Genomic DNA, 57,671 nt, shown 5'->3' on the forward strand with positions numbered 1-57,671 from the left:
TAGGTATCGACTCTAAATACCGCTGTTGATTTCCACAAATGGCTTCGCTTTCCTAGGGGCGGTGCTTGAGCCTCCTCGCTCCGCTGCGGGGTCTCAAGCTACCGCTATCTCCCTCAGGAGTCTTCGCCTTTTGCTCCAATCAACAGCTGGTGCCCCCAAAAACTAAATGTATCTTTTAAACGAAAACAGACCCGAACTAATTTGAGATTTCAAATTAGTTCGGGTCTCATTTAGACTAAAACACTTTTGTCCCAGCCTCTTTTCATTATCATACTGTGTATTTCTGTGCATCCAATACGACAGCTGCAATTTCGCGTTTCTTCGCAACAACATTGATTGGTGTGTGGCGAGTGAATTTGCGCAGAGCAGAAATCATCATGCGAAGCGTATCGCCAGTTTCAGCAGCTACCAATGTTTCTCTTGCATCTGCTTCAATTTGGTTGAACGCCTCTTGACAGAATACTTGCGTATAAAGGACTTTCAATTTATTCTTGTCTTCGCCGGATTTTGCGATTGCTTTCTCCGTACGTAATACAGCGGATTCCATGGAATAGACGTTGCTGATGATATCAGCAATGTTAACAAGCAATTCTTGCTCTCTTTCCAATGCTTTTCCGTACTTTTGAGCAACAAGACCTGTCATTAGGATAGCAATTTTCTTAGCATTTTTCACAAGATATTTCTCTTGCTCCAACACTCCATCGCCAACTTCTTCAGGCATAAGCATCATTAACTCTTCTTGTAGACTTTGCGCTTTTTGGATAAGTGGAAGTTCACCTTTTAGTGCTTTACGCAGGTACGTTCCTGGAACCAATAAGCGGTTGATTTCGTTTGTTCCTTCGAAGATACGGTTGATACGGGAGTCGCGGTACATTCTTTCTACTTCGTACTCTGCCATAAAGCCGTAACCACCATGAATTTGAACTGCTTCATCCACTACATAGTCAAGTGTTTCAGAACCGAACACTTTATTCAAAGAACATTCGATTGCATATTCAGCAACCGCTTTTGCCACTGCATTTGGATCTTTCTCTTCTTCTTTTGTCAGGCGGCCCATGCTGTCTTCAAAAAGGCCGACTGTACGGTAAACGGAGCTTTCCGTTGCATACGTTTTAACAGCCATATTTGCAAGCTTCTCTTGGATAAGCGAGAATTTTGCGATTGGAGTTTTGAATTGTTGACGTTGGTTCGCATATGTTGCAGCAAGCTCAATACCACGCTTAGAGCCACCCACTGTTCCAACAGCCAATTTGTAACGACCGATGTTTAGAATGTTAAATGCGATTACGTGACCGCGTCCGATTTCACCAAGAAGGTTTTCTTTTGGTACTAGTGCATCTTCTAAAATCAATGTACGTGTAGAAGAGCCTTTGATACCCATTTTCTTTTCTTCGGGTCCAGTGGAAACGCCACCAAAGCCGCGCTCTACGATGAATGCAGAGAAGTGCTCGCCATCGACTTTTGCATAAACAACGAATACATCTGCAAAGCCTGCATTGGTGATCCATTGTTTTTCACCATTTAAAACATAGTGTGTTCCTTCGTCATTCAGCTTGGCTGTCGTTTTCGCACCAAGTGCATCAGATCCGGAACCTGGCTCTGTTAATGCGTACGCTGCAAGCAATTCGCCGGAAGACAGTTTTGGAAGGTATTTTTGCTTTTGGTCTTCATTACCGAAAAGAACGATAGGAAGGGATCCAATTCCAACGTGTGCTCCGTAGGATAAGGAGAATCCGCCAGCTCTTGAGAACTTTTCTGTGATTAAGGATGAACTGATTTTATCAAGTCCGAAACCGCCGTACTCTTCTTGTACGTCTGCTCCTAATAGGCCCAGTTCTCCTGCTTCTTTTAAAAGTTTTACGGAGATATCGAAGTTGTGGTGTTCGATTTCTTCTAGGTTTGGTACTACTTCGTTAACGACGAATTCTTCGGTTGTTTTGGCGATTAGTTTGTGTTCGTCTGAGAAGTCCTCTGGTGTGAAGACTTTTTCTGCGGCGATGTCGTCAAGTAGGAAGCTTCCGCCTTTGATTACATTTTCTAATGTGTTTGACATTGTTTATTCCTCCCGTTTGGTTACTAAAATACTTGTTTACTGGATTACTTCCTGTTTCCTTTCGTTCCAGGTGTTCGCTTTCCTAGGGGCGGTGCTTGAGCCTCCTCACTTCGTTGCGGGGTCTCAAGCTACCACTATCTCCCTCAGGAGTCTCACACCTTGCACTCCAGTCAACAGGAGAAATCACAATTGAATAAAGTATATTTACACAACTTTTAAATACTACTTTTTAAGCCAGTAGTTCGAATACGCCTGCGGCTCCCATTCCGCCTCCGATACACATGCTGACGATACCGAACTGTTCGTTACGGCGTTGCATTTCGTGTAGAAGGGTCAGTGTCAGTTTGGAGCCTGTGCATCCAAGTGGATGTCCGAGTGCGATTGCTCCGCCGTTTACGTTCACTTTGTCTTCGTCAAGGTTTAATTCACGCATAACTTGGATTGCTTGGGATGCAAAAGCTTCGTTTAATTCTAGTAAGCCGATATCGGAAAGTTCCAAGCCTGCAAGTTTAAGTGCTTTAGGGATTGCCACTACCGGGCCGATCCCCATTACTTCAGGTGGCACGCCTCCTACTGCAAAGGAACGGAATTTAGCAATAGGTTTTAATCCAAGTGCTTCCGCTCTTTCTCTTTCCATCACAAGGACAGATGCTGCTCCGTCACTTGTTTGGGAAGAGTTTCCTGCTGTTACGGACCCTTTGACATTAAATGCAGGGCGAAGTTTGCTCAATACTTCCATGGAAGTACCTGCTCTTACACCTTCATCCTGACTGAAAGTGAAGGTTGACTCTTGTAATTTGTGGTTGGAACCAACCTTGCGCAATGTTACATCCACAGGGACGATTTCATCCACGAATTTTCCTTCTTGTATTGCTCTTGCAGCACGCTCATGACTGCGAACAGCAAATGCATCCTGGTCTTCACGACTTACACCGTATTTCATTGCTACTTGTTCCGCCGTGTGGCCCATCCCCATATAGTACTCTGGTGCGGAATCAACAAGTCTTGCATTTGGTCTTACTGTATGGCCAACCATTGGCACCATGCTCATGGATTCTGCTCCACCGGCGATGATGGATTCAGAGTGGCCAAGCATGATTCGCTCTGCTGCATAGGCAATGGTTTGTAAGCCTGAAGAACAATATCTATTTATGGTAATTGCAGGTACGCTTGATGGGAGTCCAGCTAATCCTCCAATGTTTCTTGCCATATTGAGACCTTGCTCTGCTTCTGGCATCGCACATCCGAAAATGAGGTCATCGATTGGACCATCATAGTTGCCTGCTCGTTTAAGTGTTTCTTTTACTACTAATGCCCCTAGATCATCTGGTCGAACTGTAGCTAGTGATCCTTTTCTTGATCTTCCGACTGGTGTTCTTGCACCAGCAACAATAACCGCTTCTTTCAAAATGCTCCCCTCGCTTTTCTAGTAGTTTAGTAGATTCTGTTTTTAACACCGCTGTTGATTTCCGCAAATGGCTTCGCTTTCCTAGGGGCTGACGTGAGCCTCCTCGTCTTCGTCTGCGGGGTCTCCACCTAGCGCTATCTCCCTCAGGAGTCTTCGCCTTTTGCTCCAATCAACAGCTATGAAATTTATCTAACATTAAGAGTTGGTTTAGTTACGTAATGGTTTTCCTTTTACTAGCATGTGCTGCATGCGTTGTTGGGATTTTGCTTCTCCAACTAGGCTTAGGAATGCTTCACGTTCAAGGTCTAGTAGGTACTGTTCATCTACTTCTGTTCCGAACGGTACATTTCCGCCTGCGATAACGTAGGCCAGTTTTTTAGCAATCTTTAAATCGTGTTCGGAAATGAATCCGGAGTATTGCATGTTGTGTGCTCCTAGCATTAACGTTGCATAGCCGGTTTCTCCCACTACAGGGACTTTTCTGCGAACAGGTGCTGTGTACCCTGCTTCATACAAGCTTGTTACCGCTTGCTTTGCATCATGGATCAAGTGGTCACCGTTGAAGCTGATTTGATCTTTATTATTCAGCAAGTGCAGATCTCTTGCTTCCGCTGCGGAAGTCGAGACTTTTGCAGTTGCAATTTGTTCAAATACTTTGTTTGCAACCTTTTGCAGATCATATTCTAGGCCTTGTGGCATGCTGTTCAAGTGCTTCATGTAAAGCTCTTTGTTTCCGCCTCCCCCAGGGATCAATCCGACTCCGACTTCTACGAGGCCCATATACGTTTCGCTGGATGCCTGCAGTTGGCTTGTTGGTAGGCAGATTTCTGTTCCTCCTCCGAGCGTCATGCCAAATGGCGAGGCCACTACCGGTTTGGAGCTGTATTTTATATTCATCATGGCTTGTTGGAAGTGCTTTACGACCATTTCTATTTCAAAATAATTGTCGTCTTGCGCTTCCATTAGTATCATCGCAAGGTTAGCACCTACACAGAAGTTCTTTCCTTGGTTTCCGATTACAAGCCCTTTATAGTTTTTATCTACTTCTTCAAGCGCGTAGTTCACCATTTGGATGATATCTAGCCCGATAGCATTATTTGGAGATTGGAATTCAAGTAATGCCACATCATCTCCAAGGTCGATTAAGCTTGCTCCAGAGTTTTTCTTGATCACACCATTTGTTTCTTTTAATGTTTTCAAGTGAACTACTTTTGGATTTACTTCAAGCGCTTTGTAAGTGCCGTTGTCATAAAACAAGGTTGTTCCACCATCTTTTTTGTAGAAGGAACGATGGCCGTTCGCTAGCATTTCATCAACCCATTTTGGAACCGGAACTCCGTCTTCTTTCATTTTCAGGACTGACTGTTCTAGACCGATGGCATCCCAAGTTTCAAATGGTCCATGATCCCAGCCGAAGCCCCATTTCATCGCTTGGTCAATTGCCACAATATCATCAGCGATCTCACCTAGTAATTCAGCAGAATAGCTCAACACTGGTGCAAGAATGCTCCAGATCAGATTTCCAGCGCGGTCGTCAGTGTATACAAGCGCTTTCATTTTGTTGCTGTAGCCTTTTGCTTGTTTGCTCATTTCAAGAGCTGGAGTTTTCAACTTTTTACGTGCCTCATATTCCAACGTTTCTGGATTAAGTTCAAGAATTTCTTTTCCTTGTTTTAAGAAGAAACCTTGACCGGATTTGGAGCCCAACCAGCCTTTTTCCTTCATCTTGTTCATGAAGTCTGGAATGCGGAATACTTCTTGTTCCTTGACCTCGACTTTTTCGTAAACATTGTTGGCTACATGGATGAATGTATCCAATCCTACAACGTCAAGCGTACGGAATGTGGCACTCTTCGGTCTGCCGATAGCAGGGCCAGTAACAGAATCCACTTCTCCTACACTATAACCACCCTCAAGCATTTCATTCACTGTCACAAGTAGACCATACGTTCCAATGCGGTTGGCAATGAAATTTGGCGTATCTTTTGCTAGAACAATGCCTTTTCCTAATACATCTTCACCAAATGTTTTGATGAAGCTGACAACCTCAGGACTTGTGTCTTTAGTTGGAATCACTTCGAGTAATTTCAAATAACGCGGTGGGTTAAAGAAGTGCGTTCCAAGGAAATTCTTTTTAAAGTCTTCCGAACGTCCTTCTGCCATCGCTTCAATGGAAATACCGGATGTGTTGGAACTGATGATACTTCCAGGTTTGCGGTGTGCATCTACTTTTTCAAAAAGTTGCTTTTTGATTTCCAGGTTTTCAACGATCACTTCAATTACCCAGTCGCAATCCGCGATTTTTGCCATATCGTCTTCTAGATTTCCTGCTTCAATTAGAGCAAGATTAGACTTGGATGTAAGTGGAGCTGGTTTTTGCTTTAATAATTTTTGTAAAGCTGTGCTTGTAAACTTGTTTCGGATTGCTTTATCAGAGAGTGTTAAGCCTTTTTGTTCTTCTTCACTCGTTAATTTGTTAGGAACGATATCTAACAAGATTGTAGGAATTCCAACGTTTGCTAAGTGTGCGGCAATCCCGGATCCCATTACTCCCGATCCGATTACAGCAGCCTTTTTAATACTTTGTTTCATTCTTCCTCCCCCTTGATAGTTGGTTTTAAAAGTAAGTAACAGGTTTTTGAATGAATGCTCATTCATTTTTACCGTAAAAAAATATCTCCTTTGTAAGAGTTCCCTTGGTTTTAACTATAAAGTATTTTGAAAATTTTCGCAATAAATAAATAGGAATTTTCCATATTATTTTCTAATGTACGCTGCATGTAGCGGATTGGTGTGGGGAAAATGTAATTGTGGAGGTGAGACATCATGGCAAAGTTGAAAAAACAACCTTCTCATGCAGCTAAAAGTGCTGCGAGTGTAAAAGGAAACGCAGGTCCTACTGTGGAGATGGACTATAGCGGTAAAAAGACGAGCAACAATCAACAGTACGGGAAACAGAATATGCAAGACTAATGTTATAAGAAAAAAACGGGCAAAAAACGCCCGTTCCTTCTTTTCCATAAAACATTAGTTAGGGTTATGAGCCGCTGTTCCTTTCCGCAAATGGCTGCGCTTTCCGCGGGACGGTGCTTGAGCCTCCTCACTTCGTTGCGGGGTCTCAATCTACCGTTACTCCCCCGCTGGAGTCTACGCCATTTGCTCCAATCCACTGCTAAAAATTATATAAACGTAATGTTAATGCTTATTCAATAAACAAAGTTATATTGTTTTTCATAAATTCTTATTGAATGAAACCACCTTGTTGATTGAAGTGGAAGGAGCGTAGACGCCCGCGGGAGGAAGGGACAGGTGAGACCCCACAGTGAGGCCACTGAAAAACAGATAACATAAGTTTTTAATAACCACTAGCTGTTGATTGGAGCAAAAGGCGAAGACTCCTGAGGGAGATAGCGCTAGGTGGAGACCCCGCAGGCTTGCCGAGGAGGCTCCAGCAGCCCCCCTAGGAAAGCGAAGCCATTTGCGGAAATCAACAGCGGTGTCTTAACAGCATCTAAAATCAAAGACTTTTCAGTTGCCTACAACTGAGACAAGGAGGCTCACGCACCGCCCGCAGGCAAGCAAAGCGCCTGGAACGGAAATCTACCGGATTATATATATGCTTTCTTATTCTATAAACGTAAAGAGCGTGCATATCGCACGCTCTCTTATTATTTCTTGATGATTCCTTTTAGTACGAACGCTACGTTTGCTGGTCGTTCTGCTAGGCGGCGCATGAAATATCCGTACCAGTCTGTGCCGTATGGAACGTATACACGCATTTTGTAGCCTTCTTTTACGAGTTCCAGTTGGCGCTCTGGGCGGATACCATAGAGCATTTGGAATTCAAATTGATCTTTGGAAATGCCGTGTTTCTTGACGAGTTCTTTTGTGTATTCAATCATCGCATCATCGTGAGTTGCAACAGCTGTATAGTTTCCGTTCAAAAGATGCATTTCAATGATTTTCTTGAAGTTATCATCCACATCCTTTTTATCTGGAAAAGCAACTTCCGGTGACTCTTTGTATGCACCTTTAACTAAACGAAGATTTGGGTTGTATTGATTAAGGTCTTCCATGTCTTTAACTGTTCTGTACAAGTAAGCTTGTATTACAGTGCCAACATTGTCATACTCTTCTCTTAGCTTTTTGAATACATCGATTGTTTTTCCGCAGCGGGAATAGTCTTCCATGTCAATCGTGACAAATACACCGTGTTCCTTTGCTGCATCTAGGATTCTACGCATGTTCTTCATCACAACTTCTTCTGAGATATCTAGTCCCATGGATGTCATTTTCAAAGATAATTGAGAATCAAGGTTTTCGTTGCCGATTGCACGAATGGCTTCAATGGAGTTGTCTGCCATTTCATTCGCTTCTTTTTCCGTATCAATAAACTCACCTAGATAGTCGATGGTCACGCAAAGGTCTTTTTGGTTAAGCTCTTGGATACATTTTACCGCTTGATCGATCCTTTCCCCTGCGACAAAACGGCCAGCTCCAAAACGCAACCCGTACTTTCTTGCCATTTTGGTTAATGATTTGCTTTTTGATAGATACAAAAATGTATTGCGCATTACTTGTTCCATTTGATATTCCTCCCGCTTCTTCTTGGTGTCCCTCTCCGATTGCTTTATTCTATTTTCTGAAATTTATAGTAAACGCTTTCATTGAGTGTAAAAATAAAATTACACCCCCATTTTATCATCTTTTCAAATTTTTGAATACAAATTATTTGTCGGGAAATAGTGCTGATTATTGTCGTTTAATTAGCCATTCTGGGTGTATTGGATTTTATGAGGCGTACATATTTTTTTGCTAAAAGGTTACTCTACATTTGATAGATTATGATAGGAGGTCGTTGTATGCAACAGCAGCAACCACAGCAAAATACTACTCAGCAGTCTGGCTATTACCCACAGCCGCCAAACGTGGTCACGACAAAAGATTCTTTATACTTTGCTGATATGCTTTCATGGAATTTACTTGCGATGAAGAAAGCGCACTTTTTTGCAAGCCAATGCCAGGACCAGGAAGTCGTCAGAGCGATTGAAAAAGCAGGACAGATGCACCAAAGACATTACCAAAAGATATTGACGCACTTACAAAGCCAAACTCAAATGCAGCAACAGCAGCCATTACAATAGAAAGGAGGACAACCTACATGAATCAACAAAAAATCCAGAATCCTGAAACACAAGTTGCCAAGACACCTCAAATGAATGAGCGCGATTTCATAAACGATATGCTGGCTACGGAAAAATATATGACCGATTCTTATTGCACTGCATTAAATGAAGCAAGCAACCAACAAATCTACACAGACCTGCTTGCAATTTTTAATGAAACTCAAAATTGTCAGCGTGAACTTTATAATGTCATGTTTCAAAAAGGGTGGTACGGACTAGAGCCGGCTGATCAGACAAAACTTCAACAAGAATACCAGCAGTTCCAAGGGTACTCCAACCAGTTTCCATATGGAAATAATGGAATGATGCAGTAAGTGATAAAAGCGACGGAGGAAGCCAATCAATGAGGCTTCTTCTGTCTTTTTTTGTTTCTATATAAGGTCTTATTAAAAATGGTATCTTCCCCTCTACCCTTCAGCATATTTTCCAAAACCCGCAACTTTTAAAAAAATGAAAATTATTCCATTTATTGTGGTAAAATTAAACAAAATGTTTATTTTTCTAGGGGGGGAATTTTGTGAAACGTATTGTCACTTTATTTTTGGTAGGAGCATTGCTCAGTGGTTGCTCTAATACGGATGACCATCAAGAAACAGTTATAAAGTTGGAAAACGAAATAGAGGAAGTTTATGCGCAGCTTGAGGAGAAAGAAATGGAATTAGAAACCGTTTCACAAACGCCTGCAGAAGAGGAATCAGGAGAGTTTATCACGATTCCAAAAGATCAAGCTCCTCGTTTGTGGACTGATGTGGATGCACAACTTTGGGATTACTTGATAGATGATTCGCTGGCGGAAGAGAATGGCTGGAAAAAAGGGGTAACAAATTGGCGTGAGTGGGATGGAGAGTATAATCAGGCTCTTGGGATTGCCAATCAGAGTTGGAAAAATCCAGGATTGTTAATGAATGCATGGATGTTGGATGTAGAGACCAGCTATGGACTTGGTATGGATGTGTGGGAAATTACCACCAGGATTACTTTATCGGATGAGGATAAAGCGGAAGGTTATATCATGAGTTATGGAATGCGAGATGATTCTGTTGCCGGCAGCGATATAAAGCTCACAATGTTGAAGGAAAATGACTTTTGGTATGTGGAGAAGGCGGAAGTAAGGTATAGGTGTTCACGTGGTGTTAGTGAGGATAAAGATCTCTGTTTATAATCATTATTTTCCTCGTGTTAATTGCCTAAATTGAATCAAGGCCATCATATCAGGGGAGAAGACCTCTCTGCTTCTTTTTTCTCGTCACTCAGGTCTTCATCACAACGTTGAGGACCTCTCTTCCTCTTTTTCTTCGTCACTGAGGTCTTTATCACAACGTTGAGGACCTTTCTACTTCTTTTTTCTCGTCACTCAGGTCGTTGAGGACCTCTCTCCTTCTTTTTCTTCATCACTCAAGTCTTCATCACCACGTTGAGGACTTCTCTCCTTCTTTTTCTTCGTCACTCAAGTCTTCATCACCACGTTGAGGACCTCTCTCCTTCTTTTTCTTCGTCACTCAGGTCTTCATCACAACGTTGAGGACCTCTCTCCCTCTTTTTCTTCGTCACTCAGGTCTTATCACCATGATCAAGAAATACCCAAAAATTTCCTAAACAAGTAAAAGAGCCTTGATTTGCACATTAGCAATCCAAGGCTCTCCTTTATTTCCCGCTTTTTGCGCGGTGGGCGTCATTTAATTCTTTGATTTCCCTAATCAGTGCCATCATATCTTGCTTTGCGTCTGGATATTGCTCATTCCAATGCTTCACAAGTGGTGGCATTGATTTTGCGATATATGTATAGAGCACCCATGCTTTCACATTTTCCTTGTGCTCTTCTGTCACTTCTCCTAAAAGTAGTTCCGTGTACTTTTCTAATAAACCGTCCAGTTGCTGGTCGAGTTTTTCGTTCATCTGCAAAACCTCCCCTCAAGCTTTTGTTCCATTATAGTGAAGTCAATCAGACATTACAATTCAATGGACAGGTCGAGCATCGGGCTCCTTCGCTGTTGGTTTTATAATAGTAGCAACAGGTAGTTCGCATTCTCATCTCTGCTTGGTGCAGTTCTACGAAGGTTTTCGGTTTATAGAACAATGCTGCAGGGTTTCTTTTCATTCCAAATAAAGCAGGGTCTGCCTCCAATAAACTTTTAAAATCTTCTTCTTGGTATGGCGCATCCAACTGCTGCTGATTAGGGAGAATGGACTCGTACATCCAGTAGATATATAGCACAACATTTTCCCATAAAGTTTGGCGGGATACTTTTGCCTCTTTGGACATTCGTTGAATCAGCGGGGCAAACACTCCGTTGAAAAGTTCATTAAAATGCTGAACTCTCCATTCCTCACGCGTTTCAAATCCCGTGACCTCCATTGCTTGCACCTCTGTATAACGAAGCTTCGGCAGCCACACATCATTTTCCACATAAGAATCAATCCAAATGTTGGCTGGATCTAATTTCAGTGTTTTGTTAAATGCCGTCATGGAAAGCAAACAGTTTACCGCAAGGAATCCCAACCTTTTCATGAGAAGCGATGCCGCAACGTCCATTTCGTCTGTACCCAATGCAGCCTTGACCTTCGTCAAATACTCTTCCGTTCCGTCATAAATAAGTGAATGAAGCGAGATAGTATCCTCGACTTCTGCCTCCCCTGCTACAAAACGGCAGCTTTCTTCCAGAAAACGAAATTCCTGTTTTGTCAGCGTGCCCATCATGCTCTTAGTCCCTCCAAATTCGGAACCAAGCATCGGCCGCGACCATGCGGTATGCATAATGGTGTCCCAAATAGTGGATCCGTTGTTACTTGGCAATTCATATCAAAAACACTTTTGACAAGATCACAGTTGATTACTTCTTCTGGTTTGCCTTGTGCATATATTTGCTTATCGCGGATGGCAACAAGGTGATGCGCATAACGGCAGGCAAGGTTAAGATCATGTAGTACCATGATGATAGTACGGTTTTCTTTTTCGTTCAATTCAAAAAGAAGGTCGAGAATTTCAATTTGATGTGTTAGATCCAAGTATGTTGTCGGTTCATCCAACAAGATGACATCTGTCTCTTGCGCAAGCGTCATCGCAATCCATGCACGCTGACGCTGTCCACCTGATAGGGAGTCGACCGTTCTTTCTGCAAATTCCTCCATGCCTGTTGCACGAAGGGAATCCCAAACTACTTTCTCATCATGTTCTGACCATTGCTTTAACCATGACTGATAAGGGTAACGGCCTTGCTTTACTAACTGAAGCACCGATAACCCCTCTGGTGCAGTCGGTCCTTGTGGAAGGATGGCAAGTTGCTTGGCGATGTCTTTTGTGGATTGGCCGGATATAGCCTTTCCTTCCAGGAGCACATTTCCTTGTCTTGGCTTTAACAAACGAGCTAGCGAACGAAGCAAGGTGGATTTCCCACAGCCATTTCCACCGATAAAGACCGTAATTTCCCCTTTAGGGATTTGCAGATCTAATTCCTCTATAATGATGGATTCACCGTAGGATAATGTTAGTGATTCGGTTTCTAAAGCATTCATGTTACTTCCACCTCTCGTTAAGAATTTCTCGTTTTATAAAGTAGATAAATAAAATATGGTGCTCCTATTGAAGCGGTAAATACGCCGGCAGGAATTTCAAGTGGCGAAAACAAAGTTCTGCCAATTAAGTCAGCCAGCATGACTAGAAAGGCTCCGATAAATGAGGATGTGGGAATCAGCACTCCAAATGAGGAGCCAACAAGCCTGCGAGCGATATGAGGAGCCATCAGACCAACAAAACCAATTCCTCCTGCAAATGCAACCGCTCCTCCTGTCAATGCCGTACTCAGGAAAAGCAAGCCCATTCGGTGTTTATTGACCGCACCGCCTACTCCTGTTGCCACTTCATCTCCAAGTTCTTGTATATTCAATTGACGTACTACCATAAAGCTGACTAGAACAAGTAAAACAGTCCAAGGTAATAAAATTTTGACATGACTCCAGTTGGAGCCGTATACAGTACCAGTGATCCATATGTTTGCTTGGCTTGCGCGATAAATTGGTCCAAGTATCATAAATAATGTGGTTAAAGCCTGCATCAATGTGGAAATTCCTATACCAATCAAAACAAGTCTGATTGGCGATAGTCCGTTTTTCCAGGCAAGCGAGTATACAATAATCGCAATTGTCGTAGCACCTACAAATGCGCTAAGTGGAAGCCACTGAATGCTAACAGTCAACGAGTTGTTGCTGTCGCTGAAAAGAGCGAGAAACAGGACAACCGCTGTTGAAGCCCCTCCAGTCAATCCTATAATATCAGGTGATGCGAGAGGGTTCCGAATTATGCCCTGTAAAATGGCTCCGGCAACCGCCAGTGAAATTCCGACAAGTAATGCAATGATGATCCTCGGTAGACGGAAGGATTGGACCACGAGCGTTTCCATGGAGTCTCCTTGTCCGAAGAATACTTTTATCACATTCCATGGAGAAATTTTCATATCCCCCATACCTGTACTAAAAATAAACAAAGTGATGACTGCGAGCGCTAACCCCAATATTGTAAGTATCGCTTTTTTATCCATAAAGAAGGATAAGCGACCCTTGCTGAGTCGAAACGTTTTATAGTTCTTCATTTTCCGTGGAACCCCCTTCTTGCGATATAAATAAAGAATGGAGTTCCAATTACCGCCGTCATGACACCAACAGGAACTTCTTGCGGCATAATCACGTAACGAGCTCCTATATCTGCCACAAGCAGGAGAATCCCGCCTAGTATCCCACAGTAAGGAGCCAGCCAGCGGTGGTCGGTGCCGACTAGATATCTCGCAACATGTGGGATAACGATTCCGATGAATACTATGGGTCCCGCAATAGCGACAGAACCGCCTGCCAGTAATATTATTATGACTGCTGCCGTTATTTTAAGGAGACCTATTTTTACTCCTAAGCTTGTTGCCACGTCATCCCCCATCGCAAGCAAGTTGATCTTTTTTCCGATGAAAAAAGACGCAAACCATGCAACTGCAATATAAGGAAGAACTGCAAACACCATATCCAGACTTCTGCCCTGAACAGAACCTGCCAACCAAAAAAGCACTTGATCAAGAGCCGTCTCGTTCACAACGAGCAACCCTTGTGTGAGAGAGGAAAACATAGCAGCAAAAGCTGCACCGGCAAGTGTCAGCTTCATCGGTGTCAGCCCCTCACGCCCAAGTGATCCGATAAAATAAACCGCAAACGCAGCAACGGCTGCACCGGAAAAAGCTAACCATGTATAAGTTTGTAAGGAGGTGACAGAAAAAAAGGAAACCGCGACTACCACAAAAAAGCTAGCTCCAGCGTTAATTCCGAAAATTCCTGGGGAAGCCAACGGATTTTTGGTCAACGCCTGCATCCATAGTCCTGCAATCGCTAAGCTTCCCCCCACTACCGCAGCAATAATCGCCCTTGGGAGACGGACAGATTGAACAATGATATGTTCATTTGATCCGTCAAAATTGCGAAACGCCTCAACGGCAAGCGTAAAACTAGTATCTGTATATCCATATATAATGCTTGCCACAAAGCTCATTGATAATAAAAGAAACCCAATTATCAATCCAAATACTTTGTGACTATTTTTACGAAGTAACATAATGTGTACCTTCAATCTTCATAGCTTTTTATCTATCTATAAGTTTAGGAGAATTAGAAGGAAGTGTCAATGACTTTGAAAATCATTCTCATTAAATTATTGACAATCATTCTCATCAGGAGTACTATTTAACTTGTGAATGAAAATCATTATCATTAAATACGGGGGCTACATATTATGTTAAAAAACAAAAAGCTTTTTACATTATTTTTACTTACTTTAGTAACTTCTCTTGTTTTAGCGGCTTGCTCAGGCAACAACGGCAATAATGCTGGCGAAGAAGAAGCTTCTGGTGATACTCCAACGGAAGATACTTCTTATGAAGTAGAGCATGCAATGGGTACAGAAACAATTGAAGGCACTCCAGAAAGAGTAGTAATTCTTACAAACGAAGGTACAGAAGCATTGCTTGCAATGGGAGTAAAGCCTGTTGGAGCTGTTCAATCTTGGTTGGGCGACACTTGGTATGATCATATCAAATCAGATATGGAAGGCGTAGAAGTAGTTGGTACGGAAAGCGCGGTAAACTTAGAAGCGATTGCAGCACTTAAGCCGGACTTAATCATCGGTAACAAGCTTCGTCAAGAAGACGTGTATGAGCAACTTGATGCTATTGCACCAACTGTTTTTGCTGAGACATTAAAGGGTGACTGGAAAGAAAACTTCCAACTTTACGCAAAAGCATTGAATAAAGAAGAAGAAGGCAAAAAAGTAATGGACGACTTTGACGCACGTGTTGCAGAGATGAGCGAGCAACTTGGTGATAAGAAAGACCAAGAAGTATCTATCGTTCGTTTTACAGCTGGTGATGTTCGTATCTATCATAAAGATTCCTTCTCTGGAATTATTTTAGATCAGCTTGGATTTGCACGTCCGGAATCTCAAAATGTTGATGACTTTGCTGAAATGAATGCTACAAAAGAAAGAATTCCAGCAATGGACGGAGATGTTCTCTTCCATTTCTCTTTTGAAACTGGTGACGGTGAAGCAACAAAAATTAAAGATGAATGGCTAGAAGATCCATTGTTTAATAACCTTGAGGTTGCAAAGGCAGGAAATGTCCATGAAGTAAGTGATGCAGTATGGAACACTGCTGGTGGAGTGCTTGCAGCAAACCTTATGTTGGATGATATTGAGAAAGTATTTTTAGGGGAAGAGTAATATTGAGGGAGCTGGCGCGAGTGATGCGCCGGCTTTTTTGTTTTTTAATAGTTATGGAGTCAGTGCAAAGTTAAAATAACGGGACTGTGGGCAATTTACTTACACTTCTATCCCTTCAGAATCAAAACACCCTATGGATTACTTTTAAGGTGTACCCAATGCTTCCTTCTGAAGAAATACTGGCTAAAAAGACTGGTTTACTGTCCAAACTTGGCGGAAAATAAAAAATACGGTCCAAACTGTACCAAATACGGTCCAAACGACATCAGATACAAGCCGTTCGACACTAACTGACAAAATGTCCTCAAGAGTAGGAGGAGAACCTGTAGCCTCTCATGACCTACATTACTTCCAACCCATATTAATTATGGAATTACAAACAAAAAAAGCACACTGATAAGTGCGCTCCTCAAAGGAATTCTTTAATATCATAAACTCTCCCGTTTTCTTCCTTGCCAGATAAAATAAGATCAATCATTCTATCTGCCACAAACGCCGGACTTCTTAATTGTCCCTCTTCATAATAGCTTTTGAAATTTTCCACATTACTGAAATCCTCTTTATCAGAGCTGCGGATGACTCCTTGCATATCTGTATCCATCACTCCTGGTGAAAAAGAGAGGATGTTTGTCGGATGTGCAGCTTGGCTTTGTTCCAGCCCTACTGATTTCGTGAACATATCTAGCCCAGCCTTTGTCGTGCAATAGGTATTCCAGCCATGAATCGGTCGGTTGGCAGCTCCAGAACTAATATTGACAATCACCTTTTTGCAGTCCCAATCTTCTGTTAGCCGGATGAACTCGTTGGTCATCAGCATCGGCGTTAGAAGGTTAAGGTGAACAGCCTTGATCATAGTGGCTTCGTCTGCTTTCCCAGCCGGCTTAATTGGATCAACCATTCCGGCATTGTTTATCAGATAAATCCCCTCAGTCTGCCCATCCTTCTCAATTTTAGATAAAAGATATTGTACAATCCCGGTCACTCGTTCATGCTTGCTTAAATCCTCTTGTAGAAAAGTAAATTCTGCTCCACTCTCTTTTGCTGCATGTTCCAGCTCCACATTTTCACTTCTGGCAATACAAATGACATGATGGTTTTCTTTTAGCAATAATTTCACGGTAGCTTCTCCAAGCCCTTTAGAAGAGCCTGTAACGATAAAATAGTTCATTAATACACTCCCAATCTATCTATTTTTTACTAGTTTGATGAGCGAAGACGCAATATGCCAGCCGTCCGAACATTTTTCTCCTAGTTTAAAAGGTATAAGATTGACGATACCGATCCAGAGGCTGAAATAGACGAATAAGGCAGAAAAGGAAAACTGGAATGGCGTCCAAAACGGTAATACGAAAAGAACGGATAGTAAATTAAAAAGAGGTCCACCAAATGAAATCCAGGCAATTTCTTTATGGGATAACTCCCTTGTCGGGTCATTACTAGAGTATCCACCCAAAAACGGAATAATGTTTACCCTTACCTGGGTACCCTTTAAATTAAAATCTACAATCTTGGGACCTATGCCAATCCCAATCTCCGTTTTTTTCACTTTATGAAGTTTTGCCATACTAACATGACCTGCCTCATGGATTAGGTGGACAAGCGGTACGACCAAATAAAAAAACATCAATGTATCAAACATACCAAAGCAACCTTCATTTTACGTCGTTGGTTTTATTATACAATAGCAATCAACTGCATTGGTGGAATTTGGTGTAGAAAAAAACTCCTGTCGGGGTCAGACCCCGACAGGAGTTTTTATTTTCGTCTCGAATAGATTAAAGTTACTTATTTATTAGATTATATCCAACCAAATTTTGATAGTGGTTGCCAAAATTAATAGTGCTAAAATCCACTGTAACACTTTCGTATTCATTTTCTGTCCAAGCTTAGCGCCGATTGGTGCAGCTATAATGCTGGCAATGACCATGACGATAGCTGGTACTAACAGTACTTGACCAGTCGTGATCTTCCCGACAGTACTACCGATTGACGAAATGAAGGTAATTGCCAATGAACTAGCGATGGTCATACGTGTAGGAATCTTGAGTACCACAAGCATAATTGGTACAAGCAGGAATGCCCCTGCCGCTCCCACAATGCCAGAACCGATACCGACGATGAACGCTAGAATCGCAGCCAGCGCTTTATTGAAAGTAACTTGATCTAACGGTATGTCATCGATGCCTTTCTTAGGGATAAACATCATAATAACAGCAATAAGAGCAAGAATACCGTAAACCATGTTAATGCCGTCCGCGCTCATAAGGCGGGAACCATACCCTCCGATAAAACTACCAATGAGGATACTTACCCCCATATAAATGATAAGATCTTTATTTAGATAACCGCCTTTGCGATATGCCCAAACACCTGAAATGGTGGCGAAAAAAACCTGTACTGCACTGACACCTGACACCTCATGTGCGGTGAGCGCGGTAAGACCGAGCATCGGTGGAATGTACAAAAGCATCGGATACTTGATGATTGAACCACCAATACCAACCATCCCCGACACGAACGAACCAACAAAACCTATAGCAAACAAAGCTGCAAGCCACAAAATATCAATTTCCACAAAGCATCCCTCCTTCTAGGTTGAGGGGGTTTCGACACAAATGCCAAAACTCCTAGAGGGGTCTGACCCCTCTTTTAAACTTTTTTAAATATTTTTCCGCCCTTCGACACGAAGAGCGGAATTCCTTTGAGGGTCTGACCCCTCTTCACAATTTTCTTTATCCGTGCACCGCGCAACGGTTAGGACCGATTTCCATGTCGCGTTGTTCGTCTTCGGTTGGGTTGATTTTGCCCATGTTTAGTTGGCGGATTTCTTGGTATGCGTTTGGTTGTGGTGGCAGGTTTTCGGAAACTAGTTTGCGGAACTCCGCTTCGTCTTCGATGTTTAGGCCTGCGTTGTTTTTAAACAAGTCGCCTAGACGTGCTGCCACTAGCCCACCTTCACCAACTTCGGACATGGTGCCAAAGTGAGCCGGTAATACCACTAGATCATCAGATAACTCTTTGTAACGTGAGTAAAGTGTTTCACGAAGATCTGCTACCCAGTCCTCTGCTTTTCCTGCAAGGTCAGGACGACCGATAGACTCAACGAATAAAATGTCACCACTTAACAAGAAGCGGTTATCCACGACAAATGATGTACTTCCAATTGTATGACCTGGAGAGTAGATTGCTTGCACCGCAACCTTCGTTGTACCTACTGTGATTTCCACTCCATCTTCCAGTGCAGCGTAATCAAACGTTACTTCTTCTGCATCTTTTGGAGGTAACCAGTACGTCGCGTTCGTTGCTTCACGAAGCATGCGGCCTCCAGAAATGTGGTCGGCATGCAAGTGCGTGTCCGCCACATGTACCACTTTCAAGCCTTTCGCTTCAGCAAACGAAATGTATTGATCTACCATACGTGTGGAATCAATGATCATAGCAGAACCATCAGATTCAACTAGGTAACTTAAGCAGCCTTTTCCGATACGAACGAATTGCCACAATGTACCGCCATCCTTTAAATCTGCTACCTTGACCGGCTCCAAATATTCACTCCAAGCCTTCATTCCTCCTTGCAAGTAAGAAACATTTTTTACACCAGCTTCTACTAGCATCTCACCAACAAAGATAGAAGAACCTTCTTTTGCACAGACAACTAATACATCTTCAGATGGAATTTGGCCTAAGATTTCTTCTACGCCATCCATCAACTCAAAGTAAGGTACATTTTTATGCTCAACAGATGCGCCTTCAATTTTCCAATCAGCAAATGCATCTTCGTTTCGCACATCTAAAATAAATAATGATTCATTAGCCAAAATCTTTTTCGTTACATCTTTTGCAGTCATTGCGTTTAACATGAATAAATACCCCCTATGGTATAATTTATTTTAAAAAAATTTAGCGTGTTAAGCTGTAGGACCTTCCCACTTGCTCATTCCAGGAACAACATTTTTTACATTTGTAAAACCTAGTTCGGTTAATTTCTGCGCAGCCATATCACTACGGCTTCCAGTACGACAAATAACATATGTTTCTTTTTCTTTTTCTAAATCTGATACACTATTTTCAAGGTCACCTAATGGAACGGATACTGCACCAGGAATATGTCCGAATGCATACTCGGCTGGTTCACGGACGTCAAGCACCGTGATGCCTTCTTCCAACTTGACTGCCAACTCTTCGTTCGTTGCAACATGAGGATAAGTTTGCTCTTCTTTTTCCTCTTCTGATCTTGCTTTACGGATATAGTGTTTCAGTACATCGCCTTCTTCAAGCGTTCCTAAATATTGATGGCCGATTTTATCTGCCCATGCTTTAATATCCGCCTTGGAACCTTTATCTGTTGCCAATACTTCCAAAACTTCTCCTGATTCAACCTGGTCCATTGCCTTTTTAGTACGCACGATCGGCATTGGACATGCCAAGCCTTTCGCATCTACAGTCATATTTACATTCATCAGTAGGTCATCTCCTTTTTCAGAAAAAATATTATTCTACATTACCTTCCCACTCGAGCATTCCGCCAACCATATTGATGACGTCAAAACCTTGGGCTGCCAAGAACATAGAGGCTTTCCCACTTCTACCACCAGAACGGCATACCATGAAATGCGTTTTGGATTTGTCGATATCTTGCGTGCGGAACTCCAATAAACTTAATGGAATGTTCACGGCTTGCGGGATCTTCCCGGCAGCCACTTCCTCTGCTTCGCGTACATCAATGATAGATAACTGCTCGCCTGCAGCAAGCTTTGCTTCTAATTCTTGTGGTGTAATCTCTTTCATAATTAACAGCTCCTTTTCTAATAAGTATTACCAGGCGCTCATACCGCCTTTGACATTCGTAAGTTTTTTAAATCCTGCCTTTTTCAATTGTTTGACGGCTGCGTTACTGCGCATGCCGCTTTGGCAAATTACGATGATCTCTTTCTCTTTTGATAGCTTGTTTGTGTTGTTTCCAATGGTGTTCAAAGGAATATTCTGAAACTGTCGAATGTGATTTCCTTTGTATTCCATCGGTGTACGCACATCAATGAACTGTTTGTTCTTATCGTTTAACTCTTGTTTCAATTCAGCCGTTGTAATCTGACGGACGCCGGCAGTCGGCTTCATTCTGTTGATGAGAAAAACCACTGCCAGCCCCATTAAAATATAAGGAAGAAACTCCATCTAGCTACACCCCTTTAGATAAATAAGTTTACATTACCTTCAGAAGCATCGCCTAAATAAGCCCCAACCCCTGCGTACTCAATTCCGTCAATCATTTCTTCATGCTTTAAGCCAAGTAAGTCTACCGTCATTTGGCAACCGACTAACTTTACATCCTGCTCTTTTGCCATTTCAATCAAGCTTGGTAAAGATTGAACGTTATGCTTTTTCATGATGCCTTTAATCATTTGCGGACCCATTCCAGCCATGTTCATTGTAGATAACGGCAACTTGTTAGCTCCGCGTGGCATCATTTTGCCAAACATTTTTTCAATAAAGTTTTTCTTAACTGGAACAAGCTCTTCTTTACGAAGTGCATTCAATCCCCAGAATGTGTGGAAAATAGTTACTTCGTGATCATATGCTGCGGCACCGTTCGCAATAATATAGGCTGCCATCGCTTTGTCATAGTCACCGCTGAAAAGTACAATCGTTGTTTTCTTCTTTTCCATGATAAGATCCTCTCCTTTTATGTTTTCGATCGTTACGCTTTTTTAATGTAGAAAGTAAATACGTCGTTCTCTTCTTTCATGTCTAATAGTTCATTGCCAGTTGCTTTGCACCATGCAGAAAGGTCTGTTTTCGCCCCTTTGTCTGTCGTGATAACTTCTAGAATCTCACCGCTGTTCACTTCATTTAATGCTTTCTTTGTTTTCACCAATGGCATTGGGCAAGCTAATCCTTTTGCGTCTAATACTTTATTTACATTCATGTTTAATTCCTCCTAAGTTTTTTACCCCTGGGGGTATTTATTTTATTAAAAAATATTTTTTATATCTTTATACCTGGTAGGGTATATTTTACTTCAAAAAAATAATGCGTCGCTTTCAATACCCTTGGGGGTATAGTAACATACAAAAAAATATGATGCAACCCTTCACCCAAATACCCTAGTGGGTATCGGTAACTCTATAATATACCACTTAGGGTATATTATCAAGTACTTTTTTTACTATCTGCTTTTAATAAGAAGATCAACCGCTTGTTGCACCATTTCACTAGTCTCTTCACCTTTTAGTACATTTTCTCGAACGCATTGCTCCAAGTTTGTACTAACGATGACGCCAATGGCACGTTCTATTGCAGTGGTTGCAGCATTTAACTGTGATACCACATCTCGGCAATCTTCGCCTTGCTCCATCATATGAAGAACTCCCCTGATTTGCCCTTCGGCACGTTTCAAACGATTCTTCATTTGGTTTGTGTATTCCATATCAGACATGCACCTCCTGTTGAAAATGATGTAGTAACAATGTCTATGCTCATATATTATACCCCTAAGGGTATATTGTCAACCCTTTGAAATAGAAATTTTTTTACTTCCTTATTATATAAGGTGCGGTATGTTCCTGGCTTCTATACTAATGAGAAGTCACCTTCTATTAATAAAATCGTTTCAACAATCATCCATTTATGGTACGATTATTATTGTATTTTAACTAACGAAACGTTTCGATTCTTATTATTTTGTAAGCGCTTTTCTACTTTACTTTGAGGGGATGGAAAGACATGATTGAAATAAAAAATAAACAGATACTCATAGATGGTAAACCCGTGCTTATTATGTGCGGAGAGATACATTATTACCGGTTGGAAAGGAAAGATTGGCAGGATCGCATTAATAAACTAAAAGAGGCAGGGTGTAATGCCGTTGCAACGTATATCCCTTGGTTGTGTCATGAACCTGTTGAAGGACAGGTGGATTTAGATGGCAGCACGCGACCGGAATTGGATTTGGGCGCTTTTATCGATCTTTGTGCTGAAAACAATCTATATTTCTTTGCAAGACCAGGCCCGTTCATTATGGCGGAAATGAAAAATGAAGGAATACCACATTGGGTAGCTGAGAAGCATCCTGAAGTTGTACCTGTCGGGTGGGATGGAAATGCCGCAACTACACCAACTCTTGATTACCTGGCTCCTAACTTTCTAAAAGAAACGAAAAAATGGTATGAGGTAGTGATGGCAGTAATCGCACCACGTTTGCATATAAACGGCGGAAACATTATTGGAGTGCAGCTTGATAATGAAATTGGCATGCTATCTTGGGTCAGCAACTGTCCAGATTTAACAGAGCAATTGTTGGAGGACTTTGTTCTCTGGTTAAACGAGAAATATGAAGAGGCAGAGTTAAAAGAACGATATCCATTTAATCTGCAGGATACGTATGAAAGAATTACTGGCATCCGCTCTCCAAAAGAAGAGTATGCAGCCGAACTAATGCGAGACCTTGGTCATTACATGAGAGATCGATTTACACGCTATGTCGCTATTTTGCGTGAGTATGCTGAAGAGTTCGGTGTAAAAGATATTCCTTTCATTGTCAATATTCACGGAACAGGTGGAGGCCGGGGATTGACGTATCCGATCGGCATCTCCCAACTTTATGAGTCTTATACCCAAAGTGATGGCTATATGTCCGGTTCCGATATCTACTTTGGAGACTTAGATATGGAGTCATTCCAGGATCTTTACTTGATCAATGGTTTTATGGACGCCGTTCATAACCCGGACCAGCCTCTAACTAGCGTCGAGTTCAACTGTGGCGATGGCAACTTTGGTGAAACTTATGGCGGTCGCTATGATGTTTCCGCAGCCGATTTTAAAACAAGAATGTGTGTCGCACAAGGTAATCGTCTGATCAATTACTACCTTTTTACCGGTGGATATAACTACAATATGAATGAAGCAGCAGGCGATGGAAATGGACGTATTGCTTCTACTGGAGAGCGTCATGGTTTTGCTGCACCAGTTAATCCGGAGGGCAAGCTCAACTATACTTTCCCTCGAATGGCCCGCTCCATCCAAACGATGATGGCTGTCGGTGACAAGCTTGCCTCAATGGACGAAGACCGAGATTCTGTAGCTTTTGCATTTATTCCTGACTATTACATGACGGAGTATCGTTATCCAAAAAGCACAAAGATGCGCGAGATCACAGACAATATCACGATGCACCGCGGGGCAGGTGCTTGGGAAATCGTAGCGCGTGCTATGCTCCTTGCAAACTATCGTTTCAGTTCTGTGGATGTGCAAAATAAAGAATTGGATCCACAAGCGACAAAGGCGCTAGTACTGCCTTCTGCGCGTTATATGGACAAAGAAGTCCAGCTGAAATTGGTTGAGTATTTGCAGCGTGGTGGAGGAATTCTGCTTTACGGAGAAGTACCGACCTTTGATATGGAAGGGAAGCCTTTAACTGCTTTAGCTGATGCGCTTGGTGTGAAGCCCTTAGGAGTGGCATTCAATGAGCATGGTCGCTTTATGTCTTTAACAGCGGATGGTTGGGCAGCTGAGCGCCCTGAGATCCGCACTTATTTTAACCAGACATTTGAGCTTGGTTCTAATGCAGAAGCCATCATGCGTGTAACCGAATCCGATGATGTATGTGGTTTTGATGCGAAGGTTGGAGAAGGTCGTGCCATCGTACTTGCGACTGCTTACCGTTGCGATATCGACCTTTTCAAAACAGCACTGGAGCAACTTGGAGCCGTTGCTGGTCTTACACATGATTGTGAGTACCATGGGATATTTTCGACGTCTGTCTCAAACGGGAACGAACGGTTTGTACACATTCTAAATCTTGACGGATTTGATAAAGAGATCCAGCTGAATCTAGATAATGAGAATATTTTTGAAGGCCGCAAGTTCACCCTTCAAAGCAAAGACGGCGTGATGTTGCCATTGAACGTTACTTTGGATCATCCAGGAGTTACAGTTGTTTATTCAACAGCAGAAATATTTAATGTTTCGGATAACTCCATCGAATTCCGTTTAACACAGAAGAGCGACACCATTTGCTTAAATACTGATCGAACTATTGTCGACAGCGAAGATTACACGATAGATAATGAAGGTTCTATGGTGACGTTAACTTCCAACAAACATGCAAAAGTGGATGATCGACTAGTGGTTAGATTTTTATAACTATTTTTACTCACTAAAAAGAGGAATCGAATTATGTCAATCGATTCCTCTTTTATTTTTTGTATCATTAAACTTTCACCAATCCTGGGAGCTTCTCCAAATACCCTTTGGCGATTAGCAACCCTTCCTTGGTTTTTTCCAAATTACCGCCCCATATAGGATCCTCATGTTCAATGCTGACTACACCGTCATAACCTGCTTCTAGCAACTCGGAAATAAATTTATTCCAATCCAGTGCACCATGTCCAGGCAATCGATACCTCCACCAGCTATAATCTGTCAGGAATCCCACTCGTTTCAACCTCTCTTCATCAATCTCCGTATCCTTGGCATGAACATGAAAGATTCGGTTGCCAAACTCTTTAATAGGCGAGTAAGGATCGATAAACTGCCAGATTAGATGGGACGGGTCAAAGGTCAATCCAACATTAGGCGAATCCAATCTTTCGAACAACCTGCTCATCAGCTCAGGTGAAATCGCGATATTCCCCATCAATGGACAATTTTCAAAAGCAATTTTCACATTGACTTTTTCCGCCAATGCCACCATCTCTTCAAAAAAACCTTCCACTTTATCTAAACTGTATTCAGGTTTGGGACGGATCGCATCATAGCTATCGTACTTATCCACCTCTGCATTCATCGAAATGCCAGTTGACGTTACCACTGTTGGAATACCCAGCTCGCCTGCTTTTTGGATTCGGCTTTTTAACTCCAGACGATGACCCTTCGCAATTTCAGGATTATCACTTAAGAAGTTGCGACAATAAGTTAAAGCGGTAATGTTAATCTGCCCTTCAGAAACCACCTTTTCTAAATGATCAAATGGAATGTTGGGGCCAATTTCCAAGTGTTGAAAACCATGTTTCAAAGACCATTCAACTATTTCATTTATATCTTTCACACCATGGTGAACTATTGAATTCGTAAGATAACCGATATCCATCGTTGCTTCCCCTCTTCACCATATTATTTATTTGCCGTGAATACCCCATATAATAACGCGACACTTGCTGCACCAATTATTCCTTGATGTTCCCCAAGGTCTGTTGTGACAATTTCTATATTTCTTTTTTTTGCTAAAAAAGATAGAGTATTGACTTTCCCTCTAATTTCTTGGATGAGAGGTAAATCTGCTTTGGCGAGTTCACCGCCAATAACTATTTTTTGTACGTGAAACATATTAATGAATGAAGTAAGTACAATAGCAATCCTCTCTCCTGCCTCCATAAGAGCGTGGTTCACTTTTGCATCCCCATTCTGACTAGCCTTAATGATACTGCTCGCCGATTCAAGGTTTAGCGCATGTAAAAGAGCCTCTTCAGAAGCATATCTTTCCAAGCATCCTTTATTTCCACACCAGCAGTCAATTCCTTCCGGCTGATAGGTCATATGGCCAATTTCCCCGGCCCCGGTCAACTCACTGCGGTAAAGCTGGTCATTAAGAAATAAACCTGCTCCTATTCCCTGCCCGATATAAACACTCAAAAAGTCTGAGTGGTTTTTGCATGAACCGAACATCTTCTCACCAAGTGCCATTCCCCGTACATTATGATCAAGGTATACAGGTACATGAAAAATATCGGAAAGCTCGGAAGCAAGGTTGACATTTTTCCACCCAAGATGCTCCGCTTCCAGAATGCTCCCATTGTCGAAATCCACAAGACCAACCGACCCGATTCCAATACAGCTTACAGATAACCTTTGGTTTTTATGAAGAAAGCTTTGCAGTTTGTCAATTAGAAGTCGAAGAAATTCAACCTGGTTTATTTTTTCAGGAATGGTAAAGCTAGTTGACGTTAAAACATTCCCTTTTAATGTGACAATACCCATTTCAACCCGGTCACTTCTGATATGTATCGCTGCTACCCTTTTTACTTCTTCATTTAATCCAAGTACCACTGTTTTGCGACCCGCTCTTTTTCTATCACTTACACCGGTTCCTAGTTCTATCACAAAGCCTTCTGCCATCAACTCGCTTATAATGTTGGTTATCGTGGCAGGCGTAAGCTTGGTAAAGGCTGCTATTTCCTGTCTTGTTGGTGCTTCAAAACGCAGTAAAGTTTGAAATACCAACGCTCTATTCAATTGTTTGGTTCTTAATGTATTCTGGCCAATAAATGACATATTACGTTCTCCTCTTTATGGAGACGGTCTGAGTTTAACACTTCAAGTTCAAAGTCTATTAAACCCTTACCTTACATAAACGAAGTTCATGGGCACCGTCTTCTCTTGTGTATTCATAATAATACCATATCTGATCTTCGTGAATGATGGCATCCACATAACGAACCGCCTTCTTTAAGCTAGTTTCAAGAACAGGACCGTTTACATTTATTTTCGCAAAGGTTTTTAAATCCACTGTTAATGCCAATGCCAACTTTTCTTCATAGTTCTGTTCGACGCCGATACTCCCATCCCATAAAACGGTATAAGCACCTTGATACGGGATAATGGAAGTAAGTCGAGATTGATAGCGGTCCCACCCTGATTCACTTACAGGTAAAACCGTATCCTTCCATTCAAAGTTTACTCCATCGGTACTTACAGCAAGGCCAGTCGGGGCAACTGCCAATCCAGTATTATGAACATCCTCTGTTTTATGCATGCTGCCTAAGTCAGCATCCTCTATTCCTTTGGCGTATACAAAATACATATAATATAAGTCATCATGTTTCACTATATATGGATCTTTTACACCTTCTACACCAGGATAATCAGATGCTGTTAACACTTTTTTTCGCTTATTGACATCAAATGAAAACGGAGTCTCAGCTTCTACTACATCAATCCTCCATCGATTATCTGCTGAATCCACATAGCTGACGTAAAGACGATATAGGTTGTCTTTTACCTTAACCAATGCAGAACGTTCAATGGAGCTTGAATTCAATTGCTTTTTATGCAAACTCCATACATCCGTAAAATTCTCTCCATCTTTACTGCTTGCGATTCTAACCTCAAAGCCTCGTTCATTTTCTCCCAAGCCACGAGGATTTCTTAATCTATAATATAAGTAGAAGGTTTCATCTTTCTCATCAAAAAGGATGGTAGGTGCTCCTGCCCAATAGCCTGTATTGTTTCCGAGTGGGGTTATCACTGCCTTTCCTTCCTCTGGATGAAATAAAGGTGCAAGTTTTACCTGATTTTCCTGTATGATTGTTTTCGCCATATTAAATTCCCTCACTTTAATTATTTTGGAATTGTGACACGTTTTATTGAAATTCCGAAAGTGACACTCTTATTCCCTTTTCACTAGACAATACAGCCGCATCAATTACTTTAGCCGCCTTCGCTCCATAAGCAAAGGAAAGCTCATGAGGCTTATCGTGTACGATCGCATCATAGAATTCGGCATATTGCTTCCCGCGAGCCAACCCTGGGAAAATATGTCTCTCTTGGAATGTCATATGTACTAATTCATCAGCCCATGCGCCATTCTCCGTTCGACTTCGAAAATATACCTCTCCATCCTTATTCATGGAAACTGCCCCTTTTGTCCCCACAATCTCTAATCCATCGCCTTCCTGTGGCAGTAACCTGGAATTATTCAGCGTGCAAATAGCACCATTCTCCATTCGCAAAATAACCGATGCTAGATCATCATTGGTTACAGCTTGTTTCCCTTCTTCTGTCTGACGGGAAGTGATGAATGTCCCAAGGGCTGCCTGTACATCATGAATTTCTCCACAAACATCCGACAAGAAAAATTGAATCAAATCAACTTGGTGAATTCCGAAATCTGCTACGGAACCAGGGCCAGAATGCTCCTTTTTCATACGCCATTCCAATCCGACATTTGGATTTCCTATTCTAGATCCACCGAGCTTATGTCGATAGGAGAAAATGTCTCCCAGTTTTCCTCCTTGAATTAATTCCTTTATTAATTGTGCGTAAGGATGATAACGATATTGCATTCCCATATAATGAGTAATTCCTGCTTTTTCTGCTTCATCCGCCAAAAGTTTGGATTCGTAATAGTTAATGGAAAGAGGCTTCTCACATAGGACGTGCAATTTCCGCTTTATCGCTTCCCGCGCAATAGCTCCATGAGACAAATTATCCGTACAGATGGCAATGGCGTCTACCTTATCTAAAAGAGAGTCGAGACTTTGACAGATAATCCCCAAAGATAAATCGTTTCGATCCACCCAACTTCTGGCGTTTTCTTCATTGATATCAAAAACGGCCGTTAGGTCCCATTGAGGAACTGCCTGTATTCCTTTAAGGTGATCGGTAGCAACTCCGATTGTCTGCCCTGTTCCAATAATGCCAATACGCAATTTCACTTTGATTGCACCTCGCTTTAATTAATAATTAATTAATTCATTAAATTATTTATTTTCTTGTTGTAATCTTACCACTTCTCATTAGACTCCTCAACCAAAAATTAAACTAAATCAAAACAAAAGGGACCGTTCTCCACACCTGGAGCCGATCCCTTCTTATGTACTGTCGTTTTTTAACTCATGGAGTCTATTAACTTGTGGAGATTTTCTATGCTCACTCTCAGACTATCTAACGGATTACCTGGACAAACATCTTGCTCCACCGCATACCATTCGATTCCATTTCTTTCTCCCCAACGTAAAATAGGTTCAAAATCAATGGTCCCAGTCCCTACTTCCGCAAAGGATTGCTCCTCATCTTTTGCCATGTCCTTAAGATGAATAATTGGCATTCTGTGGGAATACGGCTCCAAAAAGCTAACTATTTCTTTGCCACCCTTTTTCACCCAATACACATCTAGTTCAGCTAACAACAGGTTGTCATCCGTTGGATCCAATAGGTACTCCAACGCATTTTTCCCTTCAATCTCCGTCTCAAATTCAAAATCATGATTATGATAACTAATGCGGTACCCATCCTTTTGAAGCTTTCTAGCAATTTGGTTCAATTCAGCCTTTAAAGAAATGTAGCTCTCTACATTTCTATCTTCTTCTACGAGGTATGGAAGAATTAAGTCTTTGGTTTCAAACAATTCAGCTTGTTCTAGTACTTTCGGAAGATCATTTCGGAAACTATTAATATCAACATGCATCCCAGCTGTCTTAAGTCCTAGTTCTTTCATTAATATAGAGATTGCCTGTGGGTCATGTCCAAACATGCCGGATATTTGTACCCCTGCATACCCCATATCTTTCAATTCTCTTAATACTCCCGGAAAATCTGCTTCCAACAAATCTCGGACCGTATATAGTTGCGCTGCTATTTTATGCTTCATCTCTACTTTCCTCCCTTTAACAATCATTATTTTATCGTTCAAACAAAAGCAACCAAGAGTTATACACCCTTGGCCACTAATTTCTTACACCCACCACATATCAGCAGGTTGTTCTTTTATCAACACAGATTGAAGGTTTGTCACAGCGCGTGCAAAGCCCTCTTCAATCGACATGATTGGGTCTTCGTGCTCGATGCTGACTACATAATCATACCCGTACGTGCGCAATGCACTCATCATATCGGACCATTCTTGGACACTATGTCCGCAACCAACTGAACGGAAGCTCCATGCACGTGTTTGAACTTCACCATAAGGCTGCATGTCCGTTAAGCCGTACATGTTCACATTATCTTGATCGATATATGTGTCTTTTGCATGGAAATGATGGATCGCGCCAGCTTTTCCTAAAATTTTAATTGCTGCAACAGGGTCGATTCCTTGCCACCATAAATGACTTGGATCCAGGTTTGCACCGATTGCAGGGGACGTTAGCTCACGAAGTTTTAGCATCGTGTGAGGCGTATGTACCAAGAATCCGCCGTGCAGTTCAAGACCAATTTTGATATTACGCTCTTCTGCATACTTCCCTACTTCCTTCCAGTAAGGTACAAGCTTTGTCTCCCACTGCCATGTTAGTACGTCGCCATACTCATTTGGCCATGGTGCAACCGGCCAGTTTGGCGCTTTAGCCGTCTCACTGTCACCAGGAACGCCTGAGAAACAGTTTACCACTTCAACTCCTGTCAAAGCAGCAAGGTCAATTGTTTTTAGCAATGTTTCATGCGATTCTTTTGCAAAAGCCTCATCCGGTGAAATTGGGTTACCGTGACAGCTGAATGCACTGATTTGCAAACCGCGGGAATGGATTTCCTCCATATACGCATTGCGTGCCCCTTCGTCTTCAAGAAGAGTATCCAATGGACAATGGTTGTTTCCAGGGTAGCAGCCTGTACCGATTTCCACTGCATCCAACCCTGCCGCTTTCACATAGTCAAGCATTTCCGTAAAAGGTTTATTTGCAAAAAGAACGGTAAATACGCCTAGTTTCATTAGTGTTCACGCTCCTTAGTTCAATTCGTTTTGGATGTTGACAATCTTCTTCGTTTCGTTAGATTCAAGCGCTCCCAAAATAACCATTAAGGAGTTCTTTCCTTCGTTTCCGTCTACAAGTACTTCTTTGTCTTCTAGGATGCTTTCTACAAAATGATCGATTACATGAGAACCAGTTTGTCCGCCTGCATCATTGCTTTGAATTTTACCTAATTCATAGCGAACTGTTTCTCCTGTTGCGTATTGTACGACTAAAGAGTGAGTCGGATCGTCTTCTAAACGAAGAACTGCTTTTTCCGCATAGATGATCGTGGAGTTATCTTCACGCTTGTAGGACCAGCTAGCAGCAAGTGTTCCGACGATTCCACTTTCTGTTCTTAATGCGCAAACCGCTGTGTCATCGACATCTGTGTTTTCTTTTGCAGAAGTTTCAATGAATGCACCCACTTCTACGATTTCTTCTCCTAAAAGGTATCGCAATAAATCGGACTTGTGTACGCCAAGGTCTCCCATTGCCCCGATAAATGCTTCTTCTTTACGGAAGAACCAGCTGTCTTTTCCGTCCACGCTCCATCCTTCGGGCCCAGGATGTCCGAATGCTGTCCGGAAGCTGTAGATTTTTCCTACTTCGCCACTTTCGATAAGCTGCTTAGCTTTTTGGTGGGATGGAACAAAACGTTGGTTGTGCGCAATCATTAGCTTTTTGCCAGATGCTTTAGCAGCAGCAATCATCTCATCCGCTTCTTCTTTGGACGTTGCCATTGGCTTTTCACATAAAACATGCGCTCCAGCTTTGGAAGCATAGATGGATACAGGGGCATGCAGGTAGTTCGGTGTGCACACACTCACAACATCCAATTCTTCACGGTCGATCATTTCTTGATAGCTTTCATATGCTTTTCCGCCGTAAGTTTCAACCGCTTGCTCTGCACGTTCTACTACAACATCGCATAGTGCAACAAGCTCTACATTTGGATTTGCATGGTACTCCGGTAAATGACGGTGCTTTGCGATACTTCCGCATCCTACTACTCCAACTCGTAATTTCTTCATTTGGTTATCCCCCTTATTTGCTTTTGATTTCTTCTAATGGTTTTGCGTTCCCGTAATATACATCGCCGATTGTTGTCGGTTTTGCCCAGTTAACGGCATTCTTGATAACTTTTTGTACTTTTTCGTGGTAGTAAGTCGGGTATGTTTCATGACCTGGACGGAAGTAGAATACTTTCCCTCTTCCACGCTTGTATGTGCAGCCACTGCGGAAAACCTCTCCGCCTTCAAACCAGCTTACAAACACTAACTCGTCCGGATCTGGAATATCGAAGTGCTCGCCATACATTTCTTCGCGCTCGATATCGATGTGCTCCCCGATACCTTCAGCGATCGGATGGCCTGGTGATACTACCCAGATGCGCTCTTTCTCGTCCGCTTCTCTCCATTTCAGGTCACAGGTTGTACCCATCAATGTTTTGAAGATTTTAGAGAAGTGACCAGAGTGAAGAACGATTAATCCCATTCCGTCTAGTACTCTATTTTTTACGCGAGTAACGATCTCATCGCTCACGTCATCATGCGCGACATGGCCCCACCATAAAAGAACATCGGTGTTGTTTAGTACTTCTTCGGTTAGTCCGTGCTCTGGTTCGTCCAATGTTGCGGTTCTTATTTCGTAGTTTTCTTCTTTAAGGAAGGAAGCGATAGCACCGTGGATACCTTCTGGATATACTTCTCTCACTTTTTCGTTTGTTTGTTCATGACGGTTTTCATTCCATACAGTTACTCTAATCATTGATTGTTGCTCCTTTCTTTGCTTGCAGTCTATTTTGGTTACACCGCTGTTGATTTCCGCGCCAGGCTTTGCTTTCCGCGGGGTCCTGCTGGAGCCTCCTCGGCAAGCCTGCGGGGTCTCCACCTAGTGCTACTTTCCGCAGGAGTCTACGCCTTTCGCTCCAATCATCAGCTAGGTTACTTACTTTAATTTTTGTAAAATCTCTAACTCTATTAATTTGCTATGGTTATGTTTGTGGGAACGTTTCCATATTGGGATATATGCAACATTCCTAGAGAACTCTCCTACATTATAAATGGATAATAAAGCGTTTTCAATGTTAAAGTCCGAACTAGATGGTAAAATTCCGACTTCTCGTGTGAAGGTTGGGAGTAAGTTTGGGGACGGGGGAAGATACACGGATGTGAAAGTGATGGAAATGAGGAAAAATGGATAAGTGCGTTGTATACATGGATAAATCACTTTTACAATGGATATTTTTTTTTTACAATGGATAAATGGCTTTGAACAATGGATAAAATCATTTTACAATGGATAAACGTCGATCCTCCCATTGTACTAGTAGTCGAGATGGGCAATTTTCATCAGCGATGACCAATATTCAATAAAAACTACTTTCAAAGCCGGCAAACTCCCCAACAACCAATCAAAAAAAGCCCTCCCTGTCACATCAACAGGAAAGGCCAGAACATAACTTTATTATTACCTTACTTCACCGACTTACGCTCCACTATCTCGGTAGAAAGGTTATAGTAATTTTCTACTGTATCCTCTTTGGCCAAAGCTTGGAAAACTACATGCACCGCTAGAGCACCAACCTCATACTTGGGCTGCCTTACAGTCGTGAGCGGCGGGTTCACATATTCAGCCATCTGAATGTCATCATACCCTATGATGGAGATATCATCCGGCACGCTGATTTTGTTCTCTTTGAAAGCTTGCAGACCGCCAATCGCCATTTCATCATTGGCATAGAAAATCGCTTCCGGGAGCTGGCGTTGTGCGATCAGCATTTTTGTTGCTCGGTAGCCACCCTCACGAGTAAAATCACCGGATAGCTTCCATTTGTTCTGATACTGGATTCCGTGTTCCCTCAGGGCAGCCATGTACCCGTCAAAACGCATTTGGTTATCATGAGAATTCATCGGTCCGCTTACATACCCGACTTCACGATACCCTTTATTAATCAAATATTCTGTAGCCGCATATCCACCATGAAAATTGTCTACTTCCACTTGATACACAAATTCATGATCAATCTTTCGATCAAGTACGACAATTGGAAAACCTTCGCGGGCTGATTCTAAGACAATATCATTTGTAATATTATGGGCAAGTATGATTGCGCCATCCACCCTTTTTTCTTTCAAAAATTTTGCTGCAGTTGACTGGGTACCACCAACGGAGCTGCATGCTATCAGGTCATACCCATGTGCTGTTGTAACTTCCTGTACCCCTTTAATGAGCTCGGAATAAAATGGTCCTGATAAATCCCGCAATATAAGTGCAATCGTGTTTGTTTTGGTTCTTTTTAAATCAGACGCAAAGCCATTTTTCATATAGTTTAACTCTCTTGCGGCTTCTTGCACTTTTTTCATCGTAGCAGGACTGACCTTGTTTACATTGTTCAGTGCATATGACGCCGTCGAAACAGCCACGCCTGCAAGCTTTGCCACATCTTTAATTGTTGCCACCTTGCTTAACCCCCTTATAGAGACAGGACACATGTCCCAAAATGACCTGTGTTCTGCTCCTGTTCGAAACGTTTCAATATCCTATCTCTAGCATAATGTAAACGTTCTTATTATTCAATAGCTTATAGCTTCCAAAGAGGGGCTCTTCAAAAGAATATCCTACTTACTTTTCAAACAAATCCTGTTTGTCCTGACCTAATCCAAAAGGCAGGATTTCTGGGCGAGAACAACTATTTTTTATTGAAATATGCTTTCCCTCCATTGAAGATTCGTGGATGGCATGCATTACCTCTAGAACCTGCAAGGCCATATGTCCATTTGCCCTGTGCTGTCTGCCAGCTCTGATGGCATGGGCCATATCAGCTGCTCCAATTCCACGACTATTATCTGAGTAACCATATTCCAGTGGAACTTCCTTAAAGTCGTTCGCCCCAATTTCTCGGACCCGAATTGCACCACCAAAATTATTCGGATCAGGAACACTTAAGGTTCCCTTTGTACCGTAGATTTCCATGCAAGGCAGCTGAGTACCACCCATTACATCAAAACTTGTAATCAATGTACCTACCGCGCCATTTTCAAAATCAAGCAAGCCGGTGACATGTGTTGGTGTTTCCACCTCAATTTGACGTCCGTAATCTTCTGCTCTTGTCACGATCCGTTTTTCAAAAGCTGATTGGGTCGAGCCTGTCACACGTTTAATTGGTCCTAATAGGTGAATGAAAGCCGTTAAATAGTATGGCCCCATGTCAAACATCGGCCCGCCGCCTTTTTGATAGTAAAAGTCAGGAGCAGGATGCCAGCCCTCAGGACCCGCTCCAAGCATGAAACCTGTTGCGGCTACCGGTTTACCAATAATGCCTTCATCCATAAGTTTGCGGCAGGTTTGCAGCGCACCGCCAAGGAAAGTATCTGGGGCACAACCAACACGAAGTCCTTTTTGCTCAGCCAGTTCTAAAAGTTTTCTTCCTTCCTCTACTTCGATGGTCAACGGTTTTTCAACAAATACGTGCTTGCCTGCTTCAAGTGCTGCAAGTGTTACTTCATAGTGTGCTTTAGGGATGGTCAGATTTATAACCATTTCAATTTCCGGATCTGCCAGCATTTCTTCGACCGTGTAGACTTTCTCCACGTTATATTGTGCTGCCTTTTCTTTCGCGCGTTCCAAGTTCAAATCCGCTACTGCGACAATGTCCAAGATGGAAAATTTGGTTGGCGCTTCTAAATAAATACCGCTGATAGTGCCTGTACCGATTACTCCCACTTTCACTTTTTTCAAGATATTCTCTCCTCACAAAAAAATACGACGCACTTAAATCTACGCCGTATTTCATTATTAGATTGGTATTTTCCTATTTTACCCTTATAGTGGTAAAAAACTCAGATGAATACCTCGACTTTATTTTCCCCTTCAGACAGGAGTTGTGATAACTCTTCCTTGCTGATGATAAATCCTCCATTACGATAGCGGTTGGTAACTTCTGCACCCTTCACTAGCTTTCCATTTACACGAACCTGTTTCTGCTCTTGATTTAAATGATAAACAAATTGAACATGGTGTTCATTTATTTTATAGGTGAAGTGCAGTCCGTCAAGTTCGGCTGGTAGTACAGGATCCACAACAAGGTCTCCAGCTTGGAAACGGATGCCAAGGCAGTTGGAGATTAGTTGATTCATGTAGATTCCAGGTCCGCTAGAATAGATTCTCCATCCGCCTTTTACTTTAACAGAGCCATCGCGCAGTTTGCCGAATTGTTCTTGTGCTTCATAGCGATTGTTGAACTGACCGTCAGAAGAGCTGAAGTAGGCATTGCTTTGACGGCGTTCTGCGTTTGGCACTACCTTTTGGATATTGATTGGGTTGATGGTATTCAAACCTCTCCACACTTCATCTGTCTTGCCAAGCTTAGCCATTGCTTCCACGTAACGGATATGTGCGTGCACATATTGAAGTCCGATTTCACGGCCGAAGTTTGCGGCTTGTTCTGCACGCTTAAAGTGTGTGCTGACGCCACCTGCATAGTTTGCAGGGCGATTCATAAGGCGTACGCCGTCTGGGCAGTACAGCTCTTTCTTAATAAGATCAAAATGTGCTTTCGCTTGTTCTGGTGTTAATAGTTCACTGATCATGCTACGAGTCATTGGCAGCAAACGATAATGAATGCCTGTTTTCGTATCTTCTGGGTGTACCATCAATTCCGGCTTGTCCTGATCTTCCATGTAGACAAAACCAGGAATCACATCAGATGCAAGCATGTATTTGTTAAAGTCTATTTCAATTCCTTTTGCCAAAGCCTTCAGTTCTGCCGCTTCATCTGTTAAGACTTCCTCAAGTGCTTTGGAAAGTGTGTTCAATACTTGATAGGTTAAGGATACGGTCCAGCTTGATACCATGTATTGCTTTAACTGTGCATTTGCAGGTTGCAGCGTGTCATCCCAGTCTCCGTCCCCGTAGGAGGATAGGAAAGTATCATGTAAGAAGTGATCCTTAATGTATTGAATTTCTTTTTTCGCATGTTCGAACACAGTCGCTTTTTCTTCTGTGAAATGGAATGCACCACGAACCGTGTAAGGAACCTTTTCTTCTAAAATAGAGTAGTCCTTTGTGATGTTCAGGTAATCACTTAATACTTTTAATGGCCAAACAATGATATCTCCATGGCTCTCTTCACTTTGAATTCGGTTGTATTGATCGAACATGAACCATTGCGGCCAATTTCCAGTATCCTCATATTGATGAGTGTACACTTTTTTGATGATTTCCTTCACACTTTCGTAGTTTTGCGTTGCCATGAAGTATTCCGTCGGCCCTTGGCAAACATCACGCGTTCCCCATGCCGCTCCACCATACTGTTCCAAACCATGTGGGACAGAGTAGTGTACAAGCATGTTGTGTGTGTACCACCATGCAGTGGCATTCATTTTCTCTAGCTCTTCCTTGCTTTCGCCACCTAATGACAACTTGAATCCGTTCATCACTTTTTCAAAAAATGCACGGTAACGCTCCACATCTGTGGAAAAATCACCAGTCACTAATTCTCTCTCTTCACCATGTAACAACCCTTGAACGGTCATCGTCCAGCTTGCTGTTGCTTCTGTTTCCAATACGACTAGGGAAGCAGATTCAGGCGCCACTCCTTCTGCAAGCTTTGTTTCGTCGCTAACGGTAAAGTCTGCGCCTTCCAGCATCAACTTATAAGCCAGGTCAGGGTAAACATGCTTGCTATCAGACCCTTCCACCGCTGTGAACGTAAGCACCTTGCCGTCTTGTTTCATATTATAAGAAACTACCAACTCATTGTTGTTCATGGAGATTTGGTTCGTAACAAGATAGCGATAGTTTTTACCGTTTTCAGACGTTACCTCCAACTGAATATCAGGAGAATCTACTGCTGTATAGTTTGTTACCACAATCACATCGTCCGCCGTTTTGTAATACCAGCGAGCATAGTTAAAGCCAATCTCGAATAAAGTAGGCATCGTTAATAGCTTGTACTGTCCTTCCACTTCCACATAGATACGTTGTCCGGAAGTTTTCATAACATTTAATGCATTACGAGCATTTGTCATCATTTTATGAAAGGACGTGTTGCCAACGACAAGCTGTGAGTTGAAGATTCCATACATATAAGAAGTGGAAGTGATGATGTTTTCCGTCATTTTGTCATTATTTCCTGACATGATGATATGACCGTGCGGACGTTCCACGACAAGCTCTTTTTCTTTTAACACGATATGTTCATACGTATCGGTGAAAAAGGATAGCAACGTCTCTCCGTCCCATTCTTCTTGCTGGCGAACAGGGAAATACTTATCTAGTTCCTCTTTTGTAAAAGAAGCCCCGGAAAGCACACCGGATAGGTGAGCGTTAGCCGTAACTTTCTCTAGCTCTTCAGAAGAGTCAGAAGCTAGCCCTTTTACTTCCTCCCAAGCTTGTGCTACCTCATCTGTAAATTCAAGCTCTGTTACAGCTTCATGATGATTTTCTTTGAAAAGGCCATAAAATACAAAACTTTCTTTCCCATCAAGCACAACCTTTTCAGACTGCAATCCTGTAAATGCAAATTCATATTGATAGATTTCATTGGCAAGTGTTTCTTTTGTTAGAATTTCCGGCTCGTTTGTTTCTTTGTAAGAAAGACCAAAGAATTGGAAGCCATCTGTTGAGTAACCCACTGCTTTTGTTAGAGACCCTTGCTGTAGGTAAGGAAAACCTCCTGGCTGTGGTTGATTCTGACGGGAGCAGACTACATAGCCATTTTGCTCGTTTTCAAATACTGTGTGGTCAATGTATTGGGAGAGGTAGGATTCATTTGTACGAACAAGTCCTTTGCTTCCGATTCCAACGTCTTGACCGTAAACGATATCGACTGTTTGTCCTGCACCATTTATGTTTACATCCCAGAACCAGATACCTTTATAAGATAGGCGGAAGTTTACAGAATAGTCGATGTTGGCAACTGTTCCTTCCCATTTGATTTCGTTTGGAGAATGACTTGTGTGGCTGGTTGATTTTACGCCTAGTAATGGATAGGCTTGGATGCCGTTTTCGCTGTGAACGCGAAGGTATAGATTGTTCAGTGCACCGTCGATTGGGTTGGACATCCATTGGTTGATCATGATTTCTTTGTGTGTTGCTTCGAAGAGGTCCCCGCTGTTTAGGAAAGTAAAGCGAACATTTCCGGCTTCTATATTAATCTTTTGATTCGCTGTTGTTGTTTGCATGATTAATGTCCTCCTTTAATGGTTGTTGCTTATACGGACGCAGATGATTTTGGAAAAAGGCTTCGCTTTCCTAGGGGCGCTGCTGGAGCCTCCTCGGCCACGCAGAGGCCACTTGAAAAAGCCTCTGATTTAAGGTGTTATTTAGACCCCGCTGTTGATTTCCGCAAATGGCTTCGCTTTCCGCGGGGCGACCTTGAGCCTCCTCGGGCTACGCCCTGCGGGGTCTCAACAATGTCGCTCCTCCCCCGCAGGAGTCTTCGCCTTTTTCTCCAATCCACAGCTTGAAATCACCAAGTAATATTTGATTTCAGTTTTTCAGTGGCCTCGCTACTCCTGTGGGGTCTCCACCTAGCGCTATCACCCTTGGGAGTCTTCGCCTTTTTCTCCAATCATCTGCTAATACTGCACGTTCGTTAAAGATTACTTATTTAAGACGAACTCTTTTATTGTCAATTCGTTGCTGTTCGGTCCGATCATAGCGTGGAATTTTCCTTTGTCGCTTTGGAAGGTCAAATCCGAATGGTAGTATCGGAGTTGATCTTCTGTGATGGTAAAGGTTACTTGTTTTGTTTCACCAGGCTCTAGCCATACTTTTTCATAGCCTTTTAGTTCTTTAAGCGGGCGGACGATTTCTCCTGAGAGGTCACGGATATAGAACTGAACCGTTTCTTCACCCGTACGTTCTCCGGAATTCGTTACGTTCACAGAAACATCGATGCTAGAATTTTCAGTTAAGCTATCTGAAGATAGACTCACATCACTGTAGGTAAATGTTGTATAGCTTAATCCGTATCCAAATGGCAGTAAAGGTTCATTTGGAATATCAAGATAATGTGTGACATAGCGCTCTCGTTTGTTTTCACCTTGCGGGCGTCCCGTGTTGAAGCAGTTGTAATAGACGGGAACCTGACCCACTGAGTAAGGGAATGACATCGTTAATCGTCCGGAAGGATTTGCCTCTCCAAACAACAAGTCTGCGATGGCTGATCCAGCTTCCGTTCCCGGATACCATGCTTCCAGAACTGCATCCGAATACTCAATCACCCCATGTAAATCTAGTGGTCGACCGTTGAAAAGAACCGTCACAACAGGTTTTCCAAGCTCCCATATTTTCGCTACAAGCTTTAATTGTGCTTCTGGCAGGCGGATATCTGCTCGGCAGCCACCTTCTCCGCTCATTTCAGATGCTTCTCCTAGTGCAAGGACAATGACATCTGCTTGCTTTGCTGTCTCTACAGCATGTGTAAGTTGCTGTTCTGTAATTATTTCAATGTCAGATCCTTGTGCCACCAAAAGATTAGCTTCAGATGTTTTTGCAAGCAGTCCGTCATAAACCTGTATTGCCGCTTCCTTTGAACCTTGCCAAGACCATGGTCCAAGCACATCTCCATTTTTCGCAAATGGCCCAATCAGTGCGATTTTCTGCTCTTTATTCAACGGTAGAACCTGATCATTTTTTAAAAGAACACTAGATTTAATGGCAAGCTCCTTTGCCACTTGGCGGTGCGCTTCTGACATGATGACTTCTTTTTCAAGTTCTTCGCTCGTACCGCGGTATGGGTTTTCAAAAAGTCCAAGTTTGTTTTTGAGATTTAAGATACGTAAGACCGATTCATCAATCAGTGCTTCCGAAAGCTCGCCGCTTTCTACAAGATCTTGAAGATTTTTCGCATAGCAGGCAGTCATCATTTCAATGTCCACACCGGCTTCCAATCCTTTTAACGCCGCTTCCCGCTCGTCTTCTGCAACACCATGTGGAATTAGTTCTTTTACAGCACCCCAGTCGGAGATCATGACACCGTCAAAGCCCCATTCATCACGCAACAAATCTCTCATCAGCTTTTTATTTCCTGAAGCAGGAATGCCGTCGACCGTATTAAAAGCGGTCATAACCATCTCACAGCCTTCATCAAGTGCTGCTTTGTACGCTGGCAAGTAAGACTCGCGAAGCTGTCTTTCTGACATGTTGACTGTATTATAATCGCGGCCTCCTTCTGGTGCGCCATATGCTGCGAAGTGCTTCACGCACGCTGCAACACGGTGAGTGTCATTGGTCAAGTCTTCTCCTTGGAAGCCTCGGACAAAGGCCTTGGCAAAGACACTGTTCAAATAAGGATCTTCCCCTGTTGATTCCATCACTCGTCCCCATCTTGGATCTCTAACTAAGTCGACCATCGGAGCAAATGTGACATGAACACCTGAAACAGAGGCTTCCTTTGCTGCAATTTCTGCACTCTTTTCCGCAAGTTTTGTATCCCATGAACAACCAATTGCAAGAGGTACAGGAAAGATGGTTTTAAATCCGTGGACAATATCTGCCATCATCAGTAGAGGAATTCCCAACCTGTTTTCTGCAAGGTGCTCGCGCTGAATATTGGCAACTTCCCATGCCCCGGATGCACCAAGGACAGATCCGCTGTTTTGCACCACATCATTTGAAATCCCCATGTCTTCCAGAGGACCGGTAATTTCTCCATCTCCTGCTGCACCTTTATAGAAGAATGTCGCCAATTGCATGAGCTGGGCTATTTTTTCCTCTAATGTCATTTGTTTTAAAAGATTTTCCATGTTTTTTGCCATCCTTAATTACCTCCCCAATCACACTGCATGCATACGAAACGTTTTTACAAAAAACAATGAATAAATATAAGAGTTTTTGCAATAAAATAAACCGTGTTTTTCGAAACGTTTCTATTCATTTCGATAAAGAGCCCATAACGGCACTCTTTATCCCTTTATTCACCCGCAATACCAGAACGATCGACACCTTCGACAAACCAGCGTTGCGTAATGGCATATACAACAAGCATCGGCAAAATGGTCATAACCGTACCTGCCATATTGATGCCTTCATTGATTTCAGATGCTTCCCCACCACTCTGCGGGTACATCTGTTGATAAGTAGCTACGAATTTTTGGAGCTCAAGTGGTAAGGTTGTTAACGAGTTACCAAAATAAATCGCTGCCAAATATGTTTCGTTCCAATACCAAACGAAGGAGAACAAGAACGAAATGATGATCGCAGGTGCAGCCATCGGAAGCGCTAGCGTCAAGAAAATACGTAAATATCCTGCGCCATCAAGCTGAGCCGCTTCCTCCAGCGCTTTTGGCATCATTTTAAAGAATTGATAAAAAATCAAGATGAAGATTGCACTGTTGATTCCTTGTCCAAGTAAGGCCGGGAACAAGAAAGCCTGAATGCTTCCAAGGATTCCAATCTCGTTAAAAAATACATAACGAGGGATGACCGTTACTTGAGGAGGAATGATGAACGTCGCCAATACCAGTACAAACATGGTTCGTTTGAATGGAAAGACAAAGCGTGCAAACCCATATCCAACCACCGCACATACGGCTGTTTGTACAATAGCCGGTATGGCCGTCACATATAAAGATTCCACTAAAGTTGGAAAGAATTTCAATACTGCATAGGCAGATTGATAGTTATCCAGATAAAGTTGTGTTGGGATCCAGTTTACTAGTGGATTTAAGATATCATCCAGACTTTTTAAACTATATGAAATCATATAAAGCAACGGGAATAAGTATACAAAGCCAATTCCGATCAACAAGCCGTAAATGAATAGCTTATAGAGAAGGCCGTCGTTCCCTTTCATTCCGAAAGCGAGCTTTTTCAACCTGGTTACGATGCCTGTCCCTTTTGGTTTGCGGTTAATCAGCGATTCGCTTGCCATGATAACGGCCTCCTTTAAGCATAATTTTTTCTTCCTCTAACGGTCAGCAACGCTACTGAAATACCCAGCGCTACCGCAATCAATAGGAAGTAGATCCATGATAGGGCTGAGGCATAGCCAAAGCCTGTATTGATTTGAAACATATTTGTTTGGATATGCTCGATGACTGGATTTAACGAGAATATTGAGAATGTCACTATCGTATACACCGTGTTCACGACGATCATTGGAAAAATGCTTGGGAGTGTCACTTTCCAGAAGCATTCCCAGTTGGACGCCCCATCGATTTTGGCAGCTTCATAGACTTGTGTGTCTATTTTTTGCAATGCTGCCAGGAATATTAAGAACTGCACTCCGGAAAACCATAGAATAATGATCAGGTTATCCATTAAATACAGGAGCACATTGCTGAATAATGAATCAGCAGAGAGCATCGTTTCAAACACCGCATAGTCCTTGATGGACGGGATCGATGTCACACCCTGTGAGATCAATTCATTGATAACCGGTCCGCTTGCAATGATAACCGGCAAGAAGAAAATCATCCGGAAAAAATTACGGAAGCGGATCGGCTGATTTAACAGAATCGCAATGATTAAAGAAAACACAATGATGATCGGCACCGATAACACAAGTTCTTGCACAAACGTCAACAGCTTTTGTGTAAACAATGCATCCACTGTAAAGGCATCTTTGAAATTATCGAATTTGACAAAGGTTGTTTGGATTCCCTCTGTGGTGATCCGTACTTTTTGAAAACTTAAGTACAGTGAATAAAAGAGGGGATAAGCTGTGAATAAGAGAAACCCAAGAATCCATGGTGAGATGAACAATAATCCTGTCAGCGAATTCTTCGAGCGCATGGACAGCTGTTTCATGCTTAATTCCCCCCTTCTTTAATGCTAAATGACGTTGCTGCGACCGCTGTTCCGTCAATGGTAACGTCTGAATCCGTGTAGTTAACGATAATGGATACACCATTTGCATAGACGACTTCAGATACCCCTTTTTGATGGACAATCCGATCGACAATCGAGCTGTTCTCTACTTTTCCAAGACTTTCTTTCACTTGACTGTATTGACTGATCAACTCCTCTTTCCAACTAGCAAACTCTGAGGTGTACAAACCTCTTGATGGAGTTTTCATTAATAGCTGTGCCGACTCCCTGGTCAGATAAAAGGATGGATAAGCACCAAACTCGATCATTCTCAGCACTTCTTCCGTTGGATTATGAGAGAAGTTGGAGAAGGTCGCATAATAAGGCGTGTATCCCTTCAAGACGATTTGTAAGAACGGAACGGTGTCTGTTACAAACATATAGTTGGAGGAGTACATAGGCATATCCAAGTACTTGTCCATATAGCCCCAAGCGTAGTCGTTCGGACGATATAGGGATAAGTCAATACCTTGCTCCTGATAGTGAGCAAACAGTTCTTGATTCAATTCAATCATCTCTGCCCTTGAAGACGTCATGCCTTTATTAAAGTCAGAGAATAGTTTGCTTGCAGTCGTTTCAACTGCTATATTTCCTACCCCATGATCCTTGAAATCAGCTGCATCTTTTTTGGCAATTTCAAGCGATTTCGCAGGACTGAGATAATAACTACTATAGCCAAATTGACTTTGCGTCATCGGCTGGCCGTTAATTTTCTTAGATACATCTTTGCTACCGGAAAAGCCGGATGCGCCGTCAAATGCAGTCGTGAAGTCTGTGTGCAGATAGAAAGGAATGTTTTTTTCCTCTAACTTTTGGATTGTTTCCTCCAACTCCCCTTTACTGCCAACCTTCTTCTCTAACGGAAACTTTTGTGGCAGTGTTCCCGTCAGACCGCCTTTTGTCCATCCTCTTAACACGACATGCAGATTATCCACATCGTTTTGCTCTAGCTCTTCAACAAAACGAGGGATGTCTTGAATTTCTGTCATTTGCTCCACGGAATTCCAAATCAAGCCTTTTTTCGTTTCGCCGCCTAAAAGCTCCAGGCGAAGATCTACCTTATCTTCCTTGTTGCTAGAAAGAGTGCCTTTATCCTCTAAATGCTGCTGATATCTGTTCGCCATTCCGACATAATCTGCTTCTTCATCAGATAAAAACATGACTTTCTGTTTGATATTGAAATTGTTTTTTTCTTCTTGGTAGACGTTAAAGCCTCCCATGCTCTTACTTGTCGGCTGAAAATAATTAAATCGATATTGATAGTCAGATGTTACCCAAAAGAAATCAGTAGATGCACCAGACGGGTAAGCAAGAACCCGTCCATAGCTTTGACCTTCCTCGATGGATGTGATGAAGGCATTTTGTTTTACACCATGTACTGCACCGTATACAGGTACGGAAATCTTTTGTGCAGGGTAGGTGTAATCATCTTCTGTGCTTTGCGGTCTTGTAAATCCTTCATCTTCGCCATAAATGGCACCGATAAATGGTGTATCAGAACGGAAAGCACTCTTTTCAAAACGCATGAGCGCCCCGCTTCCGTCAGGAATAAACAAATACCCGGTGATATCATCCATATGTGCGGCACCAAGGAAAGGATAGACTTTCATCGCCACTATCTTATTGTAGGTGCCATCTTGTACACCTTCACTCGGCACTTCAATGACAATGTTTTCGTCTTCCAGTGTTACGTTCAGCACTACTTCAATGCTGGAACCACGGAAATCTATTTCTGCAGTAAAGCCATCGTCGTTCATTTGAATGCTCGATTTCGTTTCTTCTGTCAGTATGCTTTCCGTCTTGATGTTTCCGCGTCGATCCAAGTAATCAATGGTGATCGCGGATTGCACCATATCTGTCCATGTATTGTTTAAGCGGTAATTCTCCGCATTATCAACACCAGAATGCCAGATATATCCCGTTTCTTTGTTTTGAATTTTTATTGCCAGAGACGCTTCTTGCACATATAGCGCAAGCTTGTCGTTCTCTGTTACCTTTGTAAAGCGCTCAAGGTTTCCTTCTGGCAGAGGTTTGTTTTCACCCTCTGGCTGGGTGAACTGATTGGAATCAAAGCGGAGCGTCTCTTCTCCGATCTCTGTTTCGACTTCGATGTCTTCTAGTTCTTCCTTTGAGGTTAATGATTCAGCGAATACTGATACCGGAAGAATGGCGATAAGCATCCCAAGCAGAATTTTTTTAAACACGGAGAATCACCTCCTGAATGATTGCTGTTACAAAATCAATAACCTGATCCATCAATACGTAGATAATGAAGCATACCAACACAATGATGAGCATACAGAAAATTGTCGTAAAGATATTTCGTACCGTCCCCCAAAATTCAAAGGCATGAATTTCTTTTATCATGATGAACAAGATAATTAACGACCATCCCATCATCACTTGCATAAAGAAAACATATAAGAAGTATTCATTGAGTGTTAGCACATTCGACATGAGCGTAATCGGAACCAAGAGCACAATGATCGGTGCCAACGAATAAATCGTCCCAATATAAATATCCGAGAACCTTCCTTCTCCATCGTTAATCGTACTCACTAGATAGTTGGAAATGATGAAAAGAATGATTGGCAGGAATAAGAGAATGAATTCCATACCGAAATTAATTTGCTCTAAAGTAATACCACCCCTGAAAATGAAGCCTGTGAAGTACTTCATGAACAAGAATTCGGCATACAAGATAACGTAAAGAATGGTGGCTGATAATACGCTGACCCTTCTTTGTCTTTTAATATAATAGAAGCTATCGATCGGATGTCGTAAAAACTCCCCTAAGAATAATAGCTCACTTAATAGTTTCTTATTTTTAAATGCCTGCCATTTTTTCCTTGCCGGCGCTAGGATCCCTTTCTTTTTATCTGCAAAAAGCAAGGTCGCCCTGACAGCAAATAATCCGATTAAGATGGCAAAAACAGTGCTTAAATTCTTATTCATCCACTGGTTCCTGATCTCCCAGAAGGAGTCGGAATATCCTGCTACATTCCCTACCAGTTCAAATGATTCTAAAGCCTTTTCATATTCCTGCTGCTTGTAATATGCTTCCCCCATGGCGTTATGGGCAAGGCCAATGGAAGAATTCATACGCAATACTTCGCTCCAATATTGCTCACTCTCTATGTAAAGCCCTTGAGCATAGAGGGAGATCCCGCCATGAAGCATTTCTGCAAAAGCTGTTGGTTCCAGTACTTGAACTGTTCCGCGTTCACGGTCTGTAACAAAAACCCTACCGAGGTTATCTGTTGCAACTCCTGAAGGATCCATAAACAATCCCAGGCGGTTTGTTCCATCGTCTTTACCGCCAAAAATAAACAGCAGATTTCCGAAACTATCATACTCGTAGATTCTTCCATCTTTAGCTAAAGTAAAGAAATTCCCAAGGGGGCCCATTGCTATATCCTGAAGATTAGTAATCTCGGAAATGTACGGTGATAGTATGTTCCCACCTGCAATGTTCAGCTTCCGTATGACTTCAAAGCTAGTACCCGCTGTAATGGTGTATACAAGTCCTTTTTCATCAATCGCAATGTTAGTAGGCGCTGGAGGCACTTTTAAAAACATGCTGGAACGCTGCTGATCTGTTGTCAGGGCATCCTGTACCACAGACATTAACGATGGTCTTGTGCGGTTTACTCCGAAGAATCCGAGAAATGTACCATCCTGGCCAACTTGGATGATGCCATTTGTCGAACCCTCACCGATAATGTAGAGGTTGCCTCGTTTGTCCACAGTAATCTTCTGTGGCTTATACGGAGTTCTTGTCCCAAAAAGAGGAGAATCTGGTCTGCCGTATTCTTGAAGCATTTCCCCTTCTTTAGAAAAGCGGTAGACTTTTTCATTTGTATAATCCGCTACATAAATTTGCTGTGCTTCATCCACAAAAACCCCAGTCGGCATTTGCAGGATTCCTTCTCCGACTTCTAACAGCTTTCTGCCATTCTCATCAAACTTGGTGATTTTCTTCGTACCGGAATCAGCTACATATACATCGTTGTTCTGATCGATATAGACATCTTCCGGATTGACTATATCACTCGTACTTCCGAAAAGCCCCACCGGAATATAGGCGGTCTGCGTTTCAATGATATCCCCTTCTGTTGATACCGTCTCTGTATTATATGGTACAGACAGGGCTGCAAAAGATTGCAAAGGAGAAAGGAGGATTAACCATACAGTCAATAAGCCAATGAAAATGCGCTTCATACTCTTTTTCTCCCCCTTCTACTTGATTCCTGAATGTGCCATCGTATTCATTACTTGACTTTGTAAGATGATAAAGATGATTAAATTTGGAATGAACATAATTAAAGATGCCGCTGCCGCCATTCCTTGACCCGCTACGGTGTTACCAGTGGAGGTCGAAGTTAAAGTCGACATGTAAAAGGCAAAGGTCTTCAAATTTTCATTATCAACAAACAATGTCGAAGTTTCCGTGTTATTCCAAACAAGTTGGAACGATAATATTGCAATGGTCGCTATGGCCGGTTTTACTAGCGGAATGATGATTTTCCGGAAAATTTGATAGTCCGTCGCCCCGTCCATTTGGGCCGCTTCTATTAATTCGTTCGGTATTTGATCAATAAATTGTTTTACTAGAAAAAGCCCGATCGGCATCGCAATCAGCGGGAAAATATGAACTAGGAACGTGTCCAACAGTCCCACTTTTTCGATTAAAAGATAACGCGGAATCACTACTGCCGCTGAAACGAACATTAATGCAAGTGTGTTGATTTCAAAGATGGTTTTCTTTAATCTGAATCGTTTTTTCGATAAAGCATACCCTGCCATTGTACTGATTAAGACCGTTACAAATACGACGATGAGGGTAATGGAAATACTATTAAATAAGTAACGGGACATCGGGACTCCCGATGTGCTAGTGTTATTCATTAAATCAATGAAGTTTTGCATCGTCGGCTTTTGCACAAAAAAGCGCGGTGGATAAGCGAATAGCTCATCGATCGGCTTGAAGGCGTGAGAAAAGACAAAGACGATGGGCATAGCCATAAAGATGGCGAGCGGTATTAGAAATGCATAGAACTTTAATTGGCTTTTGTGAAAACGGTCTGGATTGATTTTCGTTCCATGGAATGCCGACACATCATTCACTCCCTACATTAGAAGTTTTATAGGCTTGGATGTTTTCTTAAAGATTGTTAATCTGATTTAACATGTTGTTTAGACACCGCTGTTGATTTCCGCAAATCGCTTCGCTTTCCTAGGGGCGATGCTTGAGCATCCTCACTTCGTTGGTGGCCACTGAAAAAGTCCTTGAATTTAGATTTTGTTCAGACACCGCTGTTGATTTCCGCAAACGGCTTCGCTTTCCACGGGGCGACCTTGAGCCTCCTCGGGCTACGCCCTGCGGGGTCTCAACAATGTCGCTTCTCCCCCGTAGGAGTCTCCGCCTTTTGCTCCAATCCACAGCTATAATTTACCCAAAAGATAGGGTATTGGGTTTTTCAGTGGCCTCCTCCGTTGCGGGGTCTCAAGCTACCGCTATCTCCCTCAGGAGTCTTCGCCTTTTGCTCCAATCCACAGCTAGGAATTCTCTAGGCACATAATAATTCAGTTTTCCAGTGGATTTGAGTCAAGTGACTTCCGCTCCAATCCAATTATTAACTTTTCCCTAGAAAACAACCATCGCCATTTAGTCTTTTTCTCCGAATAAACGCCAGGCAACTTTTGAAAAGATATAGACGAATAGTAGTAATAGAACCGATATTGCTGCTGCATATCCCATTTCGTAACGGATAAATCCATAGTCTTCTAAATGGTTAACCATTAACTGACCTGCATATTGAGGCGTTGGGTTGGCACCGGATAAGGCGACCCCGATTGCACCGGCCTGGAATGTCCCGACTACAGCCATTACTGCTCCAAAAAGCATCTGCGGTTTCATCGATGGAATGGTGATAAAAATGATTTCTTGGAATCTATTTTTAATGCCGTCAATATAACCAGCTTCATAGATTTCCTTATTGATGTTCAAGACACCTGATAACATCGCAAGGAACCCTACTCCCATGCTCCCCCAAAGGGTAACAACAATCATGATCGTCATTAAGTGATCTGGTGATTGCAGCCATTGAACAGGCTCCAAGATGACACCGATTGTGATTAAAAGACTGTTTAAATAGCCAGTCTGATCCCCACTGAAAATGATGGTCCACACAACTGCCATTGCAATGCCGGCTGTCATGGATGGGGAATAGATGATAAGCGCCAATACCGTTCGCGGCCCTTTGGAGATTTGTGCCAGCATCCAAGCAAGCAGGAAGGATAAAATATATCCACCCGGCCCGACAATGACTGCAAACATCAACGTATTAGGCAAGACGCGCTGCATGAAGACTTCATCTTGTGTTAGCACGCTCACATAGTTGGCAAGCCCGATGAAGCTCGGCATCTCAATTGCATTGAAGTACGTGAATGATAAGAGAATGGCCACTACCACCGGAATGATGATAAAGGTAAAGAAAAAGATTAAATATGGTGCAAGAAAGATTGATGTACTTGCATGCTTTTGAAGGCTACTCCTCATTTTCTTCCACCCAGCTTTCTACTTGTTCGATTGTCGGGATCGGATAGGTTTTTACGATTTTGCCATCTTTCATATATCCGAACTCCTCCATCTTCCGCCTCATTTCACGGTCAATGGTTACCACCGCATCGTCTACAGCTGATCGGGTATTTTCCCCGTCAAAGACCACACGGTTCCAAACATTACTAATCTCACGCTCTACCATATAGGTATATGGCGTTTTCGGTACTTCACGTAAATGTTCCCATTGTTCTAAGATGACTTCTTTATGTTCTTCTGGCCACGGTAATTGCTTAAAGGCGTCAAGATTTGCGGTATTCCACATGTAAGAAGGTCCATACATGATTTGCAAGGTGGTGGCAAAGTCCGTCTGTGTTTCTGTGGACATCCACCATTTCAGCACTTCCCAAGCTTCGTCCTTATTCTTGCTGCCGTTAAAAATCATGCCGGCCTGTCCAGAACCCGTTGCCCATCTTTCCACTTCTCCGTCCTCATTTTCCACTCCAGGATGAAGGGAAATGTCCCACCAGCCAGAGATTTCCGGTGCTGCAGATGTAAGCTCTACATAAGTCTGGAAATTAGACACACCGATCGGTAAGGTGGAATAGCGGAAGTGATTATAGAAATTCGGCACCTGAAGCGGCGTGCTGTAGATTGTATTCAAATCCGTCATAAGCTGAATGCCGCGGACTGTTTCATCACTGTCAATTGTCGTTCCCATGCCATCCTCTTTATACAAGTCCCCTTGATGTTGATAAATAAATGGAGACGTTGCCTGGAACGGTTTGAAAGCAACAGCACCAGCGATAGGTGTGTAGTAATTCAATCCAAAGCGTTGAAGCTCCGGCAAGACATCTACTACATCCTCCCACGTTTCAGGAACAGGTACTTCAAGAGCATTTAATATATCTTTTCTGTAAAACTGAACAAAGAAATCCTGCGTTTCCGGTAATCCATAAACCTCATCGTCAATAATCATTGGCAGTAATGCCCCAGGAGAGAAGTGAGCAAGTGTTTCATCGAAATCGTCAAACTCCCTTAAGTCATAGGCCGCTCCACGAATAGCGAGTTCATATGGCAGCCAGCTACTGATTCCAAGCGCAAGGTCCGGCTGGCTGTTGGCAGCATTGGCTAAAATCAATTTTTGTTCGGAAGGCATGATGGAAAATCTCACTTTTATTCCTGTTTGAGGGGTAAAGTTCTGATCCACCATATTTTGCATCAATTCTACATAGTGACGTGGTCTGTTCACCCAGACATCTACTACATCATCGTCCACCTTTTCCGTTGCTAACGTATTAGACTGGAACGAGTGGAAGAATTTCAAAACAGATTCTTTTGTTTTTGCAAAAAATCCAAGTTCTGGTTTTGGTAACGTTTCGTCACCGTGAATATATATTCGATCCATTATCAATGGCTGTTTTTTCAAATCCAGTGTTGCATTTCCAAGAAGCTGTGCGACAGAGCTTGAGCCTTCTGAAAGCTGAGTCAGTCGTGCCGGAATTTTGTCAGGATCTGCTGCAAGCTCCCTTAACCGTTCAACAGCAATGTTGAGCGATACAATCTCCACTGATTCTTTTCCATCACTTAACTCAAGCAGATACTCACTTTCTCCTTCAAGCTTTTCGGCCCAGGAAGTAAGCTCCCCTTCTATCTCAGGCATGTACTCCGTAATCCTCCAGCCGCGAGAGCGATCTTGGTTGTTTCCAGTCAGTCGTTTAATAGATAAAGAGAGCTGTTCAATGCCCTTCATTACTTCATCCATTTCGAATAGTGTGCGATTTACAGGTGACGCATCACCTTTGAGTGTCAGGGTGTTTTTCCCCTTGTCTAGATAAAAATAATATGGTTCCCCGTCTTCGTTGCTAAGTGTTTCATTTACCCAGTTTTTCTCCTGTTGGAAAGAATAGCTTTCTACTTCTTCAAAAGGTACCTCTCCATTGATCATGACCGTCCGGAACACCGGAAAGCCAGATTGTTTCTCTTGTAATACTTTAAAGGAAATCTGGTAGTAGCCTGCTTCCTCTACTTCCATCTCCCATGTAGCCGTTTGCCCACTCGTTTGCCATGACTCTCCGCCAATTGCATTCAACAGGCGCTTGTCACGCTCATATGGGACAACAGATGCATCCTGTCTGTTCACAGGTCTGATAAAAGAGCTGTTCTTCTTCAGCGGGTGCTCCGCTTCAATTGTGATACTGTTTGTTTCTGTGAGATCCCCGGCTTGGTTCTCTCTATATTGTTCATATGTAGGGATCGTTTCCACACCGTTTACATAGATGTTTCCAAGTAGCATTTCTCCCCGGATATTTTCCAATGTGATGGTGTTTTTTCCTTCTTTTAATTGAAACTTTAACGGCCGAGCTTGTAGATGACTAGAATCCTCTGCCTTAATAAAATGCCATTGTTCGATCGGTAGTTGTTCCGGAATAATTTCATCCCCAAAGCGGTCCTGCTCAAACTCATTCGTTGCACTTTTCCAGTCCTTCGGAAACGTAATCCTGCGGCTCTCAAAATACGGATATTCCCCGTTCACTTTGATAGAGCCCTCTATCGGTACAATTCCTTCACCAAGAGGATAATAGTCAAAGCCTAGTTCATATAAGCCTGCTTCCTCTACTTCCACTTCCATTGTGACAGAATCCTTGTTTCTCCAAGCATATACCTGATCGCCATACTCCTTGCTTTCTCCGCTAGATAGCAAGCTATTCTTATCAACGGATAAAAAATCAGTGGGAGTGACAACGCGCTTGAAATCTTGCGCGTTGCCCTGTCCCACTTCATTCCACTGCTTAAGGATTGATAGATAGCGTGGCTCAATGACTTGTTCTGCCACCTGCTCAAGGCTCTTCTCTTTATCAGCAAATGCGAATTGGCCTGGTACTAGCAACAGCAGTATTAATGACCAGAACATCATTTTACGTTTCATATCTAATCCCCATCCCCTTCACAGTTGATACATCTTATTGACCAATCGCTTCTTTGCCCTCTTGGTACTTTTGATTTGCTAATTCATTAATTTGTGCTGCATAATCTTCAATCTTGATTTCGCCTCTGATACTCGCATCAATTAGTGCTGCAATGTTTGCATTAGGATTATCGCCTACCGCTACGCCAGTTGGTGCTTCCCATCTGGACTGCACGAATCCTGGTACTGTTTTAACAGGTTCCACAATTCCATTCGCCAGATTGTCATATGCTGTACGTAAGCCAGGGATATCCTGAACTTCGAAGAATGCATCCAATACTTCTTCATCTTGAGTTACAGGAAGGTTGTTCAATGCTTTGTCATGCTCTACTGCTAAATCAATACGCTTCAAGAATCCTTCTTTACCAAAGCTCATCCACTTAGCAAAAAGGAATGCTTCTTCTTGGTGTTTAGTAGATTTAGAGATTCCCATGAAATCATTTACGATAACCGTTCTTCCACCAGGAGTTCCAACGAAGTCCCAATCAAAATCAAGGTTAGTAGAGAAGTTTTCCACTGCCCATGTACCATCCCAGAATAGTCCGATTCCACCACCAGCAAATACTTCACCTGCATGCTCACCATTAAAATTAGCTTTTTGCTCATCAGACAAGTTTTCATAAGAGTAGCCATTTGTTACGAAGTTGCTTGTAAGGTTAACACCAGAAATGAATTCATTACTGTTTAAGTGATACTCATCATCACTGAATGTGTACCAGCCATTCTCTTCGTTTACAGAAGATGGGTACCAGTCCACAATGGCAAATGGATTATTCAAACCAACCACTCCACTGTTCACGTTTGTTACGGAACGAACCGATTCCGTAAAATCATCTATGGAGAAACCATATTCAGGAACATCCAGGTTTGCCTGGTTGTATAAATCTTTATTTACAAAATAACCAAGGAAATGCTGTGCACTAGGAATAGCATATACTGCATCATTGTATGTAACAGAATCTGTTACAACTTCAGGGATTTTTGCAAAGTCCTCATCTTCTGCAGCCAATTCGGTTACATCTAACAACCAATCATTTGCAAGTCCAGTTGGTACTTGAGATACCATGAATACGTCAGGCATTGCATTTGCACTTGCTGCAGAGGAAAGGGAATTGTTCCAATCATCTGTTGCGATAGACTCATCAATTTCCACATCGATATTAGGATATTTGTCTTCAAATTCTGCAATCATTAAGCGCTCGATGTTCTGATCTTCTTCTGTTCCAAGCGCCCAGCTAGCAAACTTAATGGTTACTTGATCTTCGTTGTTACCTTTTTTCTCCGCGTCAGTTGAAGCATTGTTGGAGTTACTGCACCCAACTACCAGCATGAACGAAGCGGCAATCGCGATCCAAGGTTTCATTAATTTCATTACCCATACACCCCTTAAGAATTTTTATCATACCTTACCTTAATCGAAACGTTTCAATTTGTTCGTAAAAATAAAAAGGGAGATTACTCAACCTTTTTTAGCTGTTTATCTGCAATTGATACGTTTCACTAACGTCATTATACTTTGTCTTGTAAACGATTACAATATTATTTTCGAAATATTTTCGGAGATTAATAGAATTGGTTGAAAAGTCTTAATTCTTAAGGGTTGGTAGGTATTACCTATGTTTCTATGTTTATGAAAAGCAGAAAAAAGAACCGATTCTCATTGATAGAATCGATTCGATAATTGCATATTGTATTTGTTAAACACCGCTGTTGATTTCCGCAAATGGCTTCGCTTTCCTAGGGGCGGTGCTTGAGCCTCCTCACTGCGTTGCGGGGTCTCAAGCTACCGCTGTCTCCCTAAGGAGTCTACGCCCTTTGCTTCAATCAACAGCTAGAGAGCGTCATTTATTCAAGAGATAACTTTAACAGGAATTACTTTTATTAGATCACTTTTGATAGTTCTTTTCTGCTGTGTAGGTCTAATTCTTTGATATTTGTAATTTCGCACCGTTTGCCGTCCATATCGGTGATGATGATTCGATTGGGTGGAAGCATATCTAGGTGCTCGTGTATGTTTCTCATCATGAGCTTTAATGGTCCTCTGTCAGTGAGGAGTTCAAAGATCCAAAGACCGGGTTCTTCTTTTATGGACTGTATTCTTTTCACCTCCGGGACCACATAGCGAACATGCAGTTCCCTATGCAGTACAGCTTTACTTTCACCATCCAATTGATCTACACTCTTAATAACTCCAAGCTCTGTATCATCATTCCAAATGGATATATACTCGTATGGTTTTGAAAAAGGAAAGGTGCGAAAAATACCTACATTCGAGTAGTCCGTGCCCTTATGCCTGAAGTGCATCGTTGTACCCTTCCCGTAGAAGAACTCTATCTCTTGTGGGTCAAAATAGGCGATATCATATTCTTCACTCATCCAACCTCTACTCCTTTTATTTGTGAGAGCTCTCGTTGCGCCTCCACAAGTTTATAATAGATTCCCTCTACTTTAAGCAGTTCTTCATGTGTACCCACTTCTGCGATAATGCCTTTATCCACAACTACAAGCCTATCAGCATTACGCAGTGTCGATAAGCGATGCGCAATGGCAAAGGTAGTTCGCCCTTTCACTAGCCTTGCTATAGCTTCTTGAATCTTTCTTTCCGTTTCTGTATCAACGGAAGCCGTCGCTTCATCTAGGATAAGAATACGGGGATCATGCAATATCGCCCTAGCAATAGCAATTCGTTGCTTTTGACCTCCCGATAATCGATGTCCCCGTTCCCCAACCTTCGTATCGTAGCCATCCGACATCTTCACCACAAACTCATGGGCATTCGCAATTTTAGCGGCTCGCATTATTTCCTCCGGTGTCGCATCCTGCTTAGAATAGGCAATATTTTCAGATATGGTTCCGTCAAATAAAAACGTTTCCTGCAAAACCACTCCTATACTCTGGTGAAGCTGTTCCTGCATTAAATTCTTTAAGTCGATGCCATCTAATAAGATCCTTCCTTCATTCGGATCATAAAAGCGAGTAACTAAATTGATTATGGTAGATTTACCAGCTCCTGAATGACCGACAAGCCCGATCATTTCACCAGGTTTCACATCCAGATTAATATTTTTGATGACGGGTTGATGCTTTTCATATCCAAAGGTCACCCCTGCAATTTGAACATGACCTTCTATTTTTTCTAACACGATAGCATCACGATTATCAGGAACCTCAGAAGGCGTATCAATAATTTCAAAAATGCGATTAGCCGATGAAATGGCTCTTGTCACCCAACTGATCATCTGATTGAACCACTGCAACGGACCAAAAAACATCCCTAGATAAGCAACAAATGCAAGCAAGGTACCGAGCGTAATATCTTCACTTATGACAGACAAACCTCCAAAATACCATACCAACAACATCCCCGAACCTGTAATGAAGGAAAACAACGGGAATACCCCTTGCCAAAGGCCATCCGTTTTAAACGTTTGAGTTACAAGTGCACGATTTCCATCCATATAACGCCCCTGCTCTTGTCCTTCCTGACCAAATGCTTTAACCACTCGTATCCCTTGAAGTGTATCGCCGACAATCATGTTCAGTTTATTAGTGGATTGCCACTGCTTATACCAAAGATGCTGTACACGTGGCCAAATAATCATAGAGAAAAGTAAAACAATTGGGGAAGGCAATAACGCAAATAACGCCAACTTCCAATCCAAACTGAACATCATGACCATGATGGCAAGTAAAAGCATTAGTTGACCGACAATATATAGAACCCCTTCGGTTAGGAACTGCCTGATAGATTCCGCGTCACTATTCACTCTCGCGATAAACTGTGCGGTTTGCCTTCGATCAAAATAACTGACAGAGAGGCGCATGAGGTTTTCATAGATTTCCTTCCTCATATCGCCCATTATATGGCTTCCAACCCAAACTCCCAAAACACCTTGTAAAAATTGCATTAAAGTTAGAACTAACCCTGTTACACCAAGAAGGATTACCAGGATAATCAAGGAGCTTCCCAAATCCTTTGGCTCTAACACATCATCCACAATAATTTTAGTCAAATAAGGAGGTGCGAGCTCTAGAAGGGTTGCAACAAGTAAGAACAAAGCGACAAGCACCATCTTGCCACGATAAGGCTTAGTGAAATCTAAAACTCTACCAATCACTTTTTTATTGTCCACACAAACAGAGCATACTTCTGTACCGTCCTCAAATGGACGTTGACACTTCTGACAAATCCTTGGCTGTTCTGTTTTTGACAATTGTGGAATTGGCTCATTTTGCACTAAACAGTTAATAAATTTTTCCGCGATGGAGAATTTCTGCGTGTAAGAGGAGGAGCATCTGACAAGAACCTCATTTACTTTTTCATCCCGAGTAGTAATTATTAGCGCACCGGCCCCGATAAAGCGCTCCAATTTGATGGAACGAACATTGCTTAACTCTACTTTCTTCAACAATTCTCCACGATTAGACAATAGTTGAATTTCCTTTTCAGAATGAGCAAGCCAGTTCTCCCCAAACTGACCGTCTTCCTT

Annotated in this window: 47 protein-coding genes (1 of these 47 running past the window's edge); 6 read left to right on the plus strand and 41 right to left on the minus strand. The window is 42.4% G+C overall.

Going from position 1 to position 57,671, the window contains the following annotated elements:
- Positions 1-268: 268 nt before the first annotated feature.
- The 3 genes from HC179_RS02535 to HC179_RS02545 all read right to left on the minus strand — a co-directional run bounded on the left by HC179_RS02535 (position 269) and on the right by HC179_RS02545 (position 6,053).
- On the minus strand, positions 269-2,053 hold the full coding sequence (locus HC179_RS02535; RefSeq protein ID WP_168862892.1) for an acyl-CoA dehydrogenase family protein: 1,785 nt from the start codon (positions 2,051-2,053) through the stop codon (positions 269-271).
- Positions 2,054-2,282: 229 nt separating this feature from the next.
- Complete coding sequence (locus tag HC179_RS02540; RefSeq protein ID WP_168862893.1) at positions 2,283-3,461, minus strand: acetyl-CoA C-acetyltransferase; 1,179 nt, start codon at positions 3,459-3,461, stop codon at positions 2,283-2,285.
- Positions 3,462-3,668: 207 nt separating this feature from the next.
- The gene (locus tag HC179_RS02545; protein WP_168862894.1) at positions 3,669-6,053 is read right to left on the minus strand and encodes a 3-hydroxyacyl-CoA dehydrogenase/enoyl-CoA hydratase family protein; all 2,385 of its coding nucleotides are present in this window, start codon (positions 6,051-6,053) and stop codon (positions 3,669-3,671) included.
- A 234-nt stretch (positions 6,054-6,287) separates the two neighbouring features.
- Here HC179_RS02545 and HC179_RS02550 point away from each other — a divergent pair, with 234 nt between their 5' ends.
- Positions 6,288-6,434 (plus strand): YuzL family protein, encoded by a 147-nt coding sequence (locus tag HC179_RS02550; protein ID WP_148989126.1) that lies wholly within the window; start codon positions 6,288-6,290, stop codon positions 6,432-6,434.
- Positions 6,435-7,129: 695 nt separating this feature from the next.
- On the opposite strand, the gene HC179_RS02555 is transcribed toward HC179_RS02550, so the two are convergent.
- Positions 7,130-8,047 carry a proline dehydrogenase family protein gene (locus HC179_RS02555; RefSeq protein ID WP_168862895.1) on the minus strand — a complete coding sequence of 306 codons (918 nt, stop codon included), beginning with the start codon at positions 8,045-8,047 and terminating at the stop codon, positions 7,130-7,132.
- Positions 8,048-8,323: 276 nt separating this feature from the next.
- Here HC179_RS02555 and HC179_RS02560 point away from each other — a divergent pair, with 276 nt between their 5' ends.
- The 3 genes from HC179_RS02560 (at position 8,324) to HC179_RS02570 (ending at position 9,809) form a co-directional block, all read left to right on the plus strand.
- A complete protein-coding gene (locus HC179_RS02560) occupies positions 8,324-8,605 on the plus strand; it encodes a hypothetical protein (RefSeq protein ID WP_168862896.1) in 282 nt (93 codons plus the stop codon).
- Between the two features lie 17 nt (positions 8,606-8,622).
- Positions 8,623-8,961 carry a spore coat protein gene (locus HC179_RS02565; RefSeq protein ID WP_148989123.1) on the plus strand — a complete coding sequence of 113 codons (339 nt, stop codon included), beginning with the start codon at positions 8,623-8,625 and terminating at the stop codon, positions 8,959-8,961.
- Positions 8,962-9,164: 203 nt separating this feature from the next.
- Complete coding sequence (locus tag HC179_RS02570) at positions 9,165-9,809, plus strand: hypothetical protein (protein ID WP_168862897.1); 645 nt, start codon at positions 9,165-9,167, stop codon at positions 9,807-9,809.
- 482 nt (positions 9,810-10,291) lie between these two features.
- Here the strand turns inward: HC179_RS02570 and HC179_RS02575 are convergent, their stop codons facing one another.
- Genes HC179_RS02575 through HC179_RS02595 form a run of 5 tightly spaced genes read right to left on the minus strand, consistent with a single transcriptional unit; the run spans position 10,292 to position 14,234 of the window.
- The gene (locus HC179_RS02575; protein WP_168862898.1) at positions 10,292-10,543 is read right to left on the minus strand and encodes a YusU family protein; all 252 of its coding nucleotides are present in this window, start codon (positions 10,541-10,543) and stop codon (positions 10,292-10,294) included.
- A 46-nt stretch (positions 10,544-10,589) separates the two neighbouring features.
- Entirely contained in the window at positions 10,590-11,345 is a 756-nt protein-coding gene (locus HC179_RS02580) for an IucA/IucC family C-terminal-domain containing protein (RefSeq protein WP_168862899.1), read from the minus strand.
- Positions 11,342-12,160: an ABC transporter ATP-binding protein gene (locus HC179_RS02585; RefSeq protein ID WP_168862900.1), complete on the minus strand. Its 819-nt coding sequence runs from the start codon at positions 12,158-12,160 to the stop codon at positions 11,342-11,344. Before HC179_RS02585 ends, HC179_RS02580 begins: the two co-directional genes overlap by 4 nt.
- Positions 12,161-12,177: 17 nt before the next feature.
- Positions 12,178-13,233 (minus strand): FecCD family ABC transporter permease, encoded by a 1,056-nt coding sequence (locus HC179_RS02590; protein ID WP_168862901.1) that lies wholly within the window; start codon positions 13,231-13,233, stop codon positions 12,178-12,180.
- A complete protein-coding gene (locus HC179_RS02595) occupies positions 13,230-14,234 on the minus strand; it encodes a FecCD family ABC transporter permease (protein ID WP_168862902.1) in 1,005 nt (334 codons plus the stop codon). The genes HC179_RS02590 and HC179_RS02595 overlap by 4 nt, the downstream gene beginning before the upstream one ends.
- Before the next feature lie 177 nt (positions 14,235-14,411).
- Here HC179_RS02595 and HC179_RS02600 point away from each other — a divergent pair, with 177 nt between their 5' ends.
- Positions 14,412-15,395 carry an ABC transporter substrate-binding protein gene (locus tag HC179_RS02600; RefSeq protein ID WP_168862903.1) on the plus strand — a complete coding sequence of 328 codons (984 nt, stop codon included), beginning with the start codon at positions 14,412-14,414 and terminating at the stop codon, positions 15,393-15,395.
- 409 nt (positions 15,396-15,804) lie between these two features.
- Here the strand turns inward: HC179_RS02600 and HC179_RS02605 are convergent, their stop codons facing one another.
- The 10 genes from HC179_RS02605 to HC179_RS02650 form a co-directional block, all read right to left on the minus strand.
- Positions 15,805-16,563, minus strand: coding sequence for a (S)-benzoin forming benzil reductase (locus tag HC179_RS02605; protein WP_168862904.1), 759 nt, complete (start codon positions 16,561-16,563; stop codon positions 15,805-15,807).
- A 15-nt stretch (positions 16,564-16,578) separates the two neighbouring features.
- Positions 16,579-17,034, minus strand: a complete 456-nt coding sequence (locus HC179_RS02610) for a site-2 protease family protein (RefSeq protein ID WP_168862905.1) — start codon at positions 17,032-17,034, stop codon at positions 16,579-16,581.
- A gap of 153 nt (positions 17,035-17,187) precedes the next feature.
- Positions 17,188-17,970 carry a TSUP family transporter gene (locus tag HC179_RS02615; protein WP_168862906.1) on the minus strand — a complete coding sequence of 261 codons (783 nt, stop codon included), beginning with the start codon at positions 17,968-17,970 and terminating at the stop codon, positions 17,188-17,190.
- Between the two features lie 157 nt (positions 17,971-18,127).
- Positions 18,128-19,255: an MBL fold metallo-hydrolase gene (locus tag HC179_RS02620; protein ID WP_168862907.1), complete on the minus strand. Its 1,128-nt coding sequence runs from the start codon at positions 19,253-19,255 to the stop codon at positions 18,128-18,130.
- A gap of 48 nt (positions 19,256-19,303) precedes the next feature.
- Positions 19,304-19,858, minus strand: a complete 555-nt coding sequence (locus HC179_RS02625) for a sulfurtransferase TusA family protein (protein WP_168862936.1) — start codon at positions 19,856-19,858, stop codon at positions 19,304-19,306.
- Positions 19,859-19,886: 28 nt separating this feature from the next.
- Complete coding sequence (locus tag HC179_RS02630; RefSeq protein ID WP_168862908.1) at positions 19,887-20,183, minus strand: rhodanese-like domain-containing protein; 297 nt, start codon at positions 20,181-20,183, stop codon at positions 19,887-19,889.
- A gap of 27 nt (positions 20,184-20,210) precedes the next feature.
- Complete coding sequence (locus tag HC179_RS02635; RefSeq protein ID WP_168862909.1) at positions 20,211-20,567, minus strand: rhodanese-like domain-containing protein; 357 nt, start codon at positions 20,565-20,567, stop codon at positions 20,211-20,213.
- 14 nt (positions 20,568-20,581) lie between these two features.
- On the minus strand, positions 20,582-21,058 hold the full coding sequence (locus tag HC179_RS02640; protein WP_205825196.1) for a DsrE/DsrF/DrsH-like family protein: 477 nt from the start codon (positions 21,056-21,058) through the stop codon (positions 20,582-20,584).
- A 32-nt stretch (positions 21,059-21,090) separates the two neighbouring features.
- Entirely contained in the window at positions 21,091-21,318 is a 228-nt protein-coding gene (locus tag HC179_RS02645) for a sulfurtransferase TusA family protein (RefSeq protein ID WP_168862910.1), read from the minus strand.
- A 240-nt stretch (positions 21,319-21,558) separates the two neighbouring features.
- The gene (locus HC179_RS02650; protein ID WP_010196754.1) at positions 21,559-21,819 is read right to left on the minus strand and encodes a metal-sensitive transcriptional regulator; all 261 of its coding nucleotides are present in this window, start codon (positions 21,817-21,819) and stop codon (positions 21,559-21,561) included.
- 296 nt (positions 21,820-22,115) lie between these two features.
- Here HC179_RS02650 and HC179_RS02655 point away from each other — a divergent pair, with 296 nt between their 5' ends.
- Positions 22,116-24,533 carry a beta-galactosidase gene (locus HC179_RS02655; RefSeq protein WP_168862911.1) on the plus strand — a complete coding sequence of 806 codons (2,418 nt, stop codon included), beginning with the start codon at positions 22,116-22,118 and terminating at the stop codon, positions 24,531-24,533.
- Positions 24,534-24,600: 67 nt separating this feature from the next.
- Here the strand turns inward: HC179_RS02655 and HC179_RS02660 are convergent, their stop codons facing one another.
- The 22 genes from HC179_RS02660 to HC179_RS02765 form a co-directional block, all read right to left on the minus strand.
- Positions 24,601-25,479 (minus strand): sugar phosphate isomerase/epimerase family protein, encoded by an 879-nt coding sequence (locus HC179_RS02660; RefSeq protein ID WP_168862912.1) that lies wholly within the window; start codon positions 25,477-25,479, stop codon positions 24,601-24,603.
- Between the two features lie 23 nt (positions 25,480-25,502).
- A complete protein-coding gene (locus HC179_RS02665) occupies positions 25,503-26,660 on the minus strand; it encodes an ROK family transcriptional regulator (RefSeq protein ID WP_168862913.1) in 1,158 nt (385 codons plus the stop codon).
- Positions 26,661-26,718: 58 nt separating this feature from the next.
- Positions 26,719-27,705, minus strand: coding sequence for a glycoside hydrolase family protein (locus HC179_RS02670; protein ID WP_168862914.1), 987 nt, complete (start codon positions 27,703-27,705; stop codon positions 26,719-26,721).
- Positions 27,706-27,748: 43 nt separating this feature from the next.
- On the minus strand, positions 27,749-28,822 hold the full coding sequence (locus HC179_RS02675) for a Gfo/Idh/MocA family protein (protein ID WP_168862915.1): 1,074 nt from the start codon (positions 28,820-28,822) through the stop codon (positions 27,749-27,751).
- Positions 28,823-28,995: 173 nt separating this feature from the next.
- The gene (locus HC179_RS02680) at positions 28,996-29,757 is read right to left on the minus strand and encodes a sugar phosphate isomerase/epimerase family protein (protein WP_168862916.1); all 762 of its coding nucleotides are present in this window, start codon (positions 29,755-29,757) and stop codon (positions 28,996-28,998) included.
- Positions 29,758-29,841: 84 nt separating this feature from the next.
- Entirely contained in the window at positions 29,842-30,810 is a 969-nt protein-coding gene (locus tag HC179_RS02685; RefSeq protein ID WP_060665432.1) for a sugar phosphate isomerase/epimerase family protein, read from the minus strand.
- 15 nt (positions 30,811-30,825) lie between these two features.
- Positions 30,826-31,863 carry a Gfo/Idh/MocA family protein gene (locus HC179_RS02690; protein WP_168862917.1) on the minus strand — a complete coding sequence of 346 codons (1,038 nt, stop codon included), beginning with the start codon at positions 31,861-31,863 and terminating at the stop codon, positions 30,826-30,828.
- 13 nt (positions 31,864-31,876) lie between these two features.
- Entirely contained in the window at positions 31,877-32,599 is a 723-nt protein-coding gene (locus HC179_RS02695; RefSeq protein ID WP_168862918.1) for a ThuA domain-containing protein, read from the minus strand.
- Between the two features lie 707 nt (positions 32,600-33,306).
- Positions 33,307-34,293 (minus strand): substrate-binding domain-containing protein, encoded by a 987-nt coding sequence (locus HC179_RS02700; protein WP_168862919.1) that lies wholly within the window; start codon positions 34,291-34,293, stop codon positions 33,307-33,309.
- 163 nt (positions 34,294-34,456) lie between these two features.
- The gene (locus tag HC179_RS02705; protein WP_168862920.1) at positions 34,457-35,572 is read right to left on the minus strand and encodes a Gfo/Idh/MocA family protein; all 1,116 of its coding nucleotides are present in this window, start codon (positions 35,570-35,572) and stop codon (positions 34,457-34,459) included.
- Between the two features lie 101 nt (positions 35,573-35,673).
- The gene (locus HC179_RS02710; RefSeq protein ID WP_168862921.1) at positions 35,674-39,018 is read right to left on the minus strand and encodes a GH36-type glycosyl hydrolase domain-containing protein; all 3,345 of its coding nucleotides are present in this window, start codon (positions 39,016-39,018) and stop codon (positions 35,674-35,676) included.
- 420 nt (positions 39,019-39,438) lie between these two features.
- Positions 39,439-41,598: a beta-glucosidase BglX gene (gene bglX / locus HC179_RS02715; RefSeq protein ID WP_168862922.1), complete on the minus strand. Its 2,160-nt coding sequence runs from the start codon at positions 41,596-41,598 to the stop codon at positions 39,439-39,441.
- Positions 41,599-41,753: 155 nt separating this feature from the next.
- On the minus strand, positions 41,754-42,713 hold the full coding sequence (locus HC179_RS02720) for a carbohydrate ABC transporter permease (RefSeq protein ID WP_168862923.1): 960 nt from the start codon (positions 42,711-42,713) through the stop codon (positions 41,754-41,756).
- Between the two features lie 14 nt (positions 42,714-42,727).
- The gene (locus tag HC179_RS02725; RefSeq protein WP_168862924.1) at positions 42,728-43,591 is read right to left on the minus strand and encodes a carbohydrate ABC transporter permease; all 864 of its coding nucleotides are present in this window, start codon (positions 43,589-43,591) and stop codon (positions 42,728-42,730) included.
- A 2-nt stretch (positions 43,592-43,593) separates the two neighbouring features.
- Positions 43,594-45,855 carry a DUF5696 domain-containing protein gene (locus HC179_RS02730; RefSeq protein ID WP_168862925.1) on the minus strand — a complete coding sequence of 754 codons (2,262 nt, stop codon included), beginning with the start codon at positions 45,853-45,855 and terminating at the stop codon, positions 43,594-43,596.
- Positions 45,848-47,872: a YIP1 family protein gene (locus HC179_RS02735; RefSeq protein WP_168862926.1), complete on the minus strand. Its 2,025-nt coding sequence runs from the start codon at positions 47,870-47,872 to the stop codon at positions 45,848-45,850. The genes HC179_RS02730 and HC179_RS02735 overlap by 8 nt, the downstream gene beginning before the upstream one ends.
- Positions 47,873-47,890: 18 nt before the next feature.
- Positions 47,891-48,769, minus strand: a complete 879-nt coding sequence (locus HC179_RS21255) for an ABC transporter permease subunit (RefSeq protein WP_168862927.1) — start codon at positions 48,767-48,769, stop codon at positions 47,891-47,893.
- 550 nt (positions 48,770-49,319) lie between these two features.
- The gene (locus HC179_RS02745; protein ID WP_168862928.1) at positions 49,320-50,213 is read right to left on the minus strand and encodes a carbohydrate ABC transporter permease; all 894 of its coding nucleotides are present in this window, start codon (positions 50,211-50,213) and stop codon (positions 49,320-49,322) included.
- On the minus strand, positions 50,203-53,142 hold the full coding sequence (locus HC179_RS02750; RefSeq protein WP_240948446.1) for an extracellular solute-binding protein: 2,940 nt from the start codon (positions 53,140-53,142) through the stop codon (positions 50,203-50,205). The genes HC179_RS02745 and HC179_RS02750 overlap by 11 nt, the downstream gene beginning before the upstream one ends.
- A 34-nt stretch (positions 53,143-53,176) precedes the next feature.
- Complete coding sequence (locus HC179_RS02755) at positions 53,177-54,553, minus strand: ABC transporter substrate-binding protein (RefSeq protein WP_168862929.1); 1,377 nt, start codon at positions 54,551-54,553, stop codon at positions 53,177-53,179.
- 509 nt (positions 54,554-55,062) lie between these two features.
- Positions 55,063-55,557, minus strand: a complete 495-nt coding sequence (locus HC179_RS02760; RefSeq protein WP_168862930.1) for a DUF1854 domain-containing protein — start codon at positions 55,555-55,557, stop codon at positions 55,063-55,065.
- Positions 55,554-57,671, minus strand: partial view of an ABC transporter ATP-binding protein gene (locus HC179_RS02765; protein WP_168862931.1) — the 3' portion only. 75 nt of this gene lie beyond the right edge of the window; only the last 2,118 of its 2,193 coding nucleotides appear in the window; its start codon lies beyond the right edge, outside the window; its stop codon occupies positions 55,554-55,556. Before HC179_RS02765 ends, HC179_RS02760 begins: the two co-directional genes overlap by 4 nt.

The organism is Bacillus sp. RO1 (genome assembly GCF_012524115.1).
In the GTDB taxonomy this organism is placed as follows: Bacteria; Bacillota; Bacilli; order Bacillales; family Bacillaceae_I; genus Sutcliffiella_A.

Coding starts and splice junctions, on each gene's coding strand:
- HC179_RS02610 (WP_168862905.1), bottom strand. CDS start 17,034: ATGTTTGATACATTGATGTTTTTTTATTTGGTCGTACCGCTTGTCCAC.
- HC179_RS02760 (WP_168862930.1), bottom strand. CDS start 55,557: ATGAGTGAAGAATATGATATCGCCTATTTTGACCCACAAGAGATAGAG.
- HC179_RS02565 (WP_148989123.1), top strand. CDS start 8,623: ATGAATCAACAAAAAATCCAGAATCCTGAAACACAAGTTGCCAAGACA.
- HC179_RS02665 (WP_168862913.1), bottom strand. CDS start 26,660: ATGTCATTTATTGGCCAGAATACATTAAGAACCAAACAATTGAATAGA.
- HC179_RS02620 (WP_168862907.1), bottom strand. CDS start 19,255: ATGTTAAACGCAATGACTGCAAAAGATGTAACGAAAAAGATTTTGGCT.
- HC179_RS02545 (WP_168862894.1), bottom strand. CDS start 6,053: ATGAAACAAAGTATTAAAAAGGCTGCTGTAATCGGATCGGGAGTAATG.
- HC179_RS02595 (WP_168862902.1), bottom strand. CDS start 14,234: ATGTTACTTCGTAAAAATAGTCACAAAGTATTTGGATTGATAATTGGG.
- HC179_RS02680 (WP_168862916.1), bottom strand. CDS start 29,757: ATGAAGCATAAAATAGCAGCGCAACTATATACGGTCCGAGATTTGTTG.
- HC179_RS02725 (WP_168862924.1), bottom strand. CDS start 43,591: ATGAAACAGCTGTCCATGCGCTCGAAGAATTCGCTGACAGGATTATTG.
- HC179_RS02735 (WP_168862926.1), bottom strand. CDS start 47,872: ATGAAGCGCATTTTCATTGGCTTATTGACTGTATGGTTAATCCTCCTT.
- HC179_RS02690 (WP_168862917.1), bottom strand. CDS start 31,863: ATGAAGAAATTACGAGTTGGAGTAGTAGGATGCGGAAGTATCGCAAAG.
- HC179_RS02535 (WP_168862892.1), bottom strand. CDS start 2,053: ATGTCAAACACATTAGAAAATGTAATCAAAGGCGGAAGCTTCCTACTT.
- HC179_RS02640 (WP_205825196.1), bottom strand. CDS start 21,058: ATGGAAAAGAAGAAAACAACGATTGTACTTTTCAGCGGTGACTATGAC.
- HC179_RS02600 (WP_168862903.1), top strand. CDS start 14,412: ATGTTAAAAAACAAAAAGCTTTTTACATTATTTTTACTTACTTTAGTA.
- HC179_RS02580 (WP_168862899.1), bottom strand. CDS start 11,345: ATGATGGGCACGCTGACAAAACAGGAATTTCGTTTTCTGGAAGAAAGC.
- HC179_RS02660 (WP_168862912.1), bottom strand. CDS start 25,479: ATGGATATCGGTTATCTTACGAATTCAATAGTTCACCATGGTGTGAAA.
- HC179_RS02630 (WP_168862908.1), bottom strand. CDS start 20,183: ATGAAAGAGATTACACCACAAGAATTAGAAGCAAAGCTTGCTGCAGGC.
- HC179_RS02650 (WP_010196754.1), bottom strand. CDS start 21,819: ATGGAATACACAAACCAAATGAAGAATCGTTTGAAACGTGCCGAAGGG.
- HC179_RS02585 (WP_168862900.1), bottom strand. CDS start 12,160: ATGAATGCTTTAGAAACCGAATCACTAACATTATCCTACGGTGAATCC.
- HC179_RS02745 (WP_168862928.1), bottom strand. CDS start 50,213: ATGAGGAGTAGCCTTCAAAAGCATGCAAGTACATCAATCTTTCTTGCA.
- HC179_RS02685 (WP_060665432.1), bottom strand. CDS start 30,810: ATGAAACTAGGCGTATTTACCGTTCTTTTTGCAAATAAACCTTTTACG.
- HC179_RS02555 (WP_168862895.1), bottom strand. CDS start 8,047: ATGGAACAAGTAATGCGCAATACATTTTTGTATCTATCAAAAAGCAAA.
- HC179_RS02590 (WP_168862901.1), bottom strand. CDS start 13,233: ATGAAGAACTATAAAACGTTTCGACTCAGCAAGGGTCGCTTATCCTTC.
- bglX (WP_168862922.1), bottom strand. CDS start 41,598: ATGGCAAAAAACATGGAAAATCTTTTAAAACAAATGACATTAGAGGAA.
- HC179_RS02645 (WP_168862910.1), bottom strand. CDS start 21,318: ATGAATGTAAATAAAGTATTAGACGCAAAAGGATTAGCTTGCCCAATG.
- HC179_RS02560 (WP_168862896.1), top strand. CDS start 8,324: ATGCAACAGCAGCAACCACAGCAAAATACTACTCAGCAGTCTGGCTAT.
- HC179_RS02550 (WP_148989126.1), top strand. CDS start 6,288: ATGGCAAAGTTGAAAAAACAACCTTCTCATGCAGCTAAAAGTGCTGCG.
- HC179_RS02695 (WP_168862918.1), bottom strand. CDS start 32,599: ATGATTAGAGTAACTGTATGGAATGAAAACCGTCATGAACAAACAAAC.
- HC179_RS02655 (WP_168862911.1), top strand. CDS start 22,116: ATGATTGAAATAAAAAATAAACAGATACTCATAGATGGTAAACCCGTG.
- HC179_RS02635 (WP_168862909.1), bottom strand. CDS start 20,567: ATGGAGTTTCTTCCTTATATTTTAATGGGGCTGGCAGTGGTTTTTCTC.
- HC179_RS02750 (WP_240948446.1), bottom strand. CDS start 53,142: ATGAAACGTAAAATGATGTTCTGGTCATTAATACTGCTGTTGCTAGTA.
- HC179_RS02755 (WP_168862929.1), bottom strand. CDS start 54,553: ATGAAATTAATGAAACCTTGGATCGCGATTGCCGCTTCGTTCATGCTG.
- HC179_RS02605 (WP_168862904.1), bottom strand. CDS start 16,563: ATGAACTATTTTATCGTTACAGGCTCTTCTAAAGGGCTTGGAGAAGCT.
- HC179_RS02575 (WP_168862898.1), bottom strand. CDS start 10,543: ATGAACGAAAAACTCGACCAGCAACTGGACGGTTTATTAGAAAAGTAC.
- HC179_RS02670 (WP_168862914.1), bottom strand. CDS start 27,705: ATGGCGAAAACAATCATACAGGAAAATCAGGTAAAACTTGCACCTTTA.
- HC179_RS02710 (WP_168862921.1), bottom strand. CDS start 39,018: ATGCAAACAACAACAGCGAATCAAAAGATTAATATAGAAGCCGGAAAT.
- HC179_RS02720 (WP_168862923.1), bottom strand. CDS start 42,713: ATGGCAAGCGAATCGCTGATTAACCGCAAACCAAAAGGGACAGGCATC.